Source organism: Nitrospirillum goiasense (assembly GCF_034427435.1).
GTDB lineage: Bacteria > Pseudomonadota > Alphaproteobacteria > Azospirillales > Azospirillaceae > Nitrospirillum.
Genome location: NZ_JAXQNP010000001.1, coordinates 573,404 through 631,074 on the forward strand (window position 1 = coordinate 573,404; position 57,671 = coordinate 631,074).

Annotated in this window: 42 protein-coding genes (1 of these 42 cut by a window edge); 28 read left to right on the top strand and 14 right to left on the bottom strand. The window is 66.3% G+C overall.

Going from position 1 to position 57,671, the window contains the following annotated elements; all coding sequences use genetic code 11:
• Positions 1 to 604 precede the first annotated feature (604 nt).
• The gene (locus ULB03_RS02065) at positions 605 to 1,858 is read right to left on the bottom strand and encodes a replication initiation protein (RefSeq protein WP_322481659.1); all 1,254 of its coding nucleotides are present in this window, start codon (positions 1,856 to 1,858) and stop codon (positions 605 to 607) included.
• A gap of 860 nt (positions 1,859 to 2,718) precedes the next feature.
• Here ULB03_RS02065 and ULB03_RS02070 point away from each other — a divergent pair.
• The 6 genes from ULB03_RS02070 (at position 2,719) to ULB03_RS02095 (ending at position 10,514) form a co-directional block, all read left to right on the top strand.
• Positions 2,719 to 3,747, top strand: coding sequence for an AAA family ATPase (locus ULB03_RS02070; protein ID WP_322481660.1), 1,029 nt, complete (start codon positions 2,719 to 2,721; stop codon positions 3,745 to 3,747).
• Between the two features lie 5 nt (positions 3,748 to 3,752).
• Positions 3,753 to 4,622: a ParB/RepB/Spo0J family partition protein gene (locus ULB03_RS02075; protein ID WP_322481661.1), complete on the top strand. Its 870-nt coding sequence runs from the start codon at positions 3,753 to 3,755 to the stop codon at positions 4,620 to 4,622.
• A gap of 117 nt (positions 4,623 to 4,739) precedes the next feature.
• Entirely contained in the window at positions 4,740 to 5,168 is a 429-nt protein-coding gene (locus ULB03_RS02080; RefSeq protein ID WP_322481662.1) for a pseudoazurin, read from the top strand.
• A gap of 231 nt (positions 5,169 to 5,399) precedes the next feature.
• The gene (locus ULB03_RS02085; RefSeq protein ID WP_322481663.1) at positions 5,400 to 8,276 is read left to right on the top strand and encodes a glycoside hydrolase family 127 protein; all 2,877 of its coding nucleotides are present in this window, start codon (positions 5,400 to 5,402) and stop codon (positions 8,274 to 8,276) included.
• A 155-nt stretch (positions 8,277 to 8,431) separates the two neighbouring features.
• Positions 8,432 to 9,133 carry a response regulator transcription factor gene (locus ULB03_RS02090; protein ID WP_322481664.1) on the top strand — a complete coding sequence of 234 codons (702 nt, stop codon included), beginning with the start codon at positions 8,432 to 8,434 and terminating at the stop codon, positions 9,131 to 9,133.
• Positions 9,120 to 10,514: a sensor histidine kinase gene (locus tag ULB03_RS02095; RefSeq protein ID WP_322481665.1), complete on the top strand. Its 1,395-nt coding sequence runs from the start codon at positions 9,120 to 9,122 to the stop codon at positions 10,512 to 10,514. Before ULB03_RS02090 ends, ULB03_RS02095 begins: the two co-directional genes overlap by 14 nt.
• Positions 10,515 to 10,548: 34 nt before the next feature.
• Here the strand turns inward: ULB03_RS02095 and ULB03_RS02100 are convergent, their stop codons facing one another.
• On the bottom strand, positions 10,549 to 11,937 hold the full coding sequence (locus ULB03_RS02100) for a methyl-accepting chemotaxis protein (RefSeq protein ID WP_322481666.1): 1,389 nt from the start codon (positions 11,935 to 11,937) through the stop codon (positions 10,549 to 10,551).
• Between the two features lie 758 nt (positions 11,938 to 12,695).
• On the opposite strand from ULB03_RS02100, the gene ULB03_RS02105 reads away from it, so the two are divergent.
• The 3 genes from ULB03_RS02105 (at position 12,696) to ULB03_RS02115 (ending at position 18,668) form a co-directional block, all read left to right on the top strand.
• Entirely contained in the window at positions 12,696 to 15,905 is a 3,210-nt protein-coding gene (locus tag ULB03_RS02105) for an efflux RND transporter permease subunit (protein ID WP_322481667.1), read from the top strand.
• 79 nt (positions 15,906 to 15,984) lie between these two features.
• Positions 15,985 to 17,193, top strand: a complete 1,209-nt coding sequence (locus ULB03_RS02110) for an efflux RND transporter periplasmic adaptor subunit (protein WP_322481668.1) — start codon at positions 15,985 to 15,987, stop codon at positions 17,191 to 17,193.
• A 5-nt stretch (positions 17,194 to 17,198) separates the two neighbouring features.
• On the top strand, positions 17,199 to 18,668 hold the full coding sequence (locus ULB03_RS02115) for an efflux transporter outer membrane subunit (protein WP_322481669.1): 1,470 nt from the start codon (positions 17,199 to 17,201) through the stop codon (positions 18,666 to 18,668).
• Between the two features lie 58 nt (positions 18,669 to 18,726).
• On the opposite strand, the gene ULB03_RS02120 is transcribed toward ULB03_RS02115, so the two are convergent.
• The 3 genes from ULB03_RS02120 to ULB03_RS02130 all read right to left on the bottom strand — a co-directional run bounded on the left by ULB03_RS02120 (position 18,727) and on the right by ULB03_RS02130 (position 24,096).
• A complete protein-coding gene (locus ULB03_RS02120) occupies positions 18,727 to 20,415 on the bottom strand; it encodes a methyl-accepting chemotaxis protein (RefSeq protein WP_322481670.1) in 1,689 nt (562 codons plus the stop codon).
• 28 nt (positions 20,416 to 20,443) lie between these two features.
• A complete protein-coding gene (locus tag ULB03_RS02125) occupies positions 20,444 to 21,472 on the bottom strand; it encodes a sulfotransferase family protein (protein ID WP_322481671.1) in 1,029 nt (342 codons plus the stop codon).
• 446 nt (positions 21,473 to 21,918) lie between these two features.
• On the bottom strand, positions 21,919 to 24,096 hold the full coding sequence (locus ULB03_RS02130) for a multicopper oxidase family protein (RefSeq protein ID WP_322481672.1): 2,178 nt from the start codon (positions 24,094 to 24,096) through the stop codon (positions 21,919 to 21,921).
• Between the two features lie 220 nt (positions 24,097 to 24,316).
• Here ULB03_RS02130 and ULB03_RS02135 point away from each other — a divergent pair, with 220 nt between their 5' ends.
• Positions 24,317 to 25,324: an adenosine deaminase gene (locus tag ULB03_RS02135; RefSeq protein WP_322481673.1), complete on the top strand. Its 1,008-nt coding sequence runs from the start codon at positions 24,317 to 24,319 to the stop codon at positions 25,322 to 25,324.
• Positions 25,325 to 25,350: 26 nt separating this feature from the next.
• Here ULB03_RS02135 and ULB03_RS02140 read toward each other — a convergent pair whose 3' ends face one another.
• Both ULB03_RS02140 and ULB03_RS02145 read right to left on the bottom strand, forming a co-directional pair.
• Positions 25,351 to 25,926, bottom strand: coding sequence for a manganese efflux pump MntP (locus tag ULB03_RS02140; RefSeq protein ID WP_322481674.1), 576 nt, complete (start codon positions 25,924 to 25,926; stop codon positions 25,351 to 25,353).
• 337 nt (positions 25,927 to 26,263) lie between these two features.
• Positions 26,264 to 26,956 carry an EthD domain-containing protein gene (locus tag ULB03_RS02145; RefSeq protein WP_322481675.1) on the bottom strand — a complete coding sequence of 231 codons (693 nt, stop codon included), beginning with the start codon at positions 26,954 to 26,956 and terminating at the stop codon, positions 26,264 to 26,266.
• Positions 26,957 to 27,262: 306 nt separating this feature from the next.
• Between ULB03_RS02145 and ULB03_RS02150 the strand changes: the two genes are divergently transcribed.
• The 6 genes from ULB03_RS02150 (at position 27,263) to ULB03_RS02175 (ending at position 33,937) form a co-directional block, all read left to right on the top strand.
• Positions 27,263 to 29,671: an exo-alpha-sialidase gene (locus tag ULB03_RS02150; protein ID WP_322481676.1), complete on the top strand. Its 2,409-nt coding sequence runs from the start codon at positions 27,263 to 27,265 to the stop codon at positions 29,669 to 29,671.
• 120 nt (positions 29,672 to 29,791) lie between these two features.
• Positions 29,792 to 30,736, top strand: a complete 945-nt coding sequence (locus ULB03_RS02155) for a DUF748 domain-containing protein (protein WP_322481677.1) — start codon at positions 29,792 to 29,794, stop codon at positions 30,734 to 30,736.
• A gap of 11 nt (positions 30,737 to 30,747) precedes the next feature.
• Entirely contained in the window at positions 30,748 to 32,865 is a 2,118-nt protein-coding gene (locus ULB03_RS02160; protein WP_463605626.1) for a DUF748 domain-containing protein, read from the top strand.
• 102 nt (positions 32,866 to 32,967) lie between these two features.
• Positions 32,968 to 33,213, top strand: coding sequence for a type II toxin-antitoxin system Phd/YefM family antitoxin (locus ULB03_RS02165; RefSeq protein WP_322481679.1), 246 nt, complete (start codon positions 32,968 to 32,970; stop codon positions 33,211 to 33,213).
• Positions 33,213 to 33,614 (top strand): type II toxin-antitoxin system VapC family toxin, encoded by a 402-nt coding sequence (locus ULB03_RS02170; RefSeq protein ID WP_322481680.1) that lies wholly within the window; start codon positions 33,213 to 33,215, stop codon positions 33,612 to 33,614. Before ULB03_RS02165 ends, ULB03_RS02170 begins: the two co-directional genes overlap by 1 nt.
• Positions 33,614 to 33,937 carry a hypothetical protein gene (locus ULB03_RS02175; protein ID WP_322481681.1) on the top strand — a complete coding sequence of 108 codons (324 nt, stop codon included), beginning with the start codon at positions 33,614 to 33,616 and terminating at the stop codon, positions 33,935 to 33,937. The genes ULB03_RS02170 and ULB03_RS02175 overlap by 1 nt, the downstream gene beginning before the upstream one ends.
• On the opposite strand, the gene ULB03_RS02180 is transcribed toward ULB03_RS02175, so the two are convergent.
• Together ULB03_RS02180 and ULB03_RS02185 are read right to left on the bottom strand one after the other, a co-directional pair.
• On the bottom strand, positions 33,903 to 35,315 hold the full coding sequence (locus ULB03_RS02180; RefSeq protein WP_322481682.1) for a sensor histidine kinase: 1,413 nt from the start codon (positions 35,313 to 35,315) through the stop codon (positions 33,903 to 33,905). The genes ULB03_RS02175 and ULB03_RS02180 overlap by 35 nt on opposite strands.
• Positions 35,302 to 35,988: a response regulator transcription factor gene (locus ULB03_RS02185; protein WP_322481683.1), complete on the bottom strand. Its 687-nt coding sequence runs from the start codon at positions 35,986 to 35,988 to the stop codon at positions 35,302 to 35,304. The genes ULB03_RS02180 and ULB03_RS02185 overlap by 14 nt, the downstream gene beginning before the upstream one ends.
• Positions 35,989 to 36,584: 596 nt before the next feature.
• Between ULB03_RS02185 and ULB03_RS02190 the strand changes: the two genes are divergently transcribed.
• The 4 genes from ULB03_RS02190 (at position 36,585) to ULB03_RS02205 (ending at position 39,858) form a co-directional block, all read left to right on the top strand.
• Entirely contained in the window at positions 36,585 to 36,983 is a 399-nt protein-coding gene (locus ULB03_RS02190; protein ID WP_322481684.1) for a hypothetical protein, read from the top strand.
• A 4-nt stretch (positions 36,984 to 36,987) separates the two neighbouring features.
• The gene (locus ULB03_RS02195; protein WP_322481685.1) at positions 36,988 to 37,236 is read left to right on the top strand and encodes a hypothetical protein; all 249 of its coding nucleotides are present in this window, start codon (positions 36,988 to 36,990) and stop codon (positions 37,234 to 37,236) included.
• A gap of 451 nt (positions 37,237 to 37,687) precedes the next feature.
• Complete coding sequence (locus ULB03_RS02200; protein ID WP_322481686.1) at positions 37,688 to 39,280, top strand: FlxA-like family protein; 1,593 nt, start codon at positions 37,688 to 37,690, stop codon at positions 39,278 to 39,280.
• 107 nt (positions 39,281 to 39,387) lie between these two features.
• The gene (locus ULB03_RS02205; RefSeq protein WP_322481687.1) at positions 39,388 to 39,858 is read left to right on the top strand and encodes a hypothetical protein; all 471 of its coding nucleotides are present in this window, start codon (positions 39,388 to 39,390) and stop codon (positions 39,856 to 39,858) included.
• A gap of 313 nt (positions 39,859 to 40,171) precedes the next feature.
• On the opposite strand, the gene ULB03_RS02210 is transcribed toward ULB03_RS02205, so the two are convergent.
• Positions 40,172 to 41,614, bottom strand: coding sequence for a serine hydrolase domain-containing protein (locus ULB03_RS02210; protein ID WP_322481688.1), 1,443 nt, complete (start codon positions 41,612 to 41,614; stop codon positions 40,172 to 40,174).
• Between the two features lie 292 nt (positions 41,615 to 41,906).
• Here ULB03_RS02210 and ULB03_RS02215 point away from each other — a divergent pair, with 292 nt between their 5' ends.
• The 3 genes from ULB03_RS02215 (at position 41,907) to ULB03_RS02225 (ending at position 44,980) form a co-directional block, all read left to right on the top strand.
• Positions 41,907 to 43,037 carry an aromatic ring-hydroxylating dioxygenase subunit alpha gene (locus ULB03_RS02215; protein WP_322481689.1) on the top strand — a complete coding sequence of 377 codons (1,131 nt, stop codon included), beginning with the start codon at positions 41,907 to 41,909 and terminating at the stop codon, positions 43,035 to 43,037.
• On the top strand, positions 43,034 to 43,822 hold the full coding sequence (locus ULB03_RS02220; protein WP_322481690.1) for a GntR family transcriptional regulator: 789 nt from the start codon (positions 43,034 to 43,036) through the stop codon (positions 43,820 to 43,822). The genes ULB03_RS02215 and ULB03_RS02220 overlap by 4 nt, the downstream gene beginning before the upstream one ends.
• Before the next feature lie 180 nt (positions 43,823 to 44,002).
• On the top strand, positions 44,003 to 44,980 hold the full coding sequence (locus ULB03_RS02225) for a PDR/VanB family oxidoreductase (protein WP_322481691.1): 978 nt from the start codon (positions 44,003 to 44,005) through the stop codon (positions 44,978 to 44,980).
• Positions 44,981 to 44,991: 11 nt separating this feature from the next.
• On the opposite strand, the gene ULB03_RS02230 is transcribed toward ULB03_RS02225, so the two are convergent.
• Both ULB03_RS02230 and ULB03_RS02235 read right to left on the bottom strand, forming a co-directional pair.
• Positions 44,992 to 45,825 carry a metallophosphoesterase family protein gene (locus ULB03_RS02230; protein ID WP_322481692.1) on the bottom strand — a complete coding sequence of 278 codons (834 nt, stop codon included), beginning with the start codon at positions 45,823 to 45,825 and terminating at the stop codon, positions 44,992 to 44,994.
• A gap of 128 nt (positions 45,826 to 45,953) precedes the next feature.
• Entirely contained in the window at positions 45,954 to 46,415 is a 462-nt protein-coding gene (locus ULB03_RS02235) for an Rrf2 family transcriptional regulator (RefSeq protein WP_322481693.1), read from the bottom strand.
• Between the two features lie 654 nt (positions 46,416 to 47,069).
• On the opposite strand from ULB03_RS02235, the gene ULB03_RS02240 reads away from it, so the two are divergent.
• The 5 genes from ULB03_RS02240 (at position 47,070) to cydB (ending at position 55,433) form a co-directional block, all read left to right on the top strand.
• The gene (locus tag ULB03_RS02240) at positions 47,070 to 49,775 is read left to right on the top strand and encodes a TonB-dependent receptor (protein ID WP_322481694.1); all 2,706 of its coding nucleotides are present in this window, start codon (positions 47,070 to 47,072) and stop codon (positions 49,773 to 49,775) included.
• 66 nt (positions 49,776 to 49,841) lie between these two features.
• Complete coding sequence (locus ULB03_RS02245) at positions 49,842 to 51,371, top strand: tryptophan halogenase family protein (RefSeq protein ID WP_322481695.1); 1,530 nt, start codon at positions 49,842 to 49,844, stop codon at positions 51,369 to 51,371.
• Positions 51,368 to 52,792, top strand: coding sequence for a family 43 glycosylhydrolase (locus ULB03_RS02250; protein ID WP_322481696.1), 1,425 nt, complete (start codon positions 51,368 to 51,370; stop codon positions 52,790 to 52,792). Before ULB03_RS02245 ends, ULB03_RS02250 begins: the two co-directional genes overlap by 4 nt.
• 191 nt (positions 52,793 to 52,983) lie before the next feature.
• Entirely contained in the window at positions 52,984 to 54,423 is a 1,440-nt protein-coding gene (locus tag ULB03_RS02255; RefSeq protein WP_322481697.1) for a cytochrome ubiquinol oxidase subunit I, read from the top strand.
• Entirely contained in the window at positions 54,420 to 55,433 is a 1,014-nt protein-coding gene (cydB, locus tag ULB03_RS02260; RefSeq protein WP_322481698.1) for a cytochrome d ubiquinol oxidase subunit II, read from the top strand. Before ULB03_RS02255 ends, cydB begins: the two co-directional genes overlap by 4 nt.
• Before the next feature lie 41 nt (positions 55,434 to 55,474).
• Here cydB and ULB03_RS02265 read toward each other — a convergent pair whose 3' ends face one another.
• Complete coding sequence (locus ULB03_RS02265; protein ID WP_322481699.1) at positions 55,475 to 56,680, bottom strand: NnrS family protein; 1,206 nt, start codon at positions 56,678 to 56,680, stop codon at positions 55,475 to 55,477.
• Positions 56,681 to 57,277: 597 nt separating this feature from the next.
• Positions 57,278 to 57,671, bottom strand: partial view of a GAF domain-containing protein gene (locus ULB03_RS02270; protein WP_322481700.1) — the 3' portion only. 146 nt of this gene lie beyond the right edge of the window; only the last 394 of its 540 coding nucleotides appear in the window; its start codon lies beyond the right edge, outside the window; the stop codon is at positions 57,278 to 57,280.

The window sequence follows — 57,671 nt, forward strand, 5'->3', positions numbered from 1 at the left end:
GTAACACCGGAAAATGCAGGCCCCGGTTGCACCCCACCTAGGGAAAGGGCGGCGGGTCCACCAGATATAGACCCCGTGATGCTGCGCGCGCCCACATGGTAACCGGTGGCTTATTGGCCATCTCCAGGCGGCAACGCCTCCACCACGATCTGGAAAGCCCGCAGAGTCTGACGCCGGCTGGGATAATATATGAAGGAGCCCTGGAGCGGCGATGCCCCGTCGCCAGGAGGCGGGACGCGGGCCTGTTGCGAAAAGCCGGGGGAGGCGACGGCGACCAAGCGGCAGTCAGGGCCGATTTGCACGGCGACCATAATCCTTTTCGACATTCTTCCCCAAGCGCACGCTGGCATCGAATCCGTCCTCAACGACGTTGCGCGAGCCGTTATCGATGCTGAATTTCGATCTGGATGCCTGAATGTCGGCTCAGCGAAGTATTCGACCAGGAACCGCCCGTCGCCAACGTGGCGCACGGCTACCGGTTCACGCGCAAGCCATCTCTCCTTTCGCTTGCGTCCCGACAGATTTTGGCTTGGTGATTCGGTTGGATTCGTACCAGGGAAAGCCTTGGATCGTTAAAGGGTTCTGACGTCGGAACCCGGTGGTCTCACCGCAGGGTAAGAGCCGCCTCTTCCGCCACCCATTCCACCCATTTGTGGATATTGCTGGCGGCAGCGGCGGCGCGCACCTCCGGGGCCCCCAATTCACGGGCCCTTTTGTAAAGGCGGGTGCGAACCTCCAGCGGCTCGGCGGCCAGGCGGTCGATCAGCCCCTGGTTCGGGGCGCGTGGCGCCAAGGCCGGGGGCGGGGCGGCCACCACGATGGGGACCGCCTCCCCCGCCAGCTTGCGCACGAAGCCGGCGAAGGCCAGATCGGCATTGCGAATCTTGCCCGTCTGGCCCGATGCCCAGCCGGCCCACCGATCCAGCGCCATTTCAATATCGATACCCGGATATTCGGCGCGCAGCTGTTCCACCGCCGTGTCGCTGACCCGGCGTTTCAGCCCCAGGACGGAAACAGGCCGATCACGGTCGGTCTTGCCATCCTCCAGGTCCACGGTGTCGGCATCACGGGCGCCCGCGGCGAAGCCGCCCTTGCCCACCGGCCCCACGGGATCGATGGCGAATTCGGTGGCCCGCGCGGCGGAGGTCAGCGCCGCCCGCTCCTTCTTACGGATGGTGAAGCGCAGCGCCACCACCGGACGGCCGCGTGAAGGCGACCGGATGGGGGTGTAGCTGCACTCGATGGCCGAGAGTTCGTTGACTTCGCGCACAGCCCGTTCCAGCACCTCGCGCTGCAGAATGCCGAAGTTCTTGTTGGCCGAGGTGTTCTTGACGCTCAACAACTGGCGGAAGGTGTCGATATCCACCTCCCAGTCCGGTTCGCGCAGATTGACCCGCACGCTCAGCAACTCATACAGCGCCAGGGCATATTTGGAACTGAAGCTGGTACACACAGCCAGGTGGATACGGGCCCAGGCGGACGGCTCCGCCAAGGCGGGGCGAAGTTCCGCCGGGAAAGACCATTCCGCATATCCTTTGCCCTTGGGCAGGGCGCGGAAGCTCAACAGGGGGGCGCCACCCTCCTTCAACTCCCCATCCGCGCTGAGGTAGGGGAATTCCACCCGCACGGACATGAGCCGGTCGAAGCAGCTTTTCAGGCGGGCGTTGCTATGCTCCGTTTCTTCCCCGATAGCCCGCTTCAGATCGGCGGTGGAGGCGCGGAAAGGCGGCAGCGCCGCAGTGGCATCCGCCAACTTGTCCCAGCTGTGCGCCAGGATGACATTGAACAGCTTCTTGTCGGACAGGGTCAGGCCGCCACCGGTCTCGATGATTTCGATGGTGCCACGGGGCTTGGGCACGGTCGGATCCGTGTCCAGGCGAAAGGGGTCACCTGTCGCCTCCGGGCGCCTCGCGGGCGGTTTTGCTGCGATCCTGCTCATGCTGTGCAGTCGACCAGCAGCACCACACAGAGTCAACCACGCCCCGGATGGTGGCGATAGAACACACAGAAAGGAGGTGGCTGGGCCGTCAAACTGGCGAGAAAGCACACAAGGAGAGACGCGACGGCGCTCCGGGTGGCGAGAAAACACATAGAGAGCCCTCGCCTACCCCTGGAATCGGAGCCCTAACCCCAACGACTCCGCCCCTGCCAGCCACTGGCGAGAAAACACATAGGAACGATCTTTAGGCCCTGGCGAGAAAACACATAAAGAGCCAGTGACAGACCTGAGAAAGCGCGCATTAAGATATTGATATTAAATACATATTTCCGCCGACCTCCGCGTCTGCTCTGCGTGACGAGAAAACGCATGGGAACGACTCGGCAGACACGACGAGAAAACACACAGAAAAGGTTTATGGCGGCGTAGCCGGCCGCCTCCCCACGCCCGTCGCATCCCATGGCGAAAAAACGCATGCAAACAAGCCGATGACGAGAACCCGCACAAGGACACCGGATAAAACGCATGGAGAGCGGCGACAAAGCGCATCGAGACTCGGGAGAAAGCGCATGGAAATGCCCCTCAACATAATGAAGTAAAACGGTTTTTTGGGCACGAACAAGAACAAGAGGAATCTGGAAAGAGTCTGACGAAGTCCCATCTTGGAATGATCGTCAGGGCGAACCATCAACTATCAACCATCAACGTTGGCGTTGACACTTGATGGTGACGCTGGCAGGTTCTGACGTCAGAACCGGCTTGAAAGTGAAGGATGGGCAATGAACGGCGACCGGATGCGTGAGCTGCGCCAGATGCTGCGGCAAAGCCAAGGCGATCTGAAGGATATGCTGAACCAGCGCCTGTCCCGGTCCTATGACAAGCCCAAGATCAGCCGCTGGGAAAACGGCAAGGAGCCCATTCCCGACGACGTGGCGGCGGAGCTGGAGCACATCGCCTCACACAAACCACGCAACGCCAAGGTTTTCGTACTGGCCAACCAGAAGGGCGGCGTGGGCAAAACCACCAGCGCCCTCAATCTGGCCTACGCCCTGGGCCAGTCGGGCAGCCGGGTGCTGTTGATCGATATGGATCCGCAGGCCACGGCCACCGTGGCCCTGCTGGCGGACGCTGCGGTGGAGGTTTACCGCCAGGGCCGCACGATGGCCCACGTCATCCTGCAGAATCGCCCCATGGCCGATGCCATCCTGAAGCCCGGCATGGTGGAAACGGCGGTGCCCCTGCCCTTCGACTTGGCGGCCAGCCACATTGAACTGTCGGAAACCGATGGCCGGCGCGAACCCGGCTTCGACGCCGCCCTGCGTGAGGCGGTGGATACGGTGCGCGCCGGCTATGACTTCATCGTCATCGACGCGCCGCCCAACCTGGGCATGCTGACCTGGATGGCCTTGGCGGCGGCGCAGGAGGTGCTGATCCCCGTCCGGACCGAGCCCTATGACACCATGGGCGTCGGCTTGATCCTTAACACCATCCATAAGGTGCAGCGGCGCCTGAACCCGGGCCTGCGCCTGGCCGGTATCCTGCCCACGCAGTTTGGCCGGCGGAAGTCGGTGGATCGTGAAGTGCTGGCCCATTTGGTGACGGCGCTGGGGGAAAAGGTGCCCGTGCTGGAAGCGGTGCCGGACAGCGCCGTGTTCGGCCACGCCGCCCGCAACGGCCGTATCGCGTTGGAAGCATCGCCCACCTCGTCCGCCACGGCGGTTTATCGTAAGCTGGCGGACTGCATCATCGCCGGCCGGCCGTTGGCCCGCGCGGATATCGACCTGATTCCTGTTGAGAACGAGGCCTGAGCGCCATGACGGTGAAGAAACGACCCTCCCCCATCCTGGGTGCCGCCACCGCCATGATCGGTGAGGCTTCGGGCGAGTTGGTGATGTCGCGCGACAGCCGCTTCCACCACAGCATTGAATTGCCGGTCGACCACATCGCCCCCGATCCGGAGCAACCGCGCAAGCTGTTCTCGGAGGAGGAACTGGACGGCTTGGCCGCCAGCATGGCGGAGCAGGGGCAGTTGCAGCCCATCCTGGTCCGCCGCAACCCCAATGACCGCGGGCATTGGATCGTGGTGGCGGGTGAACGCCGTTGGCGGGCCGCCCAGCGTCTGGGCTGGGGCGTCATCCTGGCGATCGAGCACACCGGTGATCCCGAGGTGCTGGCGCTGATCGAGAACCTGCAGCGCGTTGACCTGACGCCGGTGGAAGAGGCGCGCGGCCTGAAGCGCCTGATCGATGGCAAGGGCTGGAGCCAGAACCAGGCGGCCGAAGCTTTGGGCAAGACCAAGGGCGAGATCAGCGCCACCTTGCGCATCCTCAGCCTGCCAGACGATATCCTCGAAGGGGTTCTGACGTCAGAACTGGGCCTGTCGCGCAATGTGTTGGTGGAGTTGTCGCGGGTGGACGAGCCGGCCGTGCGCGAACGGCTGATCCAGTCGGCCCGCAGCGGCACGCTCAGCATCCGCACCATCCGTGCCGCCAAGGCCCAGGACGCGGTGCCGGAGGTTCTGGAGGGCAAGCCATCCACCGGCATCACCGCGCCGGGCGTGAATCTAGCCTCCGTGGAACGGCTGGTCAGCAACCTGCGTTCGCTGCGGCCGGCGGCCTTGAAGGATAAGGACCGGGAGCGTCTGCGGGCCCTGCGGGCCGCCATCGACGCGCTATTGGGGTAATTCACCGGCGCTGAATCATTGCGCCAGCGCAAAGACTCAACAAATCAGCCGTCGTAGGGAAGGGGCGGGGCCGGGTAATGGATCCGGTTCCGCCTTATCTCATGATGGAGAGTATAGATGCGTTCCCTTCCTCTGGCGCTGGTGGCCCTGATGACCTTGGCGGGCCCGGCCTTCGGTGCCGAGCATGTCGTCAAGATGCTGAACAAGGGTGCCGATGGCATGTTCGTGTTCGAGCCGGCGCTGGTGAAGGTCGCGCCGGGCGACAAGGTGACCTTCCAGTCCGTTGATGCGGGACACAATGTGGAAAGCATCCCCGGAATGCTGCCTGATGGCGCCCAGCCCTTCACCGGCAAGCCCAGTGAAACCATCACGGTCACCTTCGACAAGCCGGGTGTGTACGGGTATCGTTGCAAGCCTCATTACGGCATGGGCATGGTCGGTGTGGTCGTGGTGGGCACCCCCACCAACCTCGACGCCGCCAAGGCGGTGCCGCAGACCGGCAAGGCCAAGGCCGCGTTTGAGAAGTTGCTGGCTGCGGCCAAATAAGGCTCTGGCCCCGAAAAGCCCAAGTAAGATATTGGAAACGCAGGAGAGAGGCGGAAGAGGGACTTCCTTCCGCCTCTCCTCCGCGGGCGCGCGTCAAGGACGTGCGTTCTTCGGGTGTGCCCTGGGTTGACCCCTCTCGATCAATAGTCATATGATAATACTATGGCAGGGAGGCGCGAGCCGCCGCTGGTGACCAGCGGGTGGACCGGACGGCCAAAGGGAAAGAACACCATGACCAGTACACGGGATCACGCCACGGTTTCCGCGACCGGCCCGCAGGCCAACCCCCTTGATGAGGGCCAGCTGCCCCCGGGCGCGGTCGATCGGCGGCGCTTCCTGGCCGCGACAGGTAGCGCGTCCCTGGCGGCCGGGCTGGCCAGCCGTGCGGCGTTGGCGGCCAATCCGTCGGCGCCCGCCAATTTGGCGGTCATGGCCCGTACCAGCTGGTCCAATCGATCCAGCGGCACCCGGCTGGCGGCCATCAACACCAACGCCACCCCCACCAATTCCAAGGATGAGACGGAAAGCGCCTTCGCTACGGAGCCGGAGTCCGGTCCGGCGTGGGTGGAGTATCGCTGGGACGTGCCGGTTCGCACCGACGCGGTGGATGTCTATTGGTGGCTGGGTGGGTGGAAGGGGGCCTTGCCCACGGGCTGGCGGGTGTCGGCCTGGGACGGCAAGCGCTTCGTGCCGGTGCGCAACGCGCAGGGGCTGGGCCTGGTGGCAGACACCCACAACCGCACCACCTTCGACCCCGTCACCACCACGCGGCTGCGCCTGGATATCGACCCGGCGGCCAAGGCTTCCGTCGGTGTGCTGCAATGGCGGGTATGGAGTCATGGCGCCGTGCCGGTGTTTCCGCCGCTGGTCACCGCCGGCCCGGACCGCGCCGTCGTGCTGGGCGGTCAAACCTATCTGGGCGGCAAGGTGCGCACGCTCGATAGCGCTCCAGCCGCCGCAGCCCTGTGGCACAAGGTCAGTGGGCCCGGCGCTGTCAGCTTCGCCGATGCCACCCGCGTCGACACCACCGCGCGCTTCTCCGTCCCCGGCGAGTATGTGCTGCAACTGAGCGCCAAAGCGGACGGCAAGTCGGCCCAGTCCGCCCTGAAGGTCCGGGCCGAGACGCCGCCGCCGGAGGAGCGGCTGGATGTCGTCTACACCACGCCCTATGCCATCGACAGCCCCCTGTGGTCGGCGCGGGCCAAGGCGCTGATCACCACCTGGATCCCCCATTGCATCGACTATTGCGAGCGCACAGACCTGAAGATCGGGCAGGGGGGCCTGGACAATTTCATCGAGGCGGGCAAGGCCCTGCGCGGGGAGCCGCATGGCGTTCACAAGGGCTATGTCTTTTCCAACGCCTGGGTGCACCAGACGGTGGAATCCATGTGCATCGCCCTGATGGTCGACCCGCAGGGCGACCCGGAGATCATCGCCGCCCATGACCTGATGCGCCGCAAGCTGGAGGAATGGATTCCCATCATCCTGGCGGCGCAGGAGCCCGATGGCTATCTCCAGACCGCCTATACCCTGGCCGACCGGGCCAAATGGCCGGCGCGCTGGTCACCGGAGCAGCGCGGCAACCATGAGGGCTATGTCGCCGGGTATTTCATCGAATCCGCCATCAACCACCACACCCTGACCGGCGGCAAGGATCTGCGCCTGTACAACGCCGCCAAGAAGCTGGCGGATTGCTGGGTGGCCAACATCGGCCCAGGCAAGAAGGAGTGGTTCGACGGCCACCAGGAGATGGAGCAGGCGCTGGTGCGCTTCGGCCGCTTCGTCAACGACATGGAGGGGCGGGGCCACGGCGACGCCTACATCCGGCTGGCGCGCTTCCTGCTGGACAGCCGGCGGGGCGGGTCGGAATACGACCAGAGCCACCTGCCGCCGGGCCGGCAGTATGAGGCGGTGGGCCATGCCGTCCGCGCCGTCTACTTCTACTCCGGCATGGCGGACATCGCGGCCGAGACCCGCGACATCGACTACCAGAGCGCCGTGCTGTCCCTGTGGGACAACATGGTGAACAAAAAATATTACGTCACCGGCGGCGTGGGCAGCGGCGATACGGCGGAAGGCTTTGGCGAGAACTATGCCCTACGCAACGACGCCTATTGCGAATCCTGCTCCAGCTGCGGCCTGATTTTTTTCCAGTACAAGCTGAACCTGGCCTATCACGACGCCAAGTACGCCGATCTCTATGAGGAGACGATGTACAACGCCCTGCTGGGCTCCACGGCGCTGGACGGCAAGACCTTCTGTTACACCAATCCCCTGGTGGATACCGAGCGCACGGCCTGGCACGTCTGCCCGTGCTGCGTCGGCAACATCCCGCGCACCCTGCTGATGGTTCCGACCTGGGCCTATGCCAAGGACAAGGCGGGGGTGAACGTGAACCTCTTCATCGGCAGCCGGGTGAACGTGGGCGATGTCGCCGGCACGGCGGTGGAGATGGTGCAGAAGACCAATTACCCGTGGGAGGGGGCGGTGTCCCTGACCGTCAACCCGGCCCAGGCGACCGTCTTCGCCGTGCGCATCCGCGTGCCCGACCGCGCCACCAGCGCGCTATATACCGCTGTCCCGCCGGTGCGCGGCCTGGTCAGCCTGACGGTGAACGGTAGCTCGGTCCCCTATCGCCTGGAGAAAGGCTACGCGGTGGTGGAACGGGAGTGGATGGCGGGCGACCGTGTGGATTTCGTCCTGCCCCTGGCGGTGCAGCGCGTGACCGGCGATGACAAGGTGGAGGCCACGCGGGGCAAGGTCGCCCTGCGCTATGGCCCGCTGGTCTACAACGTGGAGAAGGCGGACCAGCCCACCATCGACGCGCCGCTGTCGGCGGCACCGCTCACGGCCGAATGGCGGCCGGATCTCTTGGGCGGCGTGGTCGCCATCAAGGGCCGCTGGCAGGATGGCACCCCCATGTTGGCCATTCCCAACTATGCCCGCATGAACCGTCTGCCGGTGCGGGCCGATGCTGTCGGCGGCACCAATTCCGGCGTCAATTACGCGCTGGGCGCGCAAGGGCAGGTGATCGCCGACACCGGCGCGCCGGGGGATGAGGACTTCGGTCGGGCCCGGCATTCGCAGGTGTGGATTTCCCGGGCGTGACAACGGGGGTGTGACGGCAGGGGCGTGATGGCGGGGATGGGGCGGCCTTGCGCGGGGCGTAAGGTCGCCACCCCCAAAAATCACCCCTGTCCAAATTCCCAACCGGACGGGAAGGCACTAGATTAAGGGGAGGAACTTCCTGGAACCTGTGCCCCATGCCGTCCTCCGACACCATTGCCCACCTCCATCTGGTTGAAGATGAGCCCGACATGGCGCGGGAGATTGTGACCAGCCTGGAGGCCCGCGGTTATTCCGTCAGCCATTCCGTCACCGCCGCTGCCGCGCTGGACGTGCTGCGCGCCGACCGCGGCGTGGCGGTGATCATCGTCGACCGCATGCTGCCCGGCGGCATGGACGGGTTGGACCTGGTGCAGGACTTGCGGGACGAGGGCATCGCCACGCCCATCCTGGTGTTGAGCGCCCTGGGCTCGGTCGATGACCGGGTACGGGGCCTGAATGCCGGTGGCGACGATTACCTGACCAAGCCGTTCGCCGTGGCGGAACTGGTGGCCCGCGTCGAAGCCCTGCGCCGCCGTCCACCGGATACCCGCGCCACCACCCTGCGCGTGGGCTCGCTGGAGATGGACCTGCTGAACCGCACCGTGCGCCGGGGGGACCGGGAGGTGCCGCTGCTGCCCCGGGAATTCAAGCTTTTGGAATACCTGATGCGCCGGCCGGACCAGGTGGTCACGCCGGCCATGCTGTTGACCGACGTTTGGCATTATCGCTTCGTGCCGCAGACCAACGTGGTCGACGTGCATATGGGCAAGTTGCGCCACAAGATTGATGATGTCGGGGAGCTGCCCATGATCCATCGTGTCCGTGGCGCCGGGTTCATGCTCCGTGCCGCGGATTGATCTCTTCCGCGCCGGTCCGTTCCGCCTGGCGCTCGGCTTCGCCACCGCGCTGTCGGTGGGCATGCTGCTCATCTTCGGTTTCATCTACTGGCAGACCAGCGAGGTCGAAACCCGGCGCATGCGCCGCGATCTGGTGCAGGAGGCGGCGCTGGCGGCGCAGACGCGCGATGACGTGCTGCTGTACCAACTGCAGGTCCGCATCATGGCGGACTATCACCGGGTCACCGTGGCCGCCTGGTTCGATGCCGATGGCAAGCTACGCTACGGCAACCTGGACGCCTTGCCGCCTGATTTGCCCATAGACGACAGCGGTCATCGCCTGGATATCCAGACCAACAACACCGATCAGCCCCAGCCCGCCATCGTGGCGGCGGCCCGGCGGCCGGACGGTGGTGTGGTGGTGCTGGGCCGGGCCATGGATGAACTGCTGGCCTTGCAACGGGTCGTGGCCCAGACGCTGATCATGGGCCTGCTGCCAGCTGTGGCCCTGGTGCTGGCCTCCGGCATCCTGGTGGGGGCGCGGGCCCGCCGGCGGGTGGAAACCGTGCAGCAGACCATCGCCCGCATCATGGGCGGCGATTTGCGCGAACGATTGCCCCTGTCCGGCAATCGCGACGCGCTGGACCAGCTGTCGGCCCGCGTGAACCAGATGCTGGACCGCATCGTCCATCTGCTGGATGAGATACGGGCGGTGGGCGACAACATCGCCCATGACCTGCGCACCCCGCTGTCAGTCATGCGCGCCAAGCTGGAACGGGGCCTGGCGTCCCCCAGTCCCGGTGAGCTGCGGCGGGGGGCCGAGGCGGCGCTGGCCGACCTGGACAAGGCCTTCGCCATGATCACCGCCCTGCTGCGCATCGCGGAGCTGGAGGATAGCCGCCGTCAGGCCGGGTTCAGCACCGTGGACCTGACGGAGGTGGCGATGGAGGCCTTCGACCTTTACGAACCCCTGGCCGAGGCCAAGGGCGTGGCCCTGGAGCGGGAAGAGGCCGGGCCCCTGTTCGTGGTGGGGGACCGGGACCTGCTGATCGAGGCGGCGGCCAACCTTCTGGACAACGCCGTGAAGTTCACGCCCGAGGGCGGCCGGATCGTCATCCGCACCTATATAGCGACCACGCAGGGGGGCGGGCAGGGGGCCGGGCCGGTCCCGGTGCTGGAGGTGTCGGACACCGGACCCGGCATCCCGGTGGCGGAGCGCACGGCCGTCGTCCGCCGCCTGTATCGCCTGGACAAGAGCCGCCATGTCCAGGGCAACGGCTTGGGCCTGTCGCTGGTGCAGGCCATCGCCACCCTGCATGGGTTTCGCCTTGTGATCGGCGGCGGCGAGACCGGTGCCGTCATCGCCCTGGCTTGCGGGACGTCCCAAGCGCAGGGCGATTGAGGAAACCGGCGCGCGCCGCCGCCCCGTCTCGGGCTTACGCCCGCACGGAGGTCAGGAAGACCTGCACCTCCTGGCGCAGATTTTCCGAGTTGTCCGATAGCTCCCCGGCCGAGGTCAGCACCTGTTGCGCCATCGTGCCCGTGGTGGTGGAGCTTTCGGTGACGCCGGCGATGGCGTCGCTGACCTGATGGGTGCCCTGGGCCGCCTGCTGGACGTTGCGGGCGATCTCCATCGTGGCGGCGCCCTGCTCCTCCACGGCGGAGGAGATGGCGGTGGAAATGCCCCTGATCTGCTCGATGATCAGGGAAATGTCCCTGATGGCCGTCACGGTGCTGCGGGTTTCCTCCTGCATGGACGTGATTTGTTGGCCGATTTCACCGGTGGCCTTCGCCGTCTGGTCGGCCAGCATCTTCACTTCGCTGGCGACGACGGCGAAGCCCTTGCCCGCCTCGCCGGCGCGGGCGGCCTCGATGGTGGCGTTGAGCGCCAGAAGATTGGTCTGGCTGGCGATATCGTCGATCAACCTGACCACGCCGCCGATCCGCTCCGCGGCGCCCGTCAGGTTCTGCACCAGGGCGTTGGTGGCGGTGGCTTTGTCGAACGCCTCGCCGGCGATGGCGGCGGACTGCGTCACCTGCCGGGCGATTTCCTTGATGGAGGAGGACAGTTCCTCCGTGGCGGTGGCGACGGTCTGCACATTGGCCGATGTCTGCGTGGACGCGGTCGCCACGGTGACGGCCTGGTTGGAGGATTGCTCCGCCGCTGACGCCATGGTCAACGACGCCTCCTTCAGCGCCGCGGAGGAGGTGGAGACGGTCTGGACCATGCCCATCACCTTGGCCTCGAAATCATCGGCCATGCGGTTCATCGCCCGCTTCTGGTCTTCCGCCGCCTGCGCGCGTTGCGCCTCCTGCTCCGCCCGCAGGCGGGCGTTGTCGAGGGCGTTGTTCTTGAACACGCCGACCGCCTGCGCCATCCCGCCGATCTCGTCCTTCCGCTCGGTTCCCGGAATGTCGATGGCGGTGTCGTTCCGGGCAAGCCGGTCCATCGCCGCCTGCAAGCCGCGGATGGGGTTGACGATTCCACGCCCGATCAGCCACGCCATGAACAACCCAACGACAATTCCAGCCGTGCCGGCGGTGATCGACAGGGTGATGGCCTGGTCGATCACGTCCTTCACTGCCTGGGCGTTCTGGGAATTCAGGTTCTCGAAGTAATGAGAGACGGCGTCGTTGGCATCGGCATAGCGCTTGGCCGAGTCATCGATCGTCTTTACTGCCGCGTGGAACTCATCTGAATTGGCGGCGACGCCGCGCGCCCGCAGGGCGTTAAAGGATTTCGCATCCGCAGCAAACGTGGTCACGGTGTCCGCGAAGGCTTGGGTCAGCTTTTTGCCCTCGTCGGTCCGGATTTTTCGGCTCACGGCATCGATATCCGATATCGCATCCCCAAAGGCTTTGTCGCGTTTGGCGAGATAAGACTCGTCACCCGTCGCCACGTAGCTCCAAGTCATAACGCGTCCTTGGCGGACATTAAGATAGGCGTTCTTCAGTCCGATGACTGCCTCTGATCGACGGTGGGCCGTTTCATATTGCCCCTTGATACTCTCAAAACGGAGTACGGATATAGTGATCAAGGCGATGATCAGGACTATTAGTATTCCAAACGCGCCGAAAAGGCGTACAGGAATCTTAAGATTGGACATCAAAGTCGCCACCGTGAACTGGAACGTAGATCAGTACCAAAATAGGCAGGATACTATCGTGGCGAAAAGGGCGTCTTTTGCACTATGGTTATGCTCCAGCCGCGTCTCCTTGGGGGTAGGGGCGCTCTATCCTTAACCAATTTATCCGGTCGACGAAATTCCAGGATCAGCGTTCATGATCTACTGAAGGTTGCTTGCCTCTGTGGGGCGGCTCTACCTTCGCCCGTACCCGCCATCGCGGGGCGATCTGGTCGGATCGTCATTTTAGCCTGCGAAGGGGCGTCGGCTTCTGTGTCATTTCGCACTGCAACCAAAAAAATTATTTAATCCCAATTCGTCGGAACGTCCCCTATTTCCCAGGGTGTTGGGTTTTCCGAACCCGTTCTCGAGGGATCACGAGACGTGTCGCACCACATCCTGAATGACCGCCGCCGGCCCCGCGCCGACCACTCCCGTTTGAGCGCGGGGGCGCCGTCATGATCGAAATCGTCAAGATCGCCCTGCGGCGGCCCTACACCTTCATCGTGATGGCCATCCTGATCCTCATCTTCGGCGTGTCGTCGGCGGTGAAGACGCCCACCGACATTTTCCCCAACATCGGCATCCCCGTCATCGCCGTGGTGTGGACCTATAATGGCCTGCAGCCTGACGACATGGCGGGGCGCATCATCGGTTATTACGAGCGGTCGCTCACCTCCACCGTGAACGATGTCGAGCACATCGAATCCCAGTCGATGCAGGGCTTCGGGGTGGTGAAGGTCTTCTTCCAGCCCAACGTCAACATCAACGCCGCCCAGGCGCAGGTCGTGGCCGTTTCGCAGACGGTGCTGAAGCAGATGCCGCCGGGCATCAACCCACCGCAGATCTTGACCTTCAACGCCGCCAGCGTCCCCATCCTGCAATTGGCGCTGTCCAGCGACCATCTGTCGGAAACGCGGCTGAACGATATCGCCCAGAACTCCATCCGGCCTCAGTTGGTAACCGTGCCGGGCGCCGTGCTGCCCTCGGTCTATGGCGGCAAGGTCCGCCAGGTGCAGATCGACCTGAACCAGCAGGCCCTGCACGCCTACGGCCTGTCCGCCACCGACGTGGCCGCCGCCCTGTCGGTGCAGAACCTGATCACCCCGGCCGGCACGCAGAAGATCGGCAAGCTGGAATACCCTGTGGATCTGAATGACTCCCCGGTGAATATCAGCACCTTCAATGACTTGCCGATCAAGACGGTGAACGGGACCGTCGTCTATATGCGGGATGTCGCCAATGTCCACGATGGCAGCCCGCCCCAGACCAACGTTGTGCATGTGGATGGCAAGAAGGCGGTGCTGATGTCGGTGCTGAAGGCCGGCTCCGCCTCCACCCTCGACATCATCGCCGGCGTCTACCAGCGCCTGCCCGACGTGGAAAAGACGCTGCCCGACGGCGTCACCCTGACCCCCATCGGCGACCAGTCCATCTTCGTGAAGGACGCCGTCAGCGGCGTGATCCGCGAGGGTGTCATCGCCGCCGGCCTGACCGGCCTGCTGATCCTGCTGTTCCTGGGCAGCTGGCGGTCCACCCTCATCATCACCGTGTCCATTCCGCTGGCCATCCTGGCCTCCATCACCACCCTGTCCGTGCTGGGGGAGACCATCAACGTCATGACCCTGGGTGGCCTGGCGCTGGCCGTGGGCATCCTGGTGGACGATGCCACGGTGACCATCGAGAACATCAACTGGCACCTGGAACACGGCAAGCCCATCGAAACCGCCATCCTGGACGGCGCCAAGCAGATCGTGGTGCCGGCCACCGTGTCCCTGCTGTGCATCTGCATCGCCTTCGTGCCCATGTTCGGCCTGGGGGGCGTGGCCGGCTTCCTGTTCCGCCCCATGGCGGAGGCGGTGGTGTTCGCGCTGATGGCCTCCTACGTGCTGTCGCGCACCCTGGTGCCGACCCTGGCCAACTACCTGCTGCGCAACCAGACCCATGCCGGCCATGGCCTGCACACCGACCTTCACGGCGCCCCGACGCGCAATCCCTTCGTCAAGTTCCAGCGGATGTTCGAACGCGGGTTCGAGGCGGTGCGGTCGACGTACCAGGGGCTGCTGCTCTTGGGCCTGCAGAACCGTCGCTGGCTGATCGGCGGCTTCCTGGTGGTCTCGCTGGGCTCCTTCGGCCTGGCGCCCTTCCTGGGGCAGAACTTCTTCCCCGCGATCGACGGCGGGCAGATCAAGATCCACGTGCGGGGCCGCACCGGCCTGCGCATCGAGGAAATGAGCCGCCTGTGCGACCGTGTGGGTGATGCTATCCGCCATGTCATCCCGCCCAAGGATCTGGCCGGGACGGTGGACAACATCGGCCTGCCGGTCAGCGGCATCAACATGGCCTATGGCAACAGCGGCACCATCGGCGTGGAGGATGCGGACATCCTGATCGCGCTGAAGAAAGACCATGCGCCGACCGACAGCTATGTCGATACCCTGCGCCATGACCTGCCGCGGCTGTTCCCCGGCACCACCTTCGCCTTCCTGCCGGCGGACATCACCACCCAGGTGCTGAACTTCGGCTTGCCGGCCCCGCTGGATGTGAAGGTCGTCGGCAACGATCTGGAGGCCAACCGCGCCTACACCAACAAACTGCTGGCCAAGATCGCCCGCATTCCCGGCGTGGCCGACGCCCGCGTCGAACAGGCCTTCCAGCTGCCGTCGCTGAAGGTGGCGGTCAACAGGTCGCTGGCCGGCCTGGTGGGGCTGACCGAGAAGGACGCCGCCACCACCATGCTGGATACCCTGGCCGGTAGCACTCAGACGGCGCCGACCTTCTGGCTGAACCACAAGAACGGCATCTCCTACCCTGTGTCCATCCAGACGCCCCAGCGGGACATCGACACCATGGCCGGGCTGCAGACCCTGCCGGTGACGCCGGCCAGCGCCGGCCGCGCCAGCCAGCTGCTCGGCGGCTTGGCGCAGATCAGCCGGGGCCGGCAGGACGCCGTGGTGACCCATTACAACGTTCGCCCGACCATCGACATCTACGCCACGCCCAAGGATCGTGACCTGGGGGCCATCGCCAGCGACGTGCAGAAGGCCATCGACAGCATGGCGGGGGAGTTGCCGCGCGGCAGCCACGTCGACATCCAGGGCCAGGTCACCACCATGACCAGCGCCTATCACCAGCTGTTCGTCGGCCTGGCCTTCGCCATCGTGCTGATCTACCTGCTGATCGTCGTGAACTTCCAGTCCTGGATGGATCCCTTCGTCATCGTCATGGCCCTGCCCAGCGCCTTGGCTGGCATCGTCTGGATGCTGTTCGGCACCGGCACCACCTTGTCGGTGCCGGCCTTGACCGGCGCCATTATGTGCATGGGTGTCGCCACGGCCAACAGCATCCTGGTCATCAGCTTCGCCCGGGAACGGCTGGCCGCCGGCGTTGACGCCCTGACCGCGGCGATGGAGGCGGGGCACACCCGCTTCCGCCCCGTCCTGATGACGGCCCTGGCCATGGTCATCGGTATGGCGCCCATGGCCATCGAACCGGGGCAGAACTCCCCGCTGGGACGCGCCGTCATCGGCGGCCTGGTCTTCGCCACCCTGGCCACGCTGTTCCTGGTGCCGGCGCTGTTCAGCCTGGTGCATGCCCGCGACCACGAACGCGCCCATGCCCCAGGGGGACATGCCCAAGGGGGACACGCCAATCCGGCCCCCGTCTGAGCCAGCGCCCTTATTTCGTCCTTTCGACCCGATCTTCCCCTAAGCCGCAGCCGCCGTCCCGGATAGGAGCGACCCGACAATGTCCACCGCCCAGATCACCACCCCCAATCCCCGCCGCCTGGCCCTGTTGGGCGGGATGGCCCTGCTTGCCGCCGGCGCCATCGTTGCCGTTGGCCTGACCGACCGCGCCCGGGCGACGCGCGAGCTGGTCCAGTGGAACGCTGACCAGGCCATTCCCACCGTGGCGCTGGCGCCCGTCAGCCGGGGGGCGGCGCAGCAGGCGCTGACCCTGCCGGGCACCCTGCAGGCTTATACCCAGGCGCCGATCTACGCCCGGGTCAGCGGCTATCTGAAAAGCTGGGACAAGGACATTGGCGCCAAGGTGAAGGCGGGCGACCTGCTGGGCACCATTGACACCCCGGATCTGGACCAGCAGCTGGAACAAGCCAAGGCTGACCTGGCCAAGGCCGAGGCGACCGCCCGCCTGGCCGACCTGACGGCCAAGCGCTGGGCGGCGCTGGTGGCGTCGCAGTCGGTGTCGCAGCAGGCGGCGGACGAGAAGGTGGGTGACAGCGCGGCCAAGCGCGCGGCGGTGGAAAGCGCTGCCGCCAACGTCCGCCGGCTGGAGGCGCTGACGGCGTTCAAGCGCATCGTGGCGCCCTTCGATGGGGTGGTCACCGCGCGCACCACCGACGTCGGCGCCCTGATCAACGCCGGCGGCGGGACTGGGCAGGAACTGTTCCAGGTGTCGGACCTGCACAGCATGCGCCTCTACGTCCAGATCCCGCAGGCCTTCGCCAGCCTGCTGACCCCGGGCGTCAAGGCCACCTTCGACCTGCCGCAATATCCGGGCCGGCATTTCGACGCCACGCTGGTGACGACGGCCAACGCCGTCAGTCAGGCGTCGCGCACCATGCTGGTGGAATTGCAGGCCGACAATCCGGACGGCGTGCTGACCCCCGGCACCTTCGCCGAGGTGCATTTCCAGGTGCCCAGCAGCCCTGACATGGTGAAGGTGCCGGCGACGACCCTGATCCCCAGCGACAAGGGGGCCGAGGTGGCCGTCGTCGGACCCGATGGCAAGGCCCTGCTGAAGACGGTCACCATCGGTCGCGACATGGGCGACAGCGTGGAGATCGTGGCCGGCCTGACGCCGGCGGACAAGGTGATCGACAACCCGCCCGAGACGCTGGCGTCGGGCGACCCGGTGCGTCTGGCCGGGGCGGGTGGGGTGACGGACAAGATGGCGGATGCGGCGGCCCCCGCCGCGCCCAAGGCGGATCGGTAACAGCCATGTCTCTCGGCAAAATCCTTTTGGCCGGCGGTGCCCTGCTGGCGCTGTCGGCCTGTAACCTGGCGCCGGATTACCAGCCGCCCCACCTCGACCTGCCGCCGGCGTTCAAGGAGGCGGGCGGCGCCCCATGGCAGCCAGCCCAGCCAGCGGACCAGGCGATGCGCGGCCCCTGGTGGACCGCCTTCAACGACCCGGTGCTGAACGGCCTTGAGGACAGGATAGAGGCGGCCAATCCCACCCTGGCGGTGGCGCTGGCCCGGTATGACGAGTCCCGCGCGGATGCCGCCGCCGTCTCCGCCGGCCTGCTGCCGCGCGTGGACGGGAACGCCAGCCTGAGCAACAACCGCCAGTCCAAGGACAGGCCGCTGCGCGGCGCCGGCCAGCGGGACGTCTATGGCTCCAACACCGTCGGCGCCTCCGCTTCCTATGAGATCGACCTGTGGGGCAAGGTGCGCAACCAGGTGGCGGCTGGCCGGGCGGCCGCCCAGGCCAGCGCCGCCGACCTGGCCTCGGTCCGGCTGGGCCTGCAGGCGGAACTGGCCAGCGACTACTTCGCCCTGCGTGGTCTGGACGAACGGGCGCACATCCTGGCCGATACGGTGACGGCCTATGAGAAGCAGCTCAGCCTGACCCAGACCATGTTCCAGGGCAACATCGTCGCCGGCGTGGACGTGTCGCGCGCGGAAACGCAGCTGGACAGCGCCCGGTCCCAGGTTTCGCAGGTGGCCTCGCAACGGGCGCAGATGGAACATGCCATCGCCGCCCTGGTGGGCGCGGCCCCGGCCCAGTTCTCATTGGCGCCCACGCGCTGGACGCCAACCTTACCGGCGGTGCCCACCGGCCTGCCGTCCACGCTGTTGCAGCGCCGGCCCGATGTGGCGGCGGCGGAGCGTGATGTGCTGGCCGCCAACGCGGGCATCGGCGTGGCCCGCGCCGCCTACTACCCGGACCTGTCCTTGCAGGCGTCGGGCGGTTTCCAGGACACGGGCTTCAACCTGCTCAAGCTGCCCATGGCCTTCTGGTCGGTGGGGCCGGGCGTTACCCTGCCGCTGTTCGACGGGGGGCGGCTGGATGCCGGCCTGGCCAAGGCGGTGGCCCAGCATGACGAGGCGTCCGCCAAGTACCGTGAGACGGTGCTGAACGCCTTCCGCGAGGTGGAGGACAACCTGGCGGCCATCCGCTGGCTGGGGGCCGCCGCCAAGGACGAGGATGCCGGCACCCTGGCGGCCCAGCGCACCCTGGACATGGCCATGAACCTCTACCGCGATGGCGCCGACAGCTATCTGGAGGTGGTGACGGCGCAGACGGCCCTGCTGGAGGCTCAGCAGAGCAGCCTGGACCTGCACACCCGCCAGGTGCAGGCCGACGTGGCCCTGATCCGCGCCCTGGGCGGCGGGTGGACCGTGAAGGCGCTGCCGTCGGATGACGAGGCGACGCGCTTGCCGGAGCAGGCGACCAAGGCGCCCTAAAGGAAAAAGGGCGGCGCCCCCGCCGGGACGCCGCCCTTTTCGTCCCCGTGACCGACGTTCAGATCGCGCGCAGGCGGGCGAAGAAGCCGGTGATCTCCGCGTTCAGGGTGTCGGCGTCCAGGCGCAGCGCTTCGGAGGCGGAGCGCAGGGCGTTGGCCGACTGGCTGGTCTGTTCGGCAGCCCCGGCGACGCCCACGATGTTGGAGGTCACTTGCTGGGTACCGGCGGCGGCCTGGTTGATGTTACGGGCGATTTCAGAGGTGGTCGCCCCCTGCTGTTCCATGGCGGAGGCGATGGCGGTGGCGATGGCCCGCATGTCGCCCACGACATGGGCGATGGTGCCGATGGCGTCCACCGCGCGGGCGGTTTCCTGCTGGATGCCGGTGATGTAGCCCTGGATTTCGTCCGTGGCCTTGGTGGTCTGGCTGGCTAGCGTCTTGACCTCGCTGGCGACGACGGCGAAGCCCTTGCCGGCCTCGCCCGCCCGGGCGGCCTCGATGGTGGCGTTCAGCGCCAGCAGGTTGGTCTGGCTGGCGATCTCCTGGATCACCTGGATGATGTTGCCGATGCTCTGGGCGGCATCCGCCAGGCCCTGCATGGTGACGCCGGTCCGCTCGGCCTGGGCCACGGCGCGCTCGGCGATGTCGGTGGAGCGGGTGACCTGGCTGTTGACCTCGCCCACGGCGGCGGCCAGTTCCTCGGCGGCGCTGGCGATCATCTGCACATTGCCCGTGGTTTCGGCCGAGGCGTGGTTGGCCATCTCCACCATGCCGCGGCTCTGCGTCGCCATGTCGGCCAGGCCCGAGGAATGGTTGCGCACGTCTTCCGAGGCGTTGACCACGTTGTCCAGGACCTGCGCCGTGCGCTGCTGGAAGTCGGCCAGCGAGGCCTCCACCGCCTGCTGCCGGCGCAGCTTCTCCTGCTGTTCGACCTGTTGCGCCTGGGTCAGTTCGGCATTGCGCAGGCCATTGCGCTTGAACACCTCCAGCGCGCGGGCCAGCCGCCCGATCTCATGCCTGTCGTTCAGCAGGGGGATGTCGACGCCCAGGTCGCCATCGGCCAGTTGGCCCATGCGTTCGGTGATCAGCTTCAACGGCTTGGCGATGCTGCGCGCCAGCAGATAGGCCACCAGCCCACCGGCGATGACCACAAGGGCGGTCAGCAGCAACATATCAGTCAATATATCATGATATATTGCGTCCACATCATCGATGTAGATGCCGGCGCCCAACGCCCACTGCCACGGCTCGAAGCCCAGGCTGTAGGTCATCTTGGGGAAGCTCTCGGCCGGGCCACCCTTGTTGCCGGGCCGTGGGTAGGTATAGGTGAAGGAACCGCCGCCCTGCTTGGCGGCCTCGATGCCCAGGCGCACGGTTTCCACGCCGTCCGCGGTCTTGAAGTCCATGCGGTTCTTGCCCTCGAACTCCCGCTTGATGTGGACGACGGTCACGCCATCGTACTGGTTGACGTAGACATATTCGCCATTGCCGAAGCGCAGCTTGCGGATGTCGTCCTGGGCGCCCTTCTGCGCCTGGGCGCGGGTCATCTCGCCGGCCTGTTCACGGTCGTACCAGTTCTGCGCGATCCCGCGGGTGACCGTCAGGATCTGCTTCAGCTCTTCCTTGCGGTCGTCCATCAGAGTGGTGCGCAGGGTCGACAGGGCGAAGCTGACCGCCAGGGCCAGCGCCAGCACCAGCATGGGCATGAACAGCGCCAGCCGGTGGGAAATCTTCAGCTTGTTCAACATGAGGGGGATCTTTCGCGGACGAAGGGGGTCAGGCGATGGCGACGGCGCACGGGTTGCCGTCCGCGCGAAACAGGGCGTGGGGTAGGTCCAGGTCGCGGGCGCAGGCCTCGGCGTGGCGCTGGTACACCTCCTCCACACCAAAGCGGTGCAGCAGATCCAGGTCGGCGTCGGTGACGGAACCCCTGTCCCGGTCCTGATAGCCATAGCTGGCCACCCCGCCCGCCTGGTGGTGCAGGCCGGGTGCGGCATAGGCGTCCGGTTCATCGGGGAAGATGACGCTGGATCCGGCGCCGTCCAGGCTGTCCATGCGCTGCCAATGGGTCACCATCTCGGGCGTGAAGCGGTCACCCAGGCCCACGCGGCCGAACAAGGCCTTGGCCGCCGGCACCGGTTGGCGGGTCGCCTCGTACACATAGTGGGTGATGGGAACGCCCTGGCGGCGGGCATAGGCCGCCACCCGCACGGCGTTCAGCGAGGCGATGATGAAGTTCTCCAGCAACTGTTCGCGTCCCATGCGATGGGACCATTTGCGTAGCCACGAGGCCAAGCCGTGCAGCGGCTGGCGATCCAGCATCACCAGGTGCAGCCGGCTGGCGGGATAACCCGCCTCGATCAGCATGCGCAGGGGAACGTACAGGCATTCCGCCGTCAGGTAGGGCCCCGCCACGTCCTTGCAGAAAATGTGGGGCGCCTGGTCGGCCAGGGGGACGACCCAGGGGCTGGGCGTTCCGGCGGCCAGCACATGGCGCATGATGGCTTTGATCGGCTGGTAATAGGACGGCAGGCCGGCCACGCCGAACAGGTTGGCCAAGGCGGTGGACCCCACGCGCGCCCGGCCCCAGGCGCAGGTCAACTGGGGGAAATCCTGCTCCGCCCTATCGCGGAGGCCTGCCCGCAACTGGTCGGCCACCTGATCGTTCAATCCGGCAAAAGGAAATTCACGTGTTTGATACCGCCCATCGGATGACAGGCAGATACCATCCAACGCCGGGTCGTCCTGTTCGACCAGTTCGGCCAGCGCCGCCAGGTCGATGACTTTCTTGTAGAATGCGACCATGAGTCTTCCTATCCCAAGAATTCCTTGGGCCTATTGCAGGGTGCCTTGGGGATGGGTGGGGTTGCCTTCCTACACCAAGGTATAGGGTGGAAACTCTTAAGACAATATTAATAAGAAAAGATTCACAAACATTACCACCAAAGTCTATATTACATTTACGTGAACGCGTTTACGTGGCGCCTCAAAAGTAGTTTTCCGGTTTAGTTGACTAAAATTTTCCCTATTTATTATCCATTTCCCTGAACTAAATCAGCTATGCACCGGCCCTTCGGAACGCCCATCGGATCCCCGCCGCGGCGTGGTTTCCCGGCGCATCTCGGGAAAAGGCAAAAGCGTGTTGAGCATCACTCAACTATGGCGACGTCAATCCCACTCGGGCGCACAAAAAAGCGGCCCAGCCGGGTGGGCTGGGCCGCGATGAAGCAAACGTGAATACTTGAGGATGATCAGTGATGGGCGTGGGCCATGCCGCCAGCGCCGTCGCTAATACCAATCTGTACGTTTTCCATCATGCCCTGGTCCTCATGGTCCAGGATGTGGCAGTGCAGGACGAATTCGCCGATGTACCGTTCATACCGGGTGCGGACGATCAGGCGATAGTAGTGCACCGGCTTGCCGGGGGCTGGCTTGTAACCCGGAGGAGCAAAGGCGCTGAGATTGGTCTTGACCCACAGCGTGTCCTTCCAGGCGCCCTTAAGGCCGGCGAATTGGGTATCACCATCGTCGTCCACGGCACCCGGCTCACTCACATCCCGGTCGTTTTCATTATAGATGTGGACGATCTGGAACGGGTTCACATGGATATGAAAGGGGTGGCTGATGCTGTAGGAGCGCAGCTGCCACTCTTGGGCGGTGCCCAATATCAGCTTCCGGTCAATCTCCTTGGGGTCGTAGGGGGCGGTACCCTTGGGGACCCAGTTCTTGCCGTCGTACTGCACCATCTCGAAACTTTTACCGACGGTGAACTTGGTGGCGTCCAGACCGGTGTAGGGCTGCTTGTTGGGATCGTCCGGCACACCCGGCCCGAGGTAGAACACCATTTCCTGTATGGGCACGCCCTTCACCTCATCGTCGGTGATGGTGGGGTGAGGGACGAAGCGGGTCAGCAGGATGTTGGGCTGGCCCTTGGCGTCCTTGGCCGTCAGGTCGTGGATGATGCTGTCCTTGACGTCCGCAGGCATAGTGCGCTGGGCGGATGCCACCAAGGTATTCACCAGGGTCTGTGTCGGGTTGGTGGTTGCCGTGCCACCGCGCACCGTCACCACGCCCAGCAGGCTGCGCAGCGTTTCCGAACGGCTGACCGTGGCGCTGGAGCTCATGGCGCCTTGCGTCATGCAGTAGTTGCCGGGTTCGGGGAACACCACCAGCAGGTCATAGCGATATCCCGGCTGTAGCACGGTGTCGGTGTTGGTCAGGGTGTTGCCCATGGTCAGGCCGTCGGCCGCCACCACCTGGTAGGGCACGGCGGGGCCGGTGCATACCGTGTCGATGAACTTGCCGGTGGCGTCCTTGGTCGGGCGCGCGGTGGCGGCGGTGGTGTCCACCATCTTGTGGAATTCCACATTGATGGTCTCACGCACGCCGGCATGAATCAGGCGCCAGCGTTCCACCGTGCCCGCTTTGGCGTCTGTGAAGGTTGGCATGACCACGCCGTTGATGCTGGTCCACCGTCCCGAACTCGCCCAGCTGCCGGGACCGAATTCGTCACTGGTGGAGGAGCTGCTCCCGGGCGGATTCTGGACAGGGCCGTACGTTTCGATGATGCCCGTCTGGTTGGCCTGGCAGTTCCAGGTCGGCTGCCCGTTATCCAGGCAGTAATACTGGATCTGCTGGAACACCAGGGTGCGTTCTTTGAAGGGTTGGCCGTCCGGTCCCACCAACAGCGTGTCGAGGTCGCCGTTCACCTGGGGCGTGGGCTTGCGGTCGCCCCGGATGATCAGGGCGCCGGCCATGCCGCTGGACACCTGCAGCGCGGTGGAGCCGTGGCGGTGCGGGTGGTACCAGAAGGTGCCGGCCGGATGGTCGGCCGGAATGTTGTATTCGTACTGGAAGCTGACACCCGGGTTGATGGAAATCAGCACGTTGTCGCTGTTGCCGGCCGGGCTGACCCACAGGCCGTGGGAATGCAGGTTCGTGCCGTTGAAGCAGTGCGGCTCGTCCACCGGCTTGCTGCCGTTGGTGCAGTCCGGGTCCGGCGGCAGATCGTTGTGCAGGGTGATGCGCACCGTGTCACCGGGCGTCACATCGATTTCCGGGGCCACGTAGGGCGTGCCGGGCGATACCCCGGTGCCGACATAGCTGCGCAGGTGCAGCCGCTGATAGCGCTGTTCACCCGGGTCGTAAATGGCGCCGTCGGTGTATTTGATGTGCAGATCGTAGGCGCGCTCTTTACCGGCATGGGGCTGCGCGGTGGTGGCCAAGCTGAGGGCCGAGGGCGCCTTGGGCAGGCCGGGCACGGTGGCCGATCCTTGCGCCGGCGCCGTCTGCGGCAGGACGGGCGGATTGGCGAACGTGCTTTGCGCCGCCGCGGGCTGCGCGGTCGCCGCCGCTAAAGCCAGGCCTAGGGCCGCGCCCCCCGCCCAGCGCCAATTGATTGACGCGTCACGCGTCGAATGCCGATGCATGCTTACCCCCTTTTTCCGCGGCCTTGGGCCGCCCTGTGGTTGAGTTGTTGGGGGCAATCTAGCAGATACGACGCGGCGTTACACCCGTTCAGCGAGTATAATTCTAATTTATACTCTCGGCAGATGTAATCGGTTTGTTAATGGTTCCGTGGGAAAGGCTGTCGTCAACGGCCGGCCTGGGGCTACACTGGGTTTTTCCGCGACCAGAAAAGGCAGCCCAATGACCGACCCTCTCTCCGATTTCATCCGCGGCCTGCCCAAGGCCGAGCTGCACCTGCATATCGAAGGCAGCCTGGAACCGGAGCAGATGTTCGACTTCGCCCGCCGCAACCGCGTGGCGCTGCCCTTCCGCACGGTGGATGAGGTGCGGGCCGCCTATGCCTTCACCCAGCTGCAGGACTTCCTGGACATCTATTACCAGGGCGCCCAGGTCCTGCGCACGGAGGAGGATTTCCGCGACCTGGCGCTGGCCTATTTCCGCCGGCTGGCGGCGGACGGCGGCGTGCATGCGGAGATCTTCTTCGACCCCCAGACCCACACCGACCGGGGCATCCCTTTCCAGGTGGTGGCCGACGGACTGCTGGCCGGCATGGCGGCGGCGGAGAGGGAGCTGGGCGTCACCGCCCACCTCATCCTCTGCTATCTGCGCCACCTGGATGAGGAGTCGGCCTTCGCCACGCTGCGGGCGGCGGAGCCCTATCTGGACCGCATCGCGGGCGTGGGGCTGGATTCGTCGGAGGTCGGCAACCCCCCGTCCAAATTCGCGCGCGTGTTCCAGGCGTCCCGGGAGCGGGGACTGAAGCTGGTTGCCCATGCGGGTGAGGAGGGGCCGCCCGACTATGTCTGGCAGGCGCTGGACATCCTGGGCGTGGACCGCCTGGACCATGGCAACCGCGCGCTGGAGGACGCGGCCCTGACCCGGCGGCTGGTGGACCAGGGCACGACGCTGACGGTGTGCCCGCTGTCCAACCTCAAGCTCTGCGTCGTGCCCAGCCTGGAGGCGCATCCCCTGCGGCGCATGCTGGACCTGGAGCTGAGGGCCACGGTCAATGCCGACGACCCGGCCTATTTCGGCGGCTACCTGCTGGACAACTACGTGCGGGTGGCGACGGCCTTGGGCCTGGACCGGGGGCATCTGCTGCGGTTGGCCCGCAACAGCATCACCGGCTCTTTCCTGGATGCGGCGGCCCAAGCGCCCCACCTGGCGAGGTTGGACGCCCTGGCGTGACGGCCTCGCCGGGCTGGCGTGGCTGGTCAGCCGCCGAAGCCGCCCAGGGTGTGGTCATACAGCACCTTGGCGCCGATGCCGATCAGGCCGATGCCGCCCGCGACCTCCGCCCAGCGGCCCAGCACGGGGCCGGCGGCCCGGCCCAGCATGACGCCGCCGAAGGCCATGGTGAACGTCACCAGGCCGATCAGGGCGATGGTGGTCGGTATGTCCACATTCATATAGCCCAGCGTGATGCCCACGGCGGTGGCGTCGATGCTGGTGGCGATGGCGGTCATGGCCAGGGCCAGGGGCGAGTGCCGCTCGGCCTTGGGCTTGTCGTCGTCGTCGTTCTTCCATGCCAGCCAAGCCATGCGACCGCCCACGATCAGCAGCAGGCCGAAGGCGATCCAGTGGTCATACGCCTCGATGTAATGGGCGAAGGACAGGCCCAGGCCCCAGCCCAGGATGGGGGCCGCCAATTCGAACAGCCCGAAATAGGCGCCCACGCGGGCGGCCTCACGCACGCCGGGGCGGTTCAGGCTGGCGCCCTTGCCCAAAGAGGCGGCGAACGCGTCCATGGACAGGCTGAACGCCAGGGCGAAAGAGGTGGTGATGGGCATGGTCGAACCTTCGGGGGCGGCAAATGCGACAGGCCAGGCAAGCGACAGCAGCACCACGCGTCCGGCCCGGCCCGGTCGGACGCGACATGCCACTGGTCTCGCCAGCGGTCCCCGGTAAACGGTGGACCGGTCGCACGCGCCACGGGCCTGACCGGCAAGGCCGGCTTACGCCGGTCACGCCAGGGGCCCAAGTCTGTTGACGCGGCGCCCGCTCAGTGTCGGCGGGCGGCTACTCCCCAATGATGGGCGCTGCTTAACGGCTGATGGGGGGCGCTGTCAACCCTCCGTCGGCACTGCGCCATGGCCGTCTTCTCAACCATCCCCTGGCGCCGGTTGATTAAAGCCCGTTGGCTTGCCGCAGGCGTTCGACGGGATAGGCGTCCGCCAGAAGGAAGAAGCTGCGCGGCGTATCAAGTACGGGCGAAAGGCGCTCCAGGGTTGGCAATACCGGGTTCTCAACGGCGGAAAGGGCCGACGCCTGGTCGGCGAACCAGAACTCCAGGGCATAATCGGCATAGGGCTCCGCCCCCCCGGGGCCGGGCAAGGCGACGTTGACCAGCCCGGCGATGGGGTGGCACCGGGTCTGCAGGTCGTTCATCGCGCTGGTCCAGGCGGCCTCGAACGCGGCGACATTGGCCGAGGGCGAGCGTTTCAGGAAAATGAACAGCTTGGCGGCGTCGGGTTTCGTAACGCCCCACTTTCCTTCTTCCCGGACCACGCATTTCAGGACGGTGTCCTGATCGACGAAATTGTCTTCGTCGGGGCGCAGGCGGCTCAGGTAATAGGGGGTGGAGACGGATGCGGCCAGATGGCCGAAATCGTTGAACCAGACCTCGGTGACGAAGTCCCTGTCCGACAGCCAGCGCCCGGAAGAGTCCGCTTGCGGATAAAAGACGTGATTTTGCTCATAGCGGCTGGGCATGGCGCCGGCGTCGGCTGGCGGCGCGAACACCATGGGCCCGTGGACCGTTCGCAGATGCGTCAATGCCTGGTCGCGGCTCTTGGTCAGACAGGGCCGGCCCGCGATCAATAATTTTATGTCGCTCATGGCGTTCCCCCTGGTTTGTAAGGGGACTCTCTCATTCGGAAACAGAGAACCAAAATCACTTATATCGAATAAATGTATTGATGATCATGATTGTCGGCTGCCGACCAGGTGTCAATGTGTCCAGCTTCTTCTTAAGCGTTCCACCTTATGTTGTTTTCTGTCGCCTTCAGCATTGCGGAAAATCAGCCGCGTTGACATGACGGCGGTGTCTCGTTGCTTGATGTTACCGGTAACTTGCGCGACAGTGGGCACCGAAAACGATTACAAAATGGGGTTGGGAACGCTGCCATGACAGGAATCTCGCATTTCGGGCGGGGGCGCCGCCGGCTGCCCGCCATTTTCGCCGCCACGGCCGCGCTTTCGGTGTTGGCCGCCTGCCAGGCCGATCCTGGCCGCGGGGTGTCCCCCACCGCCACGGCGCCGTCGCCCTCCCAGGGGCCGGCGTTGGTGGGGCAGGTCCCTTATCAATGGAAGAATGTGCAGATCGTCGGCGGCGGTTTCGTCGACGGCATCATCTTCCACCCCACCGAGCCCGGCGTGCGCTACGCCCGCACCGACATGGGGGGCGCCTACCGGTGGGACGGGGCGGCCCGGCGCTGGGTGCCCTTGCTGGACTGGGTGTCCTACGCCGACACCAACCTGATGGGCGTGGAAAGCATCGCGCTGGATGCGCGCAACCCTGATCGGGTCTATCTGGCGCTGGGCACCTATACCAGTCCGGACGCCCCCAACGGGGCCATCCTACGGTCCGATGATCGCGGGCGGACCTTCCGCCGCGTGGACGTGCCCATCAAGTTCGGCGGCAACGAGAACGGTCGGGGCAATGGCGAGCGCCTGGCCGTCGATCCCAACGACCCGGACACCCTCTACCTCGGCACCCGTCATGACGGCCTATGGGTCAGCCACGATGGCGCCACCACCTGGTCCCGCGTTCCATCCTTCCCCGACGTGACTGAGGACCCCTCGACTCAGGCCGTGGCTGGGGTGCCACCATGGGCGCGGGGCGGCGCCGGCCTGGTGTTCGTGATCTTCGATCCTCGGAGCGGTGCCGGCGCCGGTAAAGGCAGTCGCACGATCTACGTCGGGGCCTCGCTCAAGGGGCGGGACAACCTGTTCCGCAGCACCGACGGCGGCAAGACATGGGCGCCGGTGCCGGGTCAGCCCACGGCTAACCGGCCGACGCGCGCCGCGCTGGCCGCCGACGGCACGCTCTACGTTTCTTATGGCAGCAGCCCCGGCCCCACCCGCATGACCGACGGCGCGGTGTGGAAGCTGGATACCCGGCGGGGCCAATGGACCGACATTACGCCGGACAAGCCGGACGCCGCCCACGGGGCGGCCTTCGGCTATGCCGCCGTGGCGGTGGACGCGCACAATCCCCGGGTTGTCATCGCCAGTTCCTTCGACCGGCACCGCCGGCCGGGAACCTCCCCCGGGTTGGGTGAGGATATCTTCCGCAGCGTGGATGGGGGCAAGACCTGGCACGGCGTCTTTGGCGGCCCCCGGGGCGACGGCAAGAACGGCGGCGTCTATGACTACAGCCTGGCGCCCTATGTGAAACCCACGCCCATCCATTGGCTGTTCGATATCGAGATCGACCCCACCAACCCCGATCACGCCCTGTTCACCACCGGCTATGGCGGGTGGGAGACGTTCGACCTCCGCGCCGTGGACAAGGGCCAGCCCAGCCACTGGCAGGTGATGAGCACGGGCATCGAGGAAACGGTGGCCATGGCCTTCACCAGCCCCAGCCAGGGCGCCCCCCTCATCTCCGCCATCGGCGACTATGGCGGGTTTGTCCATTGGGACCTGGACAAGCCGGCGGCGGAGGGGGCGGCGGCCCCGCCCTTGTTCGGCAACACCGACAGCGTGGTGTCGGCACCGCTGAAGCCTGAGGTGGTGGTGCGCGTGGGCATCCGCGATGAACGCTATCCCGGCGCCAATATCGGCTACTCGCTGGATGGCGGCCACAGCTGGCAGGCCGCCGGAATGCCCACGCCAGAGGCCAAGCGGGGCAAGGTCGCCGTTTCGGCTGATGGCGCCACCTGGGTGTGGACGCCGCAGGGGGCCAAGGAAGGGTTGGTGTCCGGTGCCTTCGTCACCACCGACCGCGGTGCCACCTGGACCAACGCCCAGGGCCTGCCGGAGGGTGTGCGGGTGATCGGCGACGCCGTCGACCCCGACACCTTCTACGCCCTGTCGCTGTTCGACGGGAAACTGTACGTCAGCACCGACCGGGCGGCGCATTTCCAGGCCCGGCCCTTCACCCTGCCGAACGGCCTGCCCACGCCGGCGGTGGTGCGTAACGGCCGGGGCGACCCCCGCGGTGGTCAGGATGCGCTGTACGCCACGCCGGACGCGCGGGGGGATTTGTGGATCGCCGCCTTCGACGGCCTTTACCATGGCACGGCCGCCGGTGGGGCCTACACGCGGATGCCGGGCGTGGAACAGCTGCATGCCTTCGGCTTTGGCCGGGCGGCGCCGGGTGCCGCCGCGCCTGCCCTGTACTTGGTGGGCACCATCGACCGGCAGCGGGGCATTTTTCGCTCCGACGATGCCGGCCGGCACTGGGTGCGGGTGAATGACGACCAGCACCAATGGGGCCTGATCCTGCAGGTGTCCGGCGATCCCAAGCGCTATGGCCGCGTCTATGTGGGCACCCATGGCCGCGGCATCGTCTATGGGGATCCCAGCTGAGGGAATTGCCATATAAGCCAAAGGGTTAGTGTCTTCCGGCCAGTAGGGGGCGGGCACGAACCCAATACCCTTTGCAGCTTTGCCACTATAAGATGGTGTCCGCGATACAGGATGCCGTCCATGCCGACACCACCGCCCGCCACGTCCACGCCACCCCCCGTGCCCCACGGGGGGTGGCGGCATCGCCTGGGTGCCGCCCTGCGGCGGCGGCGCCTGGCGGATCCCCGTTTGTGGTGGGATTTCCGGCGCAAGCGCTTCTGGGCCCTGGCCATACTGTTGACCTACACCGTGGCCGGCTTCCTGGTGGCTCCCCTGCTGATCCGCCGCCAGGTCGTGGATCTGGCGCAGGCCACCTTCCAGCGGCCGGCTACCCTGGACGGGGTGAGCGTCAACCCCTATGCCCTCAGCGTGGAACTGCGCGGCTTCCGCCTCACGGAGGCTGACGGCGGTCCACTGCTGGGCTTCGACCGGCTGTATGTCCGTCTGGCGCCGGGGGGCCTGCTGCGTTGGGCCTGGGGCATCGCCGATATCCAGGTGCAGGGGCTCCGGGCCACCGTGGTGCGCTATGGCCAAACCGATACCAATATCGGGCGCCTGATCCAGGCCGCCGCCGGGGACGAGGCTCCGGCCAAGGCGGATGGGCAGCCAAACGGGGAGTCCTCGGGGCTGCCCCGATTGTTGATCCGTCATGTGACCATCGTGGACGCGGCGGCGGACGTTACCGACCAGGTGCCCGGCACACCGTTCAAGACCAAGGTCGGTCCCGTCAGCATGGAATTCAACGACCTCAGCACCCTGCCCGAACGCCAGGGGCGCCAGCATGTGCAGGTCGGCCTGGAAGGCGGCGCCACGCTGGAATGGACGGGCACGTCCAGCCTGAACCCCGTCGTCTCCGCTGGCCATGTGGCGGCGCGCGGCCCCTATATCCCCTTGCTGGCCCGGTATTTCGGCGATGCGCTGCCTGTCGCGGTGCCCACCGGAACCATCGCCGCCGACCTGGACTATCAGCTCAGCCGGGGGGTAAGAAGGACGGTTACGCCCTTGCCGTCAGTCATCTCAATCTGACGCTGCGCGGCCTGTCGGTTCATGAGGCGGGGGCGCGGACGCCTTTCCTCACCCTGCCGGAATTGCGCTTGGCCGGAGGCCACTTGTCCTGGCCGGAGAAGACCGCCGGCGCCGACACGCTGACCGTGGACGGGTTGAGCCTGACCATGCGCCGGGCTGAGGACGGCCGCCTCGGTCCCATGCCCTGGTCCCCGGGTGACGCCGGGCAGGCCGCCACCCCACACGTCGCCTTGGCGGCGGGACCGGCGCCCTGGTCCGCCGTCCTGGGCAAGCTGCTGCTGCGCAAGGCCAAGATCCAGGTGGAGGATCACGCCATTCATGAGCCGGCGCGGCTGGAATTGACACCCGTCGACCTGACCGTGGAGGGCGTGTCCAGCCAGGCCGGCGCGTCATTCCCCTTCACCCTGGCGGCGGCGCTGTCCGCCGGTGGGCAGATCAAGGCGGAGGGCAAGGTGAGCGCCCTGCCGGCCCTGGGGCTGGAGGCCAAGCTGGCGGTGTCCGACCTGCCGGTCGCGACCGCCCAGCCTTATGTGCACGATTGGGCGCGGGTGGATATCCGCGATGGCCGGCTGGCGGTGGAGGGCGATCTCACCTACAGCGCGTCGGACGGCCTTGCCGTGTCGGGCAAGGGCGAGGTGCGGGCGCTGGCGGTGGCGGAGCAGGGGGGCGACACCCCGCTCGTCTCCTGGGAAAGCCTGGGCGTGGACCATTACGACTACCGCCAGTCGGCCAATGAGCTGCGCATTTCCCAGATCACTGTCGCGGCGCCCTACCTGCGTCTTCAGGTGGCCGCCAACCAGACCACCAATTTCAACCACCTGATGGTGGCGCGGGCCGCGCCCGTCCCGTCAGCCTCCGCTCCGGCCTCCGTTCCGGCGTCCCCCCCGGTGGTCAGTGTGGGCCGCGTGGTGGTCGCGGGCGGCAAGGCCGATTACGGCGATGCCTCCCTGCCTTTGCCGTTCTCTGCCCACATCACCAACCTGCAGGGGGAGGTGGCCGCCCTGACCACCACCGCCACCTCGTCCTCGCGCCTCGCGCTGCGGGGCCAGGTGGGCGACTTCGGCCAGGTGACCGTGCAAGGCCGCCTGGTGCCGTTCGACCCCGGCCGCAACACCCACGTCAACCTGCTGTTCCGCAACGTCGAATTTCCCGAGCTGTCGCCCTACACGGTCAAGTTCGCCGGCCGCCGCATCGCGCAGGGGCGGTTGGATGTCGACCTGCATTACGAGGTGGACGGCGGCCGCCTGGACGGCACCAACCGCGTGGTCATTCGCGATATCAAGCTGGGCGACCGGGTGGACGTCCCCGGCGCCCTGGACCTGCCGCTGGACCTCGCCATCGCCCTGCTGAAGGATGACGAGGGCAAGATCAACGTCGATCTGCCGGTCAGCGGTAACATCAACGACCCGCACTTCGACATCGGCAGCGTCATCCGGGCCGCCGCCGCCGACCTGCTGACCAACCTGGTCACCGCCCCGTTCCGTGCGCTGGCCGCCCTGTTCGACGGGGCGGACGCGGACACGCTGGACCATATCGACTTCGCCCCCGGCCGCGCCGACTTGGCCCCGCCGGAACAGGAGAAGATCGTGCATCTGGCCCAGGCGCTGGGCGCCCGGCCGCACTTGGCCTTGGGGATTCCAGGGGTGGTCGCCCCCGATGCGGACAAGGCGCGACTGCAACGCGACGCCCTGGATGCCCGCATGGCCCAGGCCCTGGGGGATCATTACACCCTGGAGGGCCAGCGCCAGTTCCTGGAGGCGCTGTTCAGCGAGCGTCTGGGGGCGGACCAACTCCCGGCCTTGCGCCAGTCCTTCACCCGCACGCCGGAGGGGCCGCCCGCGTCGACCGCCAAGACGCTGCCAGCCCCCGCTGCCGTTTCGGCCCCGGCCCTGGATGAACCGGGCTACGTTGCCGCCTTGCGCCGCCGCATCGCCAAGACCGAGCCGGTGGATGACCAGGCCTTGGCCGCCCTGGCGCAGGCCCGCGCCGCGGCGGTGGTGACCGCCCTGAAACAACGTCTGCCCGCCTTGGATGAGAAGCGCATCGCCGTGCGGCCAGCCGTCACCGCCCAGGTCGGCGAGGACCGCCTGATCCCGCTGAAGCTGGATGCCACCAGCGCCGGGGAGTAGGGGCGTCTGGGGTGGATCAAGGGCTGGTGGATTGACCGGCATCCCCAGGCGCCATAATATCGACCAAATAAATCGACCAACTTGAGCAAAGCGAGGGTGTCTATGAAGGAGGTTCAATCCTCTGACGCCAAGACCCATCTGCCCCAGTTGCTGGATGAGGTGGAGCAGGGGGAGACCATTGTCATCACCCGCCATGGCCGCCCCGTTGCCCGGATCATTCCAGAACCTCAAGGCCGTGAGGCGGAAACACGGCGGGCACAGGCCCTGATCCGGGAGTTTCGCCAATCCATGCCCAAGCTGACGGTGGAGGAGATCCTGACCGCTCGGCACGAGGGCCATAAGTACTGATGCCCTTCGTCGTGGATGTCTCGGTTGCCGCCTGTTGGCTGATGCCCGATGAGGACAGCAACGCCGCGACCGTCGCCTTTGAGCGTCTGACAACCGATCCGGCGGTGGTTCCGAGCCTTTGGTGGTTCGAGATCAGGAACATGCTGTTGGTCAATGAACGCCGGCGGCGTCTGGACGAAACACAGACGACGCGGGCCTTGGCATTGTTGGCTCAGCTTCCTTTCCGGATCGACACCTCCCCGGACAGTACTTCCGTCATGCGTTTGGCCCGGCAGCACCGGTTGACGGCCTATGACGCCGCCTACTTGGAATTGGCGCAGCGCTTGGTTTTGCCCTTGGCGACATTGGATGACGCCTTGGCCAGCGCGGCCCGACGTGAAGGCGTTCCTTTGGTCGGGTGATGGAAGGCGTTAACCTCTACCAGATCAACAGTCAGGGTATGATCCTGCACCGGCATGTCGCCTGGCTCATGATCCTCATCCCGTTCCTATTGGGTCTCGTGCTTTACGGCCGCTATGGTCGCCACGCGCTTTGGGGAATAGCGGCCATCGCCCTGTTGGTGCCTGGGGGGATCGTGCTACTTTTCGGTGGCGGCCGATCCACCCAGTTTGTGCCGGAGGTGATGCTGCCCTTGGCCCTGGTTTTCGGCCTACCGTCCACGCTATTGGCCTTGGCCATCGCCGCCTTGTTCAAACGGCTGTGGCGCCGGCCACCGGCGCCCTGACCGCCGTCGCGCCTTCCGCCACCAGTTCCATCACGCAGCCGGGGTTGTTGTCGCCCACCCGGGGCGACAGGCCGTGCAGGCGGGCGATGGCGGCCACCAGGCTCAGGCCCAGGCCGGTGCCCTCCAGGTGGCGGGTGCGGTCGGAGCGGTAGAAGCGGGAGAAGACCAAGTCGCGCTCGTGCGCCGCGATGCCGGGCCCGCTGTCGGCCACGCGGATGGTGATGGCACCGTCGCTGTCGCGGGCCCCCAGGGACAGGGTGACCCGCCCGCCGGTGGGCGTGAACTTCAGGGCGTTGTCCACCAGGTTCCCCACCGCCTCCATCAGCAGGTCGCGGTCGGCGAACATGGGCGCCACCGGCGTGACGTCGACGGTGAAGGTGATGTCCTTGGTTTCGGCGATGGGCTCGTACAGTTCCTCGATCAGCAGGATGATCTCGGCCGGGTCCAGCATGGTGAAGCCACGCTGGCGCTTGCTGTTCTCCAACTCGCGGATGCGCAGCAGGGCGGTGATGACCGCCAGGGCCTGGTCCAGGCCGCCGATGGCCTTGCCCACCGTTTCGCGGGTTTCCTCCAGCCCCATGTCGCCCTTCATGGTGCGTTCCAGGCGGGCGCGTACCCGGGTCAGGGGCGTGCGCAGGTCGTGCGCGATCTCATCGCCCGTGGCCTTGATCTCGCCCAGCAGGCGCTCGGTCTCATCCAGGATGCCATTGAACAGTTGCGACAGCCGGTCCAGTTCATCCCCGGGGCCGGCGCCGGCGACGGGCAGGCGTTCCTGCACCTGGCCGCTCATGATGCGCTCGGCGGCGCGATGCACGTCTTTCAGGCGCTGCTGCGTGCGCCAGGCCAGGAAGATGCCGGCCGCCAAGGCCAGGCCCATGGCGGGAATGGCGCCCATGGTCAGGGCGTGCATCACCACCTCGCGCAGGACAACCATGTATTGACCGTTGCGGCCGATGATCAGGATGTTGCCGTTGGGGATGCGCAAGGCGGCCAGGCGGACCTCGATGGCCCCCATGGCCGGAAGGTCCGTGCGTGCGGCGCGCACCACATGCACCTTGCCGTCGACGGGCAGATCGGCCGGTACCGTTTCCAGGTTGCCGTCGATGCGGCGGCCGTCCGGCGTGAACAGCGCGGCATAGCCCACGCGGTGGAAGTCGCCGGTGACGTGGGTGTTGATCAAGGCCAGGATGGCATCCTGATCCTCGCTGGCCAGGGTGCGCGCGTCCTCGGTGATCAGGGCATCGATGCGGTTGGTCTCAAAGACCGTGGCCCGCCAATAGATGAAGGCGAACAACAGCAGCGACGATCCGGCGAAAAAGCAGGCGAACACCATGGCCAGCCGGAAGCTGGTGGTGCGCGCGATCTCACTGAGGTTCACGAAGGACGAACCCCACGTTGCGGATGTTGTAGATCATGGGGAAATCGCCCGGCGCGTCCACCTTGCGGCGCAGCTTGCCGATGTGGACGTCCACCAGGTTGGTCTGGGGTGAGAAGCGATAGTTCCACACGTCTTCCAGCAACATGGCCCGGGTGATGACCTGGGCGGGATGACGCATCAGGTATTCCAGCAGCTTGAATTCACGGGGCAGCAACTCCACGGGCCGGCCATCGCGGTTGGCCTCCCGGCTGATCAGATCCAGCTCCAGCGGCCCCACGCGCAGGCGGGTGGTGCGCGGCTCCGCCGGGCGGCGCAGCAATGCCTCCACCCGGGCGGACAGTTCCGACAGCACGAAGGGCTTGGTCAGGTAATCATCGCCGCCGGCTTTCAGGCCGCGCACTCGCTCATCCACGTCGTTCAGCGCGCTGAGGAACAGCACGGGCACCCGCACCTCCTCCGCCCGCAATATGCCGATGATGGACAGGCCGTCCACCTCCGGCAGCATGCGGTCCAGGATCAGCAGGTCGTAACGGCCCTCGCGGGCCCGCTCCAGGCCGACGCGGCCGTTATCGGCATGGCTGATCATGTAGCCGCGGTCGGCCATGTCGCGGATGATCTCGTCAGCGGTCTCTCGATCATCCTCAATCAACAGGATGTGAGCTTTGGAGGTCACCGGGGTCCATCCCTGATCGTCGAACGTTTCAATGTCCATCCGCTGGGTCCGTCGTCATCCATGGCACGAGCGCCGCCCGAACCGTGATCCGGGCGATTCCGTGACCATCCGCCATGGCGGTGCCTCTGGCAACCGCCAAACAAGGGCAGGTCGCGGCACTGCCGCTGCGGCGGAGATGGATGGCGATGGTCCCCATTGGGACGCTGCCGACGCCACCGTCGCTTACTCCAACCGGGTGGCCAATTAAAATGGGCGCCTCATTTTTAAAAAAAATTATAATTTGGCCTTCCTGTGCCCCGTGATACGCCCAGACCGTGTATGGGCTTTCTCTGCGACCAGGGGTCGTAAAATATCATGATATATAGATCGCAAATTTCGCAGACAAGTCCGGGTTGGATATTGCGGGCGTGACTCTCGATCATTCATATGCTGAATATATGGTTAAGTGAGTTTCACAGAGTGAATGGAAGATTTCGGCTGCCAAAAATCCAAACCTAAAATCTGTTTTAATAAATAAACTAAGCTTTAGTTGTGGCGAGAATCGGCGCCGGTAACATTGGGTCCATCAGTCATTCACTTGACGGTTGGAGTGGAAGATGCAGCGTATACTTAAGAACAAAAGGGTTCAGCAGGCCGGTCTGGCCTTGCTGGTGTGGGCTGGTGTTGCGGCCTGCGCCCAGGCCGGCACCATTCCGGCCGCCCAGGCGGACACGGTCAAGCGCGTCTGCCGCGACACCATGGGTCTGACCGCGCCCAATACCGACTATGTGGCCTGCGTGGACAGCCTCACCGGTTCCTTGGCCGAGGCCGCCGCGAACCGGTCCGAGGCCGCCGCCAGTGTGGCCGGTCAGTCGGCCTGCAGCCAGCAGGGTCTGACCCCGGACACGCCGGCGTTCGCCATGTGCGTGCTGAACTACCGCGACAAGGTGCTGGGCGCCCGCCCCACCCATGTCGCCGCCAACCAGAACCCGATCGACATCACCGGTGGGAACTAAATCCATGACCCGCACGACGCCACGTATCGCCATCAGCCCCCGTTTGGCCGCCATCCTCGCGGCCGCGACCCTGGTTGCCGGCATCGGCGGCAGCCTGGCCGCCTGCGCCGGCCCGTCTTTCGCCACCCAGCGCCTGGCGCAGGAGAACCGGGCCTGTGCCGAAGTCGGCTTCACCCCCGGCACGGGGGAGCACGCCCGCTGCGTCGACAACCTCGATGCCGCCATGACCCAGACCATGCTGCCCATCAATTGAGGTAGCCCGCCTTCGACAGCCCCTGTCCCGCCTGTCTTGGGGCTGTCGAACGGCCCGGTTGGTGCCCCCGATATACCCACCGGGTCCCCCTGGCCCGCCCCGTCGCCGGTCGTATCCCCCAGAAAAATCCGGCGGCGGGGCGTGGTCTTTACCGAGTAATATAGCAATATATCCTGATATTTTTGGGTGGTGCCGGGATTCTTGGCGCACAAGTCCCGAGTCTTCTTAAAAAGGAATTTAGTTTTCTAAAAGATCCTTTAGTTGGCCGCCATATTTGTTCAATCGACAACTGCTTTATAAGGCCGACGTGCCCGCACGGGCGCGGATAAGAAGCTAATTCACTTGATGGGAGTGGACAGCAATGTCTATTGAAGCGCGGCACGGAGAAACATCTCCGCCGCAGAACCGATTTGAGTACCGATTTGGCCGCACCCTCCTGCGCGCCACCCTGATGACTTCCGCCTGTGTCGCGCTCATGGGCGTGGCGACGGCGGCCCGCGCCGATGACACCGCCAGCACGACGAAGCACCGGAAGGCTTCCAGCGTCGCCACCGCCGCCACCCCGACGCAGGTTGTGGCGACCCAGGCGCAGATCGACGCCCTGAACAAACAGATCCAGGCGCTGCAGTCCCAGCTGCAGGCGCTGGCCACCCAGCAGGACACCAACGCCAAGGCCGTGGTGGACTCGCGCGCCGCCGCCGAGAAGGCCGCCGCCGCCGCGACCCAGGTCGCCCAGCAGCAGAAGGTGACCGACCCCAACGACAACAGCCTGCGCCTGGGCAAGGGCGTGAAGCTGACCTTCGGCGGTTTCATCGAAGCGGCCAGCGTCTACCGCTCGCGCAACATGACCGCGGACGTGGCCACCCCGTACGCCGCCATTCCGCTGAAGAACTCCTCCAACTATGACCGGGGTGAGTTCCGCGGCACCGCGCGCCAGAGCCGCGTGACCATGCTGGCCGAAAGCGACGTCGGCCCCGACACCCACCTGGGCGCCTACTTCGAGTCCGACTTCCTGGGCGTCGGCACGTCCTCCAACAGTGGGCAGAGCAACAGCTACGTGCCGCGCCTGCGTCAGGGCTACCTGACCGCCGACTGGAAGGATACCGGCTGGCACCTGCTGGCGGGCCAGTCCTTCAGCCTGGTCACCACCAACAAGTCCGGCATCGATCCCCGCACCGAAGCGCTGCCGATGGGCCCGGACGCCCAGTACGCCGCCGGCTTCGACTGGACCCGCAACTGGGGCCTGCGCGTGGTCAAGGACTGGAACCGCCAGTATTGGCTGGGTGTCGCGCTGGAAAGCCCGCAGGCCTCCATCAGCGGCTCGACCGCCTTGGTGCCCAACAGCAACACCAACCCCGGCGGTTCGCTGCTGAACAGCACGGCCAACTATTCCACCGACATCGCCCCCGACCTGATCGTGAAGGCGGTGGCCGAGCCCGGCTGGGGCCATTACGAGGTGTTCGGCCTGGCGCGTGAGTTCCAGAGCCGCGCCGCCGGCCAGAACTACACCGAGACCGGCTTCGGCTTCGGTGCCGCCGCCATCCTGCCGGTGGTGCCCAAGTATGTGGACATCCAGCTGAGCACCATGGCCGGCCAGGGCATCGGCCGCTACGGCTCCTCCAGCCTGCCGGACGTGACGGTCAACCCCTACGGCCGCCTGTCGCCCATCACCGAGGTCACGGCCATGGCCGGCGTCATCGGCCATCCCACGTCGGATTGGGATCTGTACGCCTACTACGGCCTGGAGCAGGACGACAGCAAGGCGTTCACGGTCGCCGGCAAGGCCTATGGTTATGGCAATGGCCTGGCCGTCAACACCGGTTGCTACACCGAGAATTCGCCCCTCGCCTGCGCGGGCAACACCCGCTCGGTGCGGGAGGCGACGGCCGGCTTCTGGTGGAAATTCTACCACGGCAACATGGGCACCATGCAGTTCGGCATGCAGGGCGAATACATCCGCCGCGACCTGTTCCAGGGCGTGGGTGGCAGCCCCAGCACCGACGACACGGTCGTCTACACCGCCTTCCGTTACTACCCGTTCTAAGGTCCACACCGGCCCGGCTCCTTCGGGGGCCGGGCCTTTTCCCAGGGTTCTTGCCATCATGAAAGCTTGATGGACGGACCCAGTCCCCCGAAGAGGAGCACGACGTCATGCCGGACAAGACCACCGCCAAGCCCAAGGAACGCCCAGCGGATCAGCGGGTCATGACCACCTTCCGCTTGGAACCTGACCTGCTGCGGCAGATCAAGATCCGCGCGGCGTTGGATGGCACCAGCATCAACGCGCTGATGGAGCAGGGCATCCGCCACATCCTGCGCATCAACCGCGAGAATGACGAGTCCGTGCGCCGCTTCATCATCTTCGTCGCCGAACTGAGCCCGGCCGAAATGCAGCGCTTGGGGGCCGGCTTGGACGACATCGTGCTGGATGCCGCCGGCGGCGACTTCTACCTGTGGGCCCACGGCCTGCGCCGCGGCAATGACGACCGCACCGTGTTCAACAGCCACAGCCTGGCGGACACCGGCCTGAGCGCCCGCCAGATCCGGCAGCACCTGCTGGATCATGCCGATGCTCTGGTGAACGCGCCGCAGGACGTGCCGGTCAAGGTGGGCCGGGCCTGAGGCCGACCGCGCGGGGCCCTTCCCTGCGGGGGCGGGAAGGGCCTTCTTGCGCCGCACCCTTTTCCGGGATGCGCCGGCTGCGGTATGGTGCGCGCGTCATCCCCCGACGCCGCCGCCTGACGGAATCCCGCGCCCATGGACCAGCACCATAAGGACGCCCTGGCCAGCCACTGACCCGCTTGACGGGCGCGCAGGATGGTGCGCGTCGCCCCCGGTGGCGACAGCTACCGCATCTTCGTCCTGGATTCGACGCGGGAGGAGGGCGGCATCACCCTGGCTTGCGGCCCCTATGCGTGCCGAGCGTGATGGCTGGTCAGTGCGCCTGTAGCCAGTACAGGCGGTCGTCACCGTCAAATCCGGCCAGCAAGCTGTCCATTCCAGTTGGGCTGACGACGCGGTATCGTCGCATGCGGCCCTGGGGCACTGCATATTCCTCGATAGGTGTCAGGGAGATGGGCGGCTTGAGGGCTGGCAGGACCTCCCGCCGCGCGCTGGGCAAGGTCAGCACGGCCTGGATCTCGGGGGCGATGGACCTTGTATCCGGTTGTCCCGCGACCCCGCATTCCAGGATGGAGGCCAGGCGCTTGTCCACGGAATCGGCGGCGATGGGGGCCAGCGTCAACGGTGTGCAGCCGGCCGTGTGGATTTCCGCCGCAACCCAGGCCATGTGCCGCAAGGCGTCGCCTACGCCACTCACATTAGCGCAGGCGGTCACGGACAGGCCGGCCGCCGGCAGTCGAAGGATTACGGCGCTATAGCCCGGGAGACTGCCGGCGCGCAGGTGATAGGGCATGCCCCGGGTTTGTCCCAGGTGCCAGCCATAACCGTATGGGATGGTACGCCCAGTGGCCAATAGTGTGGGGGTCACCGCGCGGGCAGACAGGGTTGGGGATTCCCGCTGTCCGCGATCCCAGGCCCGATCCCAGGACGCGATATCGTTGACACTGAATAGGATGCCACCCCCGCCGGTATAGGGGGCGCCGCCATGAATTAGCGGCGCATGGATGAACTTCCCGTAGTTGCCCGGGGAGCGCGTGCTGGGCTCATAAGGCTCGGCCTTGTTCCATATGATCAACTCGCCGTCATCCGCCAGGCCTGACCGAACGTTGGCGGGCCCGAAGATCCGTGCCGACAGAAAGTCACCGAAGCGCAGCTTGGTCACCGCCTCCACCAACCACCCCAGCAGAAGATCATCGGTGTTGCTGGGCGCCCAGGCCGTGCCCGCGTCAAAGCGCGGCGGCAATCCGCCGGCTACCTGCCGCACGGTTTCAGGGCCCGGCGCGCGGGAGAGGTCAGGTAAGGCGTCCAGATAGTCGGGCAAGCCACTGGTGTGGGTCAGCAGAGACTGGATGGATCGTCCGGCCCACTCCGTCGGCACCTGGGGCACATAGAGACCTACCGGTTGCTGGATGTCGATACGATTATCATCCGCTAGCTGCAGGACGCAGGCTGCCGTCATATGTCGGCCTGCGGGCCCCAGGTCGAAGAGCGTGTCGACAGTTACGGGAACGGCAAAGGAGAGTGAAGCCCGCCCCCAGCTTTGAAAGGCCGTGTGACCGTGGTCGGTGACGGTCAGGATCGCTCCTGGGCTATTCAACTCGCGGACTAGCCCTTCGAATCGGCCGGTTGTTTCCGGCGGGAAGGGGGTAGGCATGGGCAATGGCATTTGGGGCACAGCGCTCGACGCTCGGCTCCCCCTCGTCTGCGCCATCACCGTTGCCGCCATCCCCATTGCCAGCAGCTCGCGTCGCCGCATTCCCGTCTATTCCTCCAAGCAATCAGCCCCCCTGTGCGCTAGGAAGCCATCCCAGTGTGCCATCATTTTCTTTTTTGGGGCGGAATGATGGCCCTGCGTGGGCGTGCTGGCCTGCGATGCCACTGCGGGCCGGTGTCTGGCCTTCTTTGGGTTCATGCATCGTGCCCTCGTCGGACAATATGCATGCATAAATGGGATAGAGTGCCATGTTATAGCCGCGGTTACGGCGTTGTTGCATGCAACTCAGCCTTCAGGTACATATGCTCCATAACAAATGCGGAGGAGCGGTGCCATGGGTCGGGATGATCGCGCGCAGGGTGAGGGGCCGTCCTGGGTGACGGGCCGTTCGTTGGTTTCCGGGGCGTCCGGACCGGACAAGCCCGCGAAGGCATGGCCGGACAATGCCTGGTACGCCGCCGCTTGGGACCATGAGGTGGGGCGGGCGCTGTTCCCGCGCACCATCTGCGGCACGCAGCTGGTGTTCTACCGCCAACTGGACCGCACCCCCGTGGCCCTGGCGGACGCCTGTTGGCATCGCCTGGTGCCCCTGTCCAAGGGCCGGCTGGTGGGGGATACGGTGCGTTGCGGCTATCACGGCCTGGAATACGCCGCCAACGGCCGCTGCACGCACATGCCCAGCCAGGAAACGCTGAACCCGGCGGCCTGCGTGCGGTCCTATCCGGTGGTGGAACGCCACCGCTTCATCTGGGTGTGGATGGGTGATCCGGCCCTGGCCGATCCCGCGCTGGTGCCCGACCTGCATTGGAACCATGATCCCGAGTGGGCGGGCGACGGCCGGCTGATCACGGTGAAGTGCGATTACCGCCTGGTGCTGGACAATCTCATGGACCTGACGCACGAGACCTTCGTGCATGGGTCCAGCATCGGCAACGACGCGGTGGCGGAGGCGCCGTTCCAGGTGACCCATACCGACAAGACGGCCACGGTCACCCGCTGGATGCACGGCATCGATCCGCCGCCCTTCTGGGCCGGCCAACTGGGCAAGCCGGGCAAGGTCGACCGCTGGCAGATCATCAAGTTCGAGGCGCCCTGCACCATCGCCATCGACGTGGGCGTGGCCCCCGCCGGCACCGGCGCGCCGGAGGGGGACCGCAGCCAGGGCGTCAACGGCTATGTCCTGAACACCATCACGCCCGAGGCGGACGGCAGCTGCCATTACTTCTGGGCCTTCTGCCGCAATTACCGCCTGGGCGAACAGCGCCTGACCCATGAACTGCGCGAGGGCGTGCACCGCATCTTCGGTGAGGATGAAGAGGTGCTGGAGGCGCAGCAGCGGGCCATCGAGAGCCATCCCGACCGGCGCTTCTACAATTTGAACATCGATGCTGGCGGCATGTGGGCCCGCCGTCTGATCGACCGCATGATCGCGGCCGAGGCGCCCCGGGCCGTGGCGGCGGAATGACCGCCCGGACGGTGATGGCCCGGACGGTGACGGCCGAGGAAGATGGCCGGGGCATGCAGGTCGCGCGGGCCCAGCAGGGCCTGCGGGAACTGATCCTGGCGGGGGATCTGCCGCCCGGAAAGCGGGTGTCGGAACCGGCCATGGTGGACAGGCTGGGTGTGTCGCGCACGCCGGTGCGCCTGGCCCTGGAACGGCTGGCGCGGGAAGGGCTGGTGACGCCCGGTGCCAGCGGTGGCTTCGTCGTGCGCGCCTTCACCGCCGCCGACCTGGCGGACGGCATCGAGGTGCGCGGCACCTTGGAGGGCTTGGCCGCCCGGCTGGCGGCGGAGCGTCGGCCCACGGCGGCGGACCTTGCCCCCTTGCGCGCCTGCGTGGCCGATCTGGACCGGGTGGTTGCCCCGCCGACGCTCAGCGAGGCCGATTTCGACGCCTATGTCCGGCTGAACGCTTTTTTCCATGAGGAACTGGTGCGCCTGGCGGGCAGTGGCGTGGTGGCCCGCGCCATCGAGCAGGCGTCGGCTCAGCCCTTCGCCGGCCCCTCCGCTTTCGTGCGCCTGCATGCCACGGAACCGGCGGGCCGCGACACCCTGGTGGTGGCCCAGGAACAGCATCGCCTGCTGCTGGACGCCATCACCCGGGGGCAGGGCGCCCGGGCGGAGGCGCTGGCGGCCGAGCATGCCCGCGTGGCCCAGCGCCGCCTGGGGGCGGCCCTGGCTGATCGTGACCGATTGGATGGCTTGCCGGGCGGATCGTTGCTGCGCCTGGCCGCGGGTAAGCGGGCTTAATACCAAGTAGCGATGATCCTGACCTATGGCCAGGCCCATCGCCCTCAATCGCCGGCGCCGCCATCCGGCGGCTTGGCTTCCGCGCCTTACGGCGCGCGGCGGCAGTCGCCGCCGATACCAAGGAGCGATGAATGGAAAGCGTCGCTCCTCGGTATAAGACAATACGGGAGGAAACAAGCCATGGGGTTCAAGGTCGAGTGGGGACTGGCGCGGCTGGTGGCCATCCGCGATGTGGCGGACGGCATCCGCCAGTTCGATATCCAGCCCGATTTCACCGTGCCGGCCTACGGTCCCGGTTCGCACATCCAGGTCCAGGTGCTGATCAACGGCCAGCCGGACGTGCGCCACTATTCCCTGGTGGGGGAACCGGAGGACGGCCTGCTGCGCATCGCCGTGAAGCTTCTGCCCGACAGCCGGGGCGGGTCCGCCTACATGTGGGGTTTGGCGCCCAGCGCCCGGCTGACCATCAGCGCCCCCCTGAACCATTTTGACCTGTCGGCTGGCCGGCCGGATTACCTGCTGATCGCCGGCGGCATTGGCATCACCCCCTTGTACGCCATGGCGCGGGCGCTGGTCCGGCGGGCCGCCCCGGTGCGTCTGCTGTACGGTGTCCGCCGGGCCACCGACCTGGCGTTCGCGGAGGAATTGCGGGCGCTGTTGGGGGATCGGCTGCGGGTGTTCGTGGATGCCGAGGGGCAGACCATGGACTTCGCCGCCGAATTGGCGCGCGTGGCGCCGGGTGGGGAGGTCTACAGCTGCGGCCCCGCGCCCATGATGGCGGCGGCGCGCCAGGCCTGGCAGGCGCTGGGCCGCCCGGCGTCGGACTTCCGGCTGGAGACCTTCGGCGCCGGCGGCGGCACCCCGGCGCAGCCCTTCGTCGCCCGGGTGCCCCGCCTGGATTTGGAGGTGACGGTTCGCCCGGACCAGACCCTGCTGTCCGCCTTGCAGGAGGCCGGCGCCGACCTGATGTACGACTGCCGCCGGGGCGAATGCGGCCTGTGCGCCCTGGACGTCCTGGACGTTTCCGGCGGCCGCCTGGACCATCGGGATGTCTTCCTCAGCGACCACCAGAAGGCGGAGGGGCACCAGATGTGCGTTTGTGTCTCCCGCGCCACCGGCGGCACGGTGACCCTGGATACGGGCCACCGGGCCTCATAAGGGCGCCGGCGCTACAGCGCCGTCGGCCGGTGCGCGTCCAGGATACGGATGTCGGCGCCGTGCAGGGCCACCGCCGACAGCCGTCCGCTGCGATAGGCGCCGGTGTCGACGGCGATGCGATGGGGCAGGATATCCACCTCGGGCACGATGGTATGGCCGTGGACAATGACCTTTTCATGCGGCCCTTCCGCCAGCATGAAAGGCGCCCGAATCCACAGCATGTCCTCCGGTATCTGTTCGGCCAGGGGGCGGCCGGGCCGGATGCCGGCGTGGACGAAGGCGTAATCGCCATACACGACCTGGTAGGTCAGGGAGTCCAGGAAACGGCGATGCGACGGCGGTAACTGCGCCGCCAGCGCCTCGCTCAGGGCCACGGCCTGCAACACCGACGGTCCCTCCATCACCGCGGGCAGGCCATAGCTGCGCAGGGTGGCCGGGCCGCCGAAGTCCAGCCAGCGCAAGGCCGCCAGGGGATCGGCCAGGAAGTCCATCATCGATTGTTCGTGGTTGCCGCGCAGGCAGTGCACCGTGAAGCCAGGCACCATGTCGGCCAAGCTGCGGCCCGTGACATCGGTGCCGCCGCGCAGCAGGTCGATCACCCCCCGGCTGTCCGGCCCCCGGTCGACATAATCGCCCAGCATGATCAGAACGGGGGTCAGGGGCCCATGCCGCGCCACCAGGCGGGCGTGGTCTTGCGCGATGATGTCCAGCAACTGGCGCAGCAGCCCCAGTTCGCCGTGGACGTCGCCGACGGCGTAGACGGCATGGTCATCCGGCACCCGGGGCGCCATCCGCGTGGGATGCGGCCGGGTCGGCATCAGGACCTCACGCAGTCGTTTCAGCATCGCACAATGACATCCAAGGGGGATGCGGGTTCACCAATGCCAACGGTACGGGCAGGGGCGGCCCTTGTCACCATTCCTTGATCTCAGGTCGCGGTTGCGGAACCGGCGCACCACACGCGTTCAGGGGGTTAGGCGGGGCCGGCCGCCCCGGGCAGCGGCAGGTCCAGCAACCGCGTCAAGGTGCGGCGGGGCTTCACCAGGTCCGCCAGCGTGTAATCGTCCAGCACCGCCAGGAAGGCCTGCAGCGCCTCCTTCAAGGCGGACTTCAGCACGCAGGTGGGGTTCAGGCGGCACAGCGCGGGGGAACTGTCGGAAAAGCACTCCAGGATGTCCAGTTCCTGTTCCGTGGCGCGGATGACCTCGCCCAGGCGGATATCCTCCGCCTTGCGGCCCAGGCGCAGGCCGCCGCCCCGGCCCCGCACGGTTTCGACGTAGCCCAGCAAGCTCAACTGGTGAACCACCTTCATCAGGTGGTTCTTGGAGATGTCGTAGGTCTGGGCGACATCGTTGATGGTGGCCAGGCCGTCGGATTTCAGCGCCAGGAACACCAGCGTGCGTAGCGCGTAATCCGTGTAGCTCGACAGCCTCATGGGCACCCTCGAAAATAAAGGAACGTCACATGTATATCCCATTCGGTATGGGACGTAACGCCACCCGTGCAACCTCTATCCGCCTGCAAAGTCTAACGTCACCGTCGGTTTTGGCCAAATCCTCGAATAGGGACGGCGAAATTTACAGCCGGACAGTTTGGCGTGTCGCTGCGGCATTGCCCATAAACCCGCAATGTAAGACTTCCGGCCACCGTTCTTTTTGAAACTGAGCGTTGAGTGTGGCGCGATGCGCCTTCGGTGGGCATGGATGCTGGGCTGGACAGGCAAGAGGGTGTTGTTCATTCCGCTTCACCATCCTTCGGCCGATCAATCGTTTGTAAAGATGTGATTATTTCTTCCGTGCCAGCGGGCTGGGCGCTCGGCGGGCCTGGGATTCCTAACCCTTTGCCGCATGCCCTACGGTCTTTCCCGTGCCGCTTCGGCGAACGCTTGCAAATTTGAACTTGTATGACAAATAGCCTTGGTATATTAATCATACAAAATAAGATATCCGGGCGAACAGGTGTCCCGGAGAACAGGGCATAAAACGGGAGGATCAAAATGAAGCGTGCCAAGGTGCACCGGATGGCAGGCCCATCCGTTGCCGTCGTCGCCCTCATGGCTTTTTCACATCCGGCTTGGGCGCAGCAGTCCATGGCTCAAACGGCGGAAAACCCGCCCCAGGGGAAGCCGTCGACCGACACCGGGGAACTGGAAGAAATCATTGTCACGGGCGCCCGCGCCGCTTTGGGCTCGGCCCAGGCCATCAAGCGCAACGCCGATCAAATCGTCGACTCCGTCCAGGCGGAAGATATCGGCAAGCTGCCGGACGCGAACACCATCGAGGCCTTGCAGCGTATCACCGGCGTGCAGATCCAGCGGCGCTATGGCGAGGGGGCGACGGACTTCGACCACCGCACGCAGCCGGCGGTCACGGTGCGCGGCTTGACCCAGACCCTGAACCTGATGGATGGGCGGGCCGTGTTCTCCGCCGCGGGAAGCCGGTCTTTCGACCTCGAAGGCATTCCGCCGGAGCTGCTGGCCGGGATCGACGTTTACAAGAACCCGCCCGCCTCCATGATCGAGGGGGGCGTGGGCGGCGCCATCAACCTACGCACCCGATTGCCGTTCGACGCGCCCGACCAAATCGTCAGCGCCACCGTGAAAGGCAATTATTACGACCGCGCCGACAAGTTCGGCGGTTCCGCCTCGGCCCTCTACAGCGACCGCGAACAGACCGGCGTCGGTGAGATGGGCTTCCTGCTCAATGCCGTCTATGGCAAGAGCGACTACCGCCAGGACGCGATCCTGGTGGGGCAGCAGGCGGACGTGCCCGCCGGCCTCATCCCCAATGCCCCCAGCAATGCCAAGGTGCCGCTTGGCTTGCAGATTTATGATGACAATGGCGACCGTGAGCGCATTGGCGTGGCCGGCGCCTATCAGTGGCGGATCAACTCCGACCTGATGGTGACGTCGCAGGTGCAGTACACGAAGTATAAGTTCGACCGCACGGGCGCGTACTACTATCCCATCGACAACTCGTCGACCCCCGCCCCCACGCCGGGCGCCGCCTTCACCTTCGGCAGCGACGGCTACGCGACCAGCGGTTCGATCTCCAACCAGATTTTCGAGGCCGGCCGGTTTGACCAGGCCCTGGACACGGACTCCACCAACGCGACCTTCAACGTCTCCTGGGCGACCACGTCCCACCTGACCATGAAGTTCGATGCGCAGTACATGAAGTCGCGCTACGACGCCGACCGGAATGGCCTGGTCCTCTCGCTGCATCAAAAGACGGGGGAAACGGGGTTCACCGGACCCAACCAATCCATCATCGACTTTGACCTGCGCGGCGACACCCCGGTGTGGAATGTCCGCAATCCGGCGCTGCTGACCAATGTCAGCAACTACACGGTGCCGTTCATCGCCGACTCCCTGACCCGCAACGACGCCGACCAGACCGCGCTGGCCTATGACGTCGACTATGACAATTCGGGCAGCTTCTTCAATCGCTTGCGGGCGGGCGCCCGGTATACCGACAGCAACATCACCTTGCGCGGCACCTGGAATGGCGTCTGCCTGTACCGCGATGCCGCCGCCGATCCGAGCTGCAGCGCCCCGGACGGCACCGCGCTGCCGCCCCTCAGCCAGTATCCGCAACTGTTCAAATCCGGCCCCTCGGCGAATTTCTTCGACGGGCGCACGCTGCCGGGCGGGGTGCTGTATCCGGAATTCCTGCCGGGTTCCAGCCTCTGGAACAGCCTGGGGTCCACCTACGCCCTGCTGGGCGCCCAGCGCAAGTTGAGCTTCTCGCCGGCGGACATCACCACCCTGAACGAAAAGACCGTGGCCGGGTACGTGACCGCGGATTACGAGACGGAACTGATCGGGATGCCGGTCGACGGCAATGTCGGCGTCCGTCTCGCCCAAACCAAGCTCACCTCGACCGGCACCCAGTTCAACGCCAACGGTACGACCCAGCAGATCGCGACCGACAAGTCCTATCTGTCGCCGCTGCCCAGTTTCAACATCCGCTTCCGCCCCACCGACGAATTCCAGATCCGGGGCGCCTATTCGAAAGCCATCACGCGGCCCAATTTCGATCAGCTTTCAACCAACCTGACCCTGAACGCCGCCAACCAGATCAACCCGCTGACCGGACGCCCCAGCGCCAGTCAGGGCAACCCCAACCTCGATCCGATTAAATCAGATAATTATGATCTGACGGCGGAGTGGTATTTTTCCTCCACCGGGTCGTTGACGGCCGGCTTGTTCTATAAGGAGACGAACGGCTTCATCTTCGGGGACAACGTCGTCAGGACCTATGACGGCCGGGCCTATGACACGGCCACGTCCGCCAACGCGGGTGGCGGTTCAATCAAAGGCTTCGAGGTGGCCTACCAGCAGTTCTTCGATTTCCTGCCCGGTTTGCTCAGCGGCCTCGGCTTCCAGGCGAACTACACCTATGCGTACAGCGCCGTGGATTTCACCACCCACGATGCGTCGGGCAACCCGATCACGACGCTGCGGCCGTTGGAGAAGCTGTCCAGGCACAGCTACAATCTGGTCGGGCTTTATGAAAAGGGGCCGGTTTCGGCCCGGCTCGCCTGGAACTGGCGTGGTCCTTACTTCGATACCACGACCGGCAGCGGCGCCAACGGCACGATGCAGTACCAGAAAGCCTATTCCACCCTCGACGCCTCGGTCAGCCTGAACCTGTCGAGCCATGTCGCTGTGACGTTCGACGCCGTCAATCTCACCAACAGCATGAGCGTCACCTACATCGACACCCCAAGCCAGCCGTTGCAATACACGCTGAATGACCGCCGGTTTGGCGTTTCCGTCCGCGCGACCTACTGAGTCCCTTCCTTGCCGGTGTGGTCACCCCGACCACACCGGCGCCTTTTCCTGGAAGAGTGTGGCATCGTGAGCCTGAACGGACCGCTTGGACATATCGCGATCATCGGCGGCGGCACCGCCGGCTGGATGGCGGCCGCCGCGCTGGCCCGGGTTCTGGGCCGCCACGGCCCGGCCATAACCCTGGTGGAGTCGGAGGAGATCGGCACCGTCGGGGTGGGGGAGGCGACCATTCCGCCCATCCAGGCCTTCAACGCCATGCTGGGCATCAATGAGGATGACTTCCTGCGCGCCACCCAGGGCACCTTCAAGCTGGGCATCGACTTCATTGATTGGCTAAGGCCGGGGCACCGCTACTTCCATCCCTTCGGGGACCATGGGGTCGATTTCGGCCCCGTTCCCTTTGATGGCCTGTGGCACAAGCTATGGCCGCGGGGGATGGCGGCGCCGCTGGACGCTTATTCCATTTGCGCCGCCGCCGCGGCGGCTGGCCGCTTCGCGCGGCCGACGCAGGGCGACAACACCCCGCTGTCCCGCATCAGCTACGCCTTCCATTTCGACGCGGCGCTTTACGCCCAGCTGTTGCGCACCCATGCCGAGGCCGCCGGCGTCACCCGGCGCGAGGGGCGCGTGACGGCGGTGGACCTGCGGCCCGATGGGTTCATCGAGGCGGTGACGCTGTCCTGTGGCACGCGCGTGACCGCCGACTTTTTCATCGACTGTTCCGGTTTCCGGGGATTGTTGATCGCCGATGCCCTGGGGGCGGGGTTCCAGGACTGGGGGCACTGGCTGCCCAACGACCGGGCGGTGGCCGTTCCGTGCGCGCCGGGCGGGTCGTTCACGCCCTACACCCGGTCGACGGCCCGCGACGCCGGCTGGCAATGGCGCATTCCCCTGCGCAACCGCATCGGCAATGGCTATGTCTACTCCAGCGCCCATCTGTCCGATGACGGGGCCGTGGCGACGCTGATGGCCAATCTTGATGGCGTGGCCTTGGCGGAGCCGCGCCTGCTGCGCTTCCGCACCGGCCGGCGGGACGCCTTCTGGGTCAAGAACTGCGTCGCTCTGGGATTGGCCGCCGGCTTCCTGGAGCCCCTGGAATCCACCAGCATCCACCTGATCCAGGCCGGCATCGCCCGGTTTTTGGAAATGTTGCCCACCCGCGCGTTCGAGCCGGCGGACATCCGCCGCTACAACCGCTTGATGGCCGCCGAATTCGATGGCGTGCGCGACTTCGTGATCCTGCATTTCCATGCCACGGAGCGGGCCGATACCCCGTATTGGACCCAAGTCCGGACCATGGACGTGCCGGAAACCCTGGCCGAACGCCTGCGCATCTACCGCGCCACCGGCCGTGTCTTCCGCGAGGCGGACGACCTGTTCACCAAGACCAGTTGGCTGGCGGTCATGCAGGGCCAGGGCCTGATGGCACAGGGTTACGATCCCCTGGCCGACGGCATGCCGGAGACGGAGGCCCGGGCCAGGCTGGACAGAATCGCCGCGGTGACCGCCGCTGCGGTTCAGCGGCTGCCCAGCCATGGGGAGTTCATCCGCACCCGCGTGGACGCTGGTTTTCAGCCTTGGGGAGAGTCCTTATGAGGGGATGGACATCGACGGGCGGCAACCGCCCCACGGGGCCAAGGGCTGTGGCCCGCCGGGCGCTGATGGCGCTTCTCCTGTTGGCCGCGACCTTCACCCAGGCGGCGCACGGTGCGGAACCCCCATTGGCCGCGCCTGGGTGGGACGCGCCTGGGCAAGGCAATCCCTTGCTGCCCGGTTATGCCGCCGACCCGTCCATCGTGCACTGGCAGGGGCGATGGTATGTCTTCACCACCCTGGACCCCTGGGGGGACGACCGCCTGGGATTGTGGCAGTCCGACAATGGCCGGGACTGGACCTTTTCCACGCCGGACTGGCCCGCCAAGGCCGCGGCGACCAGCCCAACCTCCGGCGACGCCAAGGTCTGGGCGCCCTCGGTGGTCCAGGGCCGGGATGGGCGGTGGTGGATGTATGTCTCGGTGGGCAGCGAGGTATGGGTCGGCACCGCCCCCACGCCTGCCGGCCCCTGGCGGGACGCCAACGGCGGCAAGCCCTTGATCCCGGGCAACTTCATCCCCGGATACCATATGATCGACGCCGAGGCCTTCATCGACGATGACGGCCAAGCGTATCTCTATTGGGGCTCGGGACTGAACTGGGTCAATGGGCACTGCTTCGTGGTCCGGCTGAACCCCGACATGGTTTCCTTCGACGGGCAGCCGCGGGATGTCACGCCGGGGCATTACTTCGAGGCGCCGTTCATGGTGAAGGCCGGCGACCGCTATTTCCTGATGTACAGCGATGGCAACACCATCGCCGGCACCTATCAGGTCCGGTACGCCGTGGGGGAATCCCCGCTGGGTCCGTTCACCGAGGCGCCCGGTAATCCCTTGCTGGCGACCGATGCCGACAAGCAGATCATCAGCCCGGGACATCACGCCGTTTTCCGCTCCGGCGGGCAGACCTACATCCTGTATCACCGTCAGGCGCTGCCCTTTCCCCCGGCCGATGCCGCGGTGTTGCGTCAGGTCGTGGTGGACCGTTTGGACTTCGGTGCCGACGGCCTGTTGCGGCGGGTCATCCCCAGCCATGGCGCGCCGGTGGCCGGGTTCGCGCCCCATCGCACCATTGGATTGAGGTGGCGAGCGGTGGGCGGTGGCGATGGTCTGCACGGCCCGGCCCGGGCCGGTGACGACAATTACGCCACCTTGTGGAAGCCCGCCCCGGGTGAAGCCCCGGTGTTGACGGCGGATTTGGGGGCGGTGCGATCCATCAAGGAAAGCCGCCTCCTGCCGGAGTATCCGACCCACGTTTATCATTTCCATGTCGAGGCATCGGATGATGGACGGACCTGGAAACGGATCACCCCCGATCAGACGGGCCAAGGCTCCCCCGTCATCGTTTCGCATCCGGTACGGGCCCGCTATCTCCGGCTGGTGTTCACAGGCGACGCCGCTTTATGGGAATGGTCCATATTCTGACCGCCGCCGTCATTTTTCCATTCAATCCTTCAATCCTTCAAAGCCCCGCAGGCCTTAGACAATTCGACCGATGGACGGTTCGCCCGCCTAAGCGGATCCTGTCCGCCTGTGAGCGTCGGGGGTCTTTGCAACCGGATGGCCGTCTCCAGCGGCACCGGAGCCCGGCGGCATCCGAGAAGGAGACCAGTCCCATGTCTACCGACAGTTTGCTGGATCCGTTGATTCTGTCCCGCGTGCAATTCGTCTGGGTGGTGGCCTGGCATATCCTGCTGCCGGCCTTCACCGTGGGCATCGCTTCCTACATCGCCATGCTGGAAGGCTTGCACGCCTGGACCGCCAAGCCCGTTTACCTGCGGATTTCCAAATTCTGGATCCGCGTCTTCGCCGTCACCTTCGGCATGGGCGTGGTCAGCGGCATCGTCATGCCCTTCCAGTTCGGCACGAACTGGAGCCGTTTCACCGATGCCGTGTCCAACGTGGTGGGGCCGCTGTTCGCCTATGAAGGGCTGACGGCCTTCTTCCTGGAGGCCGCCTTCCTGGGCGTGCTGCTGTTCGGGCGCAAGCTGGTGCCGCCCTGGGCCCATTTCGTGGCCGCCAGCATGGTGGCCCTGGGCACCCTGCTCTCCACCTTCTGGATCCTGGCGGTGAACAGCTGGATGCAGACCCCCCAAGGCTACACCGTCATCGACGGGCGCTTCTTCCCGGCCAGCTGGGTGGACATCATTTTCAGCCCCAGCTTCCCCTATCGCCTGGCCCATGTGGTCAGCGGCTTCTATGTCACCACCGCGTTCGTCGTCCTGGCGGTGGGCGCCTACACCCTGCGCCAGGGCCGCTTCCCGGAGGAAGGGCGGGTGATGATGCGCATGGCGCTGGGCTTCCTCACCCTGTTCGTGCCGTTGCAGATCGTGCTGGGCGACATGCACGGCCTGAACACCCTGGAACACCAGCCGGCCAAGCTGGCCGCCATGGAAGGGTTGTGGGAGGGCGGGCAGGGCGTTCCCGCCTCCCTCTTCGGCTTTCCCGACCAGAAGGCGGAAACCAACCATTGGGAAATCACCGTGCCCAAGCTGGGCAGCCTTTACCTCACCCATCACTGGGATGGGGCCGTGAAGGGGCTGAAGGATTTCCCCGCGGATCAGCGGCCGCCGGTGCTGGTGGTCTATTGGGCCTTCCGTGTCATGGTCGGTGCCGGTCTGCTGATGTTGGCCATCGTCGGCGTGGGGTGGCTGCTGCGCTGGGGCGGCCGATTGTACAGCACGGGTTGGTATCTGCGCGGCGTGCAATGGGCCGGCCCCCTGGGCTTCGTCGCCGTCCTGGCCGGCTGGACGACGACGGAGGTGGGGCGCCAGCCCTGGACCGTTTATGGCCTGATGCGCACGGCGGACTCGGTGACGCCATCGCTGACCGGCGGTGACGTGCTGCTGTCCCTGCTGATGTACCTGGCCGTCTATCTGCTGATCTATCCCACCGGCCTGCTGTTCCTGCGGCGCATCGTGCGCAACGGCCCGCTGGACCATGACGCGCAGAACGACACGCCGGTGGAAAGCGGGCGCCCCGCCCAGCCGGTGGTGGCCCTGCCGCTGGCCCAGCTTCCCGACGCTTCCCCCTCCCTTGAAGGACACGCGCCATGAACGGCCCCATTCTCGACCTTGTCGGCGTCTGGACGGTGATCCTGGGCGCCGGTGTCTTCTTCTACGTGCTGCTGGACGGGTTCGATCTGGGCGTGGGCATGCTCTACGGCCTGAACCCGGACAGCACCTCGCGCGCCATCATCATGAATTCCATCGCCCCCATCTGGGATGGTAACGAGACCTGGCTGATCCTGGGGGGCGTCGCCCTGCTGGCGGCCTTCCCCCTGGCCTTCGCCATCATCATTCCGGCCCTGTACTTCCCCGTCCTGCTCATGCTGCTGGCCCTCATCTTCCGGGGCGTGGCCTTCGAGTTCCGCTTCAAGGACAAGGAGCACCGGGGCTTTTGGGACAACGCCTTCGCCTATGGCTCCGCCGTCGCCACCTTCGCGCAGGGAACGGTGCTGGGCGCCTTCATCCAGGGCTTCCAGGTCGAAGGCCGCCAGTTCACCGGCGGCTCCTTCGACTGGCTGACGCCCTTTTCCGTCATGACGGGCGTGGCCTTGATGGCGGGCTACACCCTGCTGGGCGCCGGCTGGCTGATCCTGAAGACCGAGGGCGGCTTGCAGGACTGGGCGCGGATGCAGGGGCGGCGCGCCCTGCTGCTGGTGCTGACCGGCATCGGCATCGTCAGCCTGTGGACGCCGTATGCCGAGCCCGACATCGCCCAGCGCTGGTTCACCTGGCCCAACACCGCCTTCCTGGCGCCCGTGCCCATCGCCAGCGCGCTACTGGCCTGGGCGACATGGCGCAGCCTGGGCCGCAACCATGACGCCTGGCCCTTCGTTTATGGAATCGGCCTGTTCCTCACCGCCTATCTGGGCCTGGCCATCAGCCTGTGGCCCAACATCGTGCCCCACAAATATTCATTGTGGGAGGCCGCCAGCTCGCAAAGCACCCAGGCCTTCCTGCTGGTGGGCACGCTGTTCCTGTTGCCCATCATCCTGCTGTACAGCGGCTGGTCCTACTGGGTCTTCCGCGGCAAGGTGAAGGCCGACGCCGGGTATCATTGATGGCGTGGTGCGGGGCCGGTTCGCGCCGGCCCCGCACCGCCTCACGCCGTCAGCCGGGGGCGGCACCAGTACGGGGCGTAGCGGCCGGCGAACAGCACGAAGGCGGCGATCCACGCCAGCGCCGACAGGGCCAGCAGCGACAGGGGCAGGCCGCCCATCACGCTGGCGACGATGCGGGACAGCGCCGCGCCGTTGACCAGGACATAGACCCAGACCGTCACCCGGTCGGCCGTGAGGGCGCGGCCGGTATGGCCCAGCGACGCCCGGCTCATGACCGCCAGCATCATGGTGCCGATGGACCCGGCGGTCAGGGCGTGGATGGCGGCGGCGGTGGGGACGGCGCTGGTGAGCAGGCTGGCGCCCAGCAGGGCGGCACCCGCCACCAGCCACAGATATCCCAGGTGCAGGACGCTCAGCAGCGGCTCGGCCAGGGTGGCCCATCCCCGCCAGCGGCCCAGCCGCGCCAGGTTGATGGCGCTGGCCGTCAGCAGCAGGCCGCCGGCCGCCAGGGGGCCCATGCCGTGGCCGTTCGCCAGGAAGGCCCAGGCCAGCAGGCCGATATGCAGGCTGGCCAGCGCCAGCCGGTCGATCACGCCGGGCTTGGCCGGGGGCAGGGCCGTGGCCCCGCGCTTGACCAGCCAGTTGCGGGTGAAGGCCGGAATGATGCGCCCACCGATGGCGGAAATCAGGATGACGATGGCGGCCAGCCCCAGGCGCCAGCCCAGCCCAGCGGGCACGGCGGCGCCGGCCCCCTCCGCCACCATCAGCAGGTCGGCCGCCGTCAGCACCAGCAGCGGCACGGCCATCATCAGGTTGCGCCAGTTGCGCGCCGCCACCACCTGGCGTGCGGCATAGGCGGCCAGCGCCAGGGGCAGCCCGGCGTCGACGGCGCCCACCAGCATGGCCGGCGGTGTGGAAACCAGGGCGGTAAGTGCCAGCAGCCGGCCCGCCAGCCATAGGGCGACCAAGGCCCCCAAGGGTGTGCCGCGCAAAGGCGGCCGGCCGGTCCAGTTGGGTATGGCGGTCAGGATGAAACCCGCCACCCCCGCCATGACAAAGCCGAACAGCATCTCATGGATATGCCAGGCCAGCGGATCCAGCCCCCGCGGCCCCGCGATGCCGCTACTCAGCAGCGCCACCCAAATCGGCAAGGCGATGGCGGCCCACGCCGCCGACGCCAGGAAGAAGGGACGGAAGCCCTCGGCCAGCAGCGGGGGGCCGGCATAGGGGCGTGACGCGGGGACCATGGGAAAACCCTCCAGACAGGCGCGCCGCAACCGGCGCGATCCTGTCCAGGGTGGCCCTTTCCCCGATGGCCATCGTTGTGCTGGCGCAAACTCCCGGGCCATGGCTATGGCCCACCGAAGGGCGGAGCGAGGATGGCAAGGCCCCGGATGGGGCCGCCCGCAGGGCAACGGACGCGCCGGCCCCGCCGGCTAGGACGCGACGGCGTCCGCCGCAGCGAGCACCGAAGGGCGGAGCGAGGATGGCAAGGCCCCGGATGGGGCCGCCCGCAGGGCAACGGACGCGCCGGCCCCGCCGGCTAGGACGCGACGGCGTCCGCCGCAGCGAGCACCGAAGGGCGGAGCGAGGATGGCAAGGCCCCGGATGGGGCCGCCCGCAGGGCAACGGACGCGCCGGCCCCGCCGGCTAGGACGCGACGGCGTCCGCCGCAGCGAGCACCGAAGGGCGGAGCGAGGATGGCAAGGCCCCGGATGGGGCCGCCCGCAGGGCAACGGACGCGCCGGCCCCGCCGGCTAGGACGCGACGGCGTCCGCCGCAGCGAGCACCGAAGGGCGGAGCGAGGATGGCAAGGCCCCGGATGGGGCCGCCCGCAGGGCAACTTACAAAGGCCAGTCGCTGCCGGCAACGAACAGCGCCGCCAGGGCCTCGACACCGGCCTGGTCTTCCGCGTCGAAACGCGCCGGGTTGGGGCTGTCCAGGTCGATGACGCCGAGAACCTGGCCGTCCAGCATCAGCGGCACCACCAGTTCCGAACGTGAGGCCGCGTCGCAGGCGATGTGGCCGGGGAAGGCGTGCACATCCTCCACCAGCACGGACTGGCGCTTTTCCACCGCGGTGCCACAGACGCCCCGGCCCACGGCGATGCGCACACAGGCCGGCTTGCCCTGGAACGGGCCCAGTACCAGTTCCCGCGTGCCCCCCATGTTGTCCCCATCCAGGGTCTTGGGCGCCGCGTTGCGCATGAAGTAGAAACCGGCCCAGTTCAGGTCCGGC

Excerpts from the sequence above, each read along its gene's own strand:
- ULB03_RS02070 (WP_322481660.1), top strand. The coding sequence starts at position 2,719 with ATGAACGGCGACCGGATGCGTGAGCTGCGCCAGATGCTGCGGCAAAGC.
- ULB03_RS02075 (WP_322481661.1), top strand. The coding sequence starts at position 3,753 with ATGACGGTGAAGAAACGACCCTCCCCCATCCTGGGTGCCGCCACCGCC.
- ULB03_RS02080 (WP_322481662.1), top strand. The coding sequence starts at position 4,740 with ATGCGTTCCCTTCCTCTGGCGCTGGTGGCCCTGATGACCTTGGCGGGC.
- ULB03_RS02085 (WP_322481663.1), top strand. The coding sequence starts at position 5,400 with ATGACCAGTACACGGGATCACGCCACGGTTTCCGCGACCGGCCCGCAG.
- ULB03_RS02090 (WP_322481664.1), top strand. The coding sequence starts at position 8,432 with ATGCCGTCCTCCGACACCATTGCCCACCTCCATCTGGTTGAAGATGAG.
- ULB03_RS02105 (WP_322481667.1), top strand. The coding sequence starts at position 12,696 with ATGATCGAAATCGTCAAGATCGCCCTGCGGCGGCCCTACACCTTCATC.
- ULB03_RS02110 (WP_322481668.1), top strand. The coding sequence starts at position 15,985 with ATGTCCACCGCCCAGATCACCACCCCCAATCCCCGCCGCCTGGCCCTG.
- ULB03_RS02115 (WP_322481669.1), top strand. The coding sequence starts at position 17,199 with ATGTCTCTCGGCAAAATCCTTTTGGCCGGCGGTGCCCTGCTGGCGCTG.
- ULB03_RS02120 (WP_322481670.1), bottom strand. The coding sequence starts at position 20,415 with ATGTTGAACAAGCTGAAGATTTCCCACCGGCTGGCGCTGTTCATGCCC.
- ULB03_RS02125 (WP_322481671.1), bottom strand. The coding sequence starts at position 21,472 with ATGGTCGCATTCTACAAGAAAGTCATCGACCTGGCGGCGCTGGCCGAA.
- ULB03_RS02130 (WP_322481672.1), bottom strand. The coding sequence starts at position 24,096 with ATGCATCGGCATTCGACGCGTGACGCGTCAATCAATTGGCGCTGGGCG.
- ULB03_RS02135 (WP_322481673.1), top strand. The coding sequence starts at position 24,317 with ATGACCGACCCTCTCTCCGATTTCATCCGCGGCCTGCCCAAGGCCGAG.
- ULB03_RS02140 (WP_322481674.1), bottom strand. The coding sequence starts at position 25,926 with ATGCCCATCACCACCTCTTTCGCCCTGGCGTTCAGCCTGTCCATGGAC.
- ULB03_RS02150 (WP_322481676.1), top strand. The coding sequence starts at position 27,263 with ATGACAGGAATCTCGCATTTCGGGCGGGGGCGCCGCCGGCTGCCCGCC.
- ULB03_RS02155 (WP_322481677.1), top strand. The coding sequence starts at position 29,792 with ATGCCGACACCACCGCCCGCCACGTCCACGCCACCCCCCGTGCCCCAC.
- ULB03_RS02165 (WP_322481679.1), top strand. The coding sequence starts at position 32,968 with ATGAAGGAGGTTCAATCCTCTGACGCCAAGACCCATCTGCCCCAGTTG.
- ULB03_RS02170 (WP_322481680.1), top strand. The coding sequence starts at position 33,213 with ATGCCCTTCGTCGTGGATGTCTCGGTTGCCGCCTGTTGGCTGATGCCC.
- ULB03_RS02175 (WP_322481681.1), top strand. The coding sequence starts at position 33,614 with ATGGAAGGCGTTAACCTCTACCAGATCAACAGTCAGGGTATGATCCTG.
- ULB03_RS02190 (WP_322481684.1), top strand. The coding sequence starts at position 36,585 with ATGCAGCGTATACTTAAGAACAAAAGGGTTCAGCAGGCCGGTCTGGCC.
- ULB03_RS02195 (WP_322481685.1), top strand. The coding sequence starts at position 36,988 with ATGACCCGCACGACGCCACGTATCGCCATCAGCCCCCGTTTGGCCGCC.
- ULB03_RS02200 (WP_322481686.1), top strand. The coding sequence starts at position 37,688 with ATGACTTCCGCCTGTGTCGCGCTCATGGGCGTGGCGACGGCGGCCCGC.
- ULB03_RS02205 (WP_322481687.1), top strand. The coding sequence starts at position 39,388 with ATGCCGGACAAGACCACCGCCAAGCCCAAGGAACGCCCAGCGGATCAG.
- ULB03_RS02210 (WP_322481688.1), bottom strand. The coding sequence starts at position 41,614 with ATGCGGCGACGCGAGCTGCTGGCAATGGGGATGGCGGCAACGGTGATG.
- ULB03_RS02215 (WP_322481689.1), top strand. The coding sequence starts at position 41,907 with ATGGGTCGGGATGATCGCGCGCAGGGTGAGGGGCCGTCCTGGGTGACG.
- ULB03_RS02220 (WP_322481690.1), top strand. The coding sequence starts at position 43,034 with ATGACCGCCCGGACGGTGATGGCCCGGACGGTGACGGCCGAGGAAGAT.
- ULB03_RS02225 (WP_322481691.1), top strand. The coding sequence starts at position 44,003 with ATGGGGTTCAAGGTCGAGTGGGGACTGGCGCGGCTGGTGGCCATCCGC.
- ULB03_RS02230 (WP_322481692.1), bottom strand. The coding sequence starts at position 45,825 with ATGCTGAAACGACTGCGTGAGGTCCTGATGCCGACCCGGCCGCATCCC.
- ULB03_RS02235 (WP_322481693.1), bottom strand. The coding sequence starts at position 46,415 with ATGAGGCTGTCGAGCTACACGGATTACGCGCTACGCACGCTGGTGTTC.
- ULB03_RS02240 (WP_322481694.1), top strand. The coding sequence starts at position 47,070 with ATGGCTCAAACGGCGGAAAACCCGCCCCAGGGGAAGCCGTCGACCGAC.
- ULB03_RS02250 (WP_322481696.1), top strand. The coding sequence starts at position 51,368 with ATGAGGGGATGGACATCGACGGGCGGCAACCGCCCCACGGGGCCAAGG.
- ULB03_RS02255 (WP_322481697.1), top strand. The coding sequence starts at position 52,984 with ATGTCTACCGACAGTTTGCTGGATCCGTTGATTCTGTCCCGCGTGCAA.
- cydB (WP_322481698.1), top strand. The coding sequence starts at position 54,420 with ATGAACGGCCCCATTCTCGACCTTGTCGGCGTCTGGACGGTGATCCTG.
- ULB03_RS02265 (WP_322481699.1), bottom strand. The coding sequence starts at position 56,680 with ATGGTCCCCGCGTCACGCCCCTATGCCGGCCCCCCGCTGCTGGCCGAG.